The organism is Streptomyces venezuelae ATCC 10712 (genome assembly GCF_008639165.1).
GTDB classification, from domain to species: Bacteria; Actinomycetota; Actinomycetes; order Streptomycetales; family Streptomycetaceae; genus Streptomyces; species Streptomyces venezuelae.
In genome coordinates this window covers 8,069,000-8,126,670 of sequence record NZ_CP029197.1, presented here as the reverse complement: position 1 = coordinate 8,126,670, position 57,671 = coordinate 8,069,000, and the positions used below count along the sequence as shown (strand labels likewise).

The following is a 57,671-nucleotide window of genomic DNA, read 5'->3' as shown; positions in this document are numbered from 1 at the left end:
TCGTACCGGCCGCGGCGGCGCTCGTGCCGACCGCCCGCCACTTCGGGCGTACGGATCCGGCCACGAGGGACTGACGGGGACCGGCGCCACCCGGCACGGGTCGACCTGTCGTCCACCTCGGCCCGGTCGACTCGTCGTCCACCTCACCCCGGCGGTGCCGACCCGTCGTCCGCGAGCCACCCGGCTGGGCCGACTTGCCGCCCACTCCCCCGGCTTTGTCAAGGCGAGTTCCCGTCGCGCGCGAACGCAGCAGCGGCCCCTAAGGTTGCGTGAGCTTCGCCACACCAGCAGGTCCGCCCCGGCGGCCGGCCAGGTGGTCTGTCCTCACATGCTCCCGTATACGGGGTTCGCCGCCCTCCGGTTCGACGGGCCTACTGTGGCTGGAACTTGTGGGTCCGCTGTGAACGTCGGTACGACTACCCCCTCTGTTCGATTACATGGGGGATCATCGTGCGTACCGCGCGACCACTAGTTCTCCTAGTGGCATTCATATTCGCCGTACTGACAGGTACGGAACGGGCGGCCCTCGCCCTGGACGGCTGGGCCGCCAAGGCCGGCCGTGGAGCCGGCGACGCACCCGAGCAAAGCTGGGGATCGGCGCGCGGCGGAGGTCACCGGGCGCCCGGTGACACGACCGACGCCGACACGGCGGGCGGCCGGGCCGGTGCGCTGACCGCACCCGGTGAGCTCCCCGCGGAGGGCGGGGCCGCGCCGGTCCACCTGGGCCGCGCGCCCCGGCCCGCCCCGGTGCCGTTCTCGAAGGTGCCGGTGCCCGCGAAGGCGGCCAAGGGCCCCGGCAAGGGCTTCGACACCAAGGCCAGCACCGAAGTGCCGGCCGAGCGCACCGAGCGGGGCCGGACCTTCCTCAACAAGGACGGCACCTACACCACCCGCTTCTACGACGAGCAGGTGAACTTCCGCTCCCGCGACGGGAAGTGGAACGCGATCGACACCCGGCTCGCGCGTCCGGCCGAGGCGTCCGGTGCGCCGGGCACGGCCGGGACGGGCTGGCAGGCGCGGGCGACCGAGGACAAGATCCGCTTCTCCGAGTTCGCCGACGCACCGACGCTGGTGCACCTGGGTGTCGGAGGCACCGCCTCGATCGGCTACGCGATCGACGGCGCGGCCCACTCCCCCGGCCGGGTCGACGGCAGTGTGATCACCTACCCGGAGGTCCGCCGCTCGACGGACGTGGAGCTCGTCGCGGGCAGCGACTCCGTGAAGGAGACGCTGATCCTCAAGGACGCGAAGGCGCCGACCACCTGGCGCTTCCCGCTGGTCCTGGGCGGCCTGACCGCGAAGCTCGACGGCCACGGCGGCATCGCCTTCCACAACGCCGCGGGCCACCGGAAGGCCTGGATGCCGGCGGGCTGGATGGAGGACTCGAAGAAGGCGCCGAACTCCGACGAGGGCGTCATCTCCTCCGGCGTCCGCTACGACATCGTGCGGGAGGGCTCCCGCCAGGTCCTGGTCGTCAGCCTCGACCGGGCGTGGCTCGCGGACCCCGAGCGGGTCTACCCGGTGCGGGTCGACCCCTCCGCGAACGGTCTGGGGGCGGCTTCCGGCACCTACGTCGAGGCCCCCTACAACCAGAACTTCTCGAGCTCCACCGAGCTCAAGGTCGGCACGTACGACGCGGGCGGCCACAAGGCCGCGTCCTTCCTGAAGTTCAACGGGCTGGACACCACGCTCAAGAACGCGTACGTGATCAACGCGAACCTCTCGCTGTACAACACCTGGTCGTACTCGTGCACCGCGCGGCCGGTGACGGTCCACCAGATCACCTCGAACTGGTCCGAGGGCAGCACGTCCACGTACCCCGGTCCCGCGACCGGCGGCGCCCTGGGGTCCAAGTCCTTCGCCCACGCGTGGCGCGCCGACGGCTCGACGTCCTGGCCGTGCGGATCGGCCGCCTGGGAGAGCATCCCGCTCGGGGCCGCCGGCCGGCAGCTCGTCGACGACTGGACCCACGGACGCCAGCCGAACTACGGGCTGGCCGTGAAGGCCGCCACGGACGACTCCAGGAGCTGGAAGAAGTTCGGCTCCGACAACTTCCCCGACGGCAAGCCGTCCCTCGACGTGACGTGGAGCAGGTACGGGGCCTCGTACGGGCTCGGCGGGTTCGTCACTCCGATGACGGCCACGAGCGAGGGGACGTTCAAGGTCACGGTCACCAACCAGGGGCAGCAGACCTGGGGGAAGACCAGCAACTTCAAGCTGCGCTACGACCTCTTCGACGCCAACGGCGCCTTGGTGGGCGGTGACTACTGGAGCAAGATCCGGTGGACTCCGATGCCCTACGACGTGGCGCCGGGGGCTTCGGCCACCGTCGACGCCAAGATCGCCCCGCTGGCTCCCGGGACCTACACCCTCGTGTGGACGATGGACGAGTACGGGGTCTCCAGCTTCGCGGCGGACGGCGTGCCCGGCGCGGGCATCAGGTTCGACGCCGTCAACGCCCGGCCGTACATCACGGGCGCGGCGCCGCCGAGCGGCACGGTCGTCGACACGCTGACTCCGACGCTGTGGGCGTCGGCCACCGACACGGACCGGTCTCCCGGCGCCCTCACGTACCAGTTCGAGGTCTGTGAGGTCGAGGGCAAGGACACCCGGAAGAACTGCCGGGGCAACACCCATGCCGCCTCGTCGAGCTGGACCGTCCCGGGAGGCTGGCTCAGCTGGGCCAAGACCTACGCCTGGTACGCGTACGCCAACGACGGCAAGGACCAGTCCTCCCGGACCTCGCCCTCGATCCTGACCCCGCAGGTGCCGCAGCCCGTCATCACGTCCCACCTGGGCGGTGCGGACGGCGGCCGTTCGTTCGGGGAGCGGTCCGGCAACCACGTCACCGCCGCCACGGACGCCGCCGTGCCCACGGTCGGCCCCGAACTCGCGGTCACGCGGACATACAACTCGCAGGACCCGCGCGTCGCCAACGCGTTCGGCGCCGGCTGGGCCACCCGCTGGGACATGCGCGCCGCCGCGGAGCCCGACGGCAGCGTCGTGCTCACCCTCACCAACGGCAGCCAGGCCCGCTTCGGCCGGAACGGCGACGGCACCTACAGCGCGCCGTCCGGCTCCATGGGCGTGCTGACGGCCGTCACCGGAGGAGGCTGGACGCTCCGGGACGCGAGCGCGGCGCTCCACACCTTCGACGCGACCGGCCTGCTGACGAAGGTCACGGACGGGCACGGCCGCGAGCAGCGGCTGACGTACACCGGCGGCCGGCTCACCAAGGCGACCGACGCCCTCTCCGGGCGGGCGCTGTCCTTCACGTGGAACGGCGCGCACGTCGCGTCGGTGTCCACCGATGCCGTGGGGCCGGGCGCTCCCGCGCTGACCTGGTCCTACACCTACCAGGGTGACCTGCTGACGAAGGTCTGCCCGCCGTCGTCCACGACCGCGTGCACGACGTACGAGTACACCGGGGCTTCCCCCTACCGGGGCATGGTGCAGGACGCCAACCCGGTCGCGTACTGGCGCATGAACGAGACCGAGGGCGAGGCCGCGCAGAGCGAGGCGGTGTCCCGGACCGGCATGAACGCGGGACGGCTGCGTGACGTCACCCTCGGCGGTGCCGGGGCGCTGACCGGCACGGGCAACAAGGCGGTCTCCTTCAACGGCACCAGTTCCGTGGTGGAGCTGCCGGAGTCGACCCTGGCCTCCTCCACCGTGCTGTCGGTCGAGCTGTGGTTCAGGACGGACAAGCCGGGCACGCTCGTCGGCTTCCAGGACAAGCGGCTCTCGGACGGCAAGCCGGCCTGGTGGAACCCGGTCCTCGGCATCACCCAGGACGGCAGGCTGCACGGCGGTCTCGAACTCAAGGACGTCTGGGCCCCGCCCCTCACCTCCCCCGGCACGGTCACCGACAACGCGTGGCACCACGCCGTCCTGACCAGCACGGGCACCGAGCAGACGCTCTACCTCGACGGGACGCGCCTCGGCGCGACCACCGGAGTGGTGGACCACCACGGCAAGACCTTCACCTATCTGGGCGCCGGCTACTCGAGCTCGGCCTGGGACAACGGTTCCGAAGGCGTGCGGCGCTTCACCGGCGCCATGGACGAGGTCGCGGTCTACCCCCGCGCCCTCGACGCGAGCACGGTCCGCGCCCACCACGCGGCGCGTACGGGATCGTCGAAGCTCATCAAGACCACCCTGCCCTCGGGGCGGGTCGGTACCCGGGTCGAGTACGACACGGACACCGAGCGCGCCACGAAGGTGACCGACGAGAGCGGTGGCACCTGGCAGATCTCGGCGCCCCGCTACGCGTCGGGCTCCCAGGCCTACGCGGACGCGGTACGGGCCACGGGCCCGGTCAACTACTGGCGCCTGGGCGACAGCAGCGGCGCGGCCGCGGCCGACGAGATGTCCGCGGGCGGCAACGGGTCCTACCGTGACGGCGTCACCCTCGGCGGGGTCGGCGCCTTCCTCGACGGCGACGACGGCGCGGCCACGCTCGACGGCTCCAAGGGCGCCGTCGCCGTGCCCGCCGAGTCGGTCTACGACGCCACCTCGCTCTCCGTGGAGCTGTGGTTCCGGACGGACAAGCCGAGCGGTGTCCTGCTCGGTCTGCAGAACGCCGAGCTCGGCGCCACCCCGACGATGTGGAACGCGAGTCTGCTCGTCGACGGGGAGGGCAAGCTCCGCGGCCACCTGTGGGACGGCCCGTCCGCGGGCTGGCCGGTCATGGGCGGTGTGAAGGTCACCGACAACACGTGGCACCACGTCGTCATCACCGGTGGTCCCGCCGGTCAGTCGCTGTACCTCGACGGCGCGAGGATCGGGTCCAAGTCCGGTGTGGTCAAGCCGGAGACCCTCGTCCACGCGTACCTCGGCGCCGGTTACTCCAGTGAGGCGTGGGACGGTCAGGCACGGGCGACCCGCTTCTTCAACGGCCGGATCGACGAGGCCGCCTTCTACACGAAGGAACTCGACGCCCAGACCGTCGCGGACCACTACAAGGCCCGCACCCGCCTGGTCACCGGCAACGGCGACCAGTACCAGGGCACCGTCATGGCCGACGCGCCGGCCGGTTACTGGCGGCTGAACGAGACCGGCGGCACGACCGTCGTGAACAAGGTCGCGGTCGGCGGGGCCAACGGCACGTACACCAAGGTCACTCCCGGGGCTCCCGGTGCCTTCGGGGCCGGCGACGGTTCCGCCGCGGAGTTCGCGGGCGACGGGTGGGCCGCGCTGCCGGGCGGACACCTGCCCACCACCGATCTCTCGGCCGAGCTGTGGTTCAGGACCGGCAAGCCGGGCGTGCTCTTCAGCGACCAGGAGAAGCCGCTCCCGGACGCCGCCGGCTACGCACCCGTCCTGTACGTCGGCTCCGACAACAAGCTGCACGGCCAGTACTTCACCCGCGGCGTCGCCGCGACCAACACGTCGCCGAACACGGTCACGGACAACGAGTGGCACCATGCCGCCGTGACGGCCCAGGGCCCGACCCACACGCTGTACCTCGACGGCGTCCAGGTCGCCCAGACCACCACCGTGCCCGTCACGCACGAGGCCAACAAGCTGGCGTACATCGGGGCCGGCCACACCGCCTTCTGGCCGGCCTCCCCGGGGGACGGAGTCCAGTACTTCACCGGCCGGATCGACGAGGTCGCCGTCTATCCGCGGGCCCTCAGCGGTGACCAGGTCGCCCGGCACTACGGCGCCCGGACCCAGGCGTCCGGGTCCTCCCTGTCGTCGACGGTGACGGTGACCGACCCCACCGGCGCGAGGACCAGCAGCACGTTCGACGCGATCCGCGGCCAGCGCCCGGTCGCGTCCACCGACGCGGACGGCGGTGTCACCACCTACGCGTACGACACCGGCGGCTTCCTGCACACGGTCACCGACCCCAACGGTCACGTGACCATCACCGGTCACGACGAGCACGGCAACACCGTCGCGACGACCAGGTGCCGGGACGCGGACTCCTGCTGGACCTCGTTCGCGGAGTACCACCACAACGCCGCTGATCCGCTGGATCCGCGCAACGGCAAGCAGACCGCCGTCCGCGACGCCCGGTCCACCGGCGTCACGGACAACCGCTACCGGACGACCACGTCCTACAACGCCCTCGGCCAGCCCGAGGGCACCACCCTCGCCGACGGCCGCACCTCGGCCACGACGTACACCACGGGCACCGAACCCGCGACCGGCGGCGGCACGACACCGCGCGGACTCGTCGCCACCCAGAAGACCCCCGGCGGCGCCACCGTCTCCTACGGCTACTACGCCAACGGCGACCTCGCGCGCTCCACGACGCCGTCCGGTCTGGTCAGCACGTTCACGTACGACGGCATCGGCAGGAAGCTGACCGAGACCCAGGTGTCCTCCCGTCATCCGGCGGGCGCGACGACCAGGTACACCTACGACACGATGTCCAAGGTCGTCTCCGAGGACGCCCCCGGCGTCACGAACGAGATCACCGGCGTCACGCACACCGCACGCGTCGCCCGGACCTTCGACGCCGACGGCTACCTGCTCACGGAGACCGTCAAGGACACCACCGGCGGCGACCCCGAGCGGACCACCACCTACCACTACGACGCGCGCGGCTTCAACGACCGCGTCACCGACCCGGCGGGCAACGAGACCGCCTACACGCACGACGCGCTCGGCCGCGTCACCGGCGTCACCGATCCCGCGGGCAACGTGGTGACCCACCGGTTCACCGCACGCGGCCAGTTGGCCGAGACCGTGCTCAAGGACTGGACCGGCCATCCCTCGGGCGGAACCCGGGACCTCGTGCTGTCCTCCCGTACCTACGACCCGGCGGGCCGCCTGGCCTCGACCACGGACGCCCTGGGCGCCACCACCGCCTACACCTACTACGACGACGGCCTCGCGGCGACGGAGACGGCCAAGGCCGTCACCCAGTCCGACGGCGGGAAGCGCGACATCGTCCTGGAGGCGAACACCTACGACGGCGCGGGGCACCTCACCCGGCAGACCCTCGCCGGCGGCAGGACCATCACCCAGACCGTCGACGCCACCGGCCGGACCACGGCCGCGGTCCTCGACCCGAGCGGCCTCAACCGCGCCTCGACGTACGCCTACGACGCCGACGACCGTCTGACCGAGCAGTCCAGCACGATCGACGGCACCGGCAGGAAGCTCACCGAGTCGTTCGAGTACGACGTGGCGGGCAACCCGCTGAAGGCGACGGTCACCGACGGGACCACCACCCGCAGTTCCCGTCAGACCTACGACGAGCACGGCGCCGAGCTGACCTCGGTCACCCCGCGGGGCAACACCACCACCAGCCGCTACGACATCCTGGGCCGACTGGTCGAGCAGACCGATCCCCAGATCCAGGCGGAGGAGAAGGGCGCGGCCGCCACGGCCGTCACGCCCAGGTCCCAGGTGGGGTACAACACCTTCGGCGAGGTCACCGAGACCCGCGACCCGCGGGGCTCGGTCGTCCGGACCGAGGTCGACCGGCTCGGCCGCGCCGTCGCGGTCACCCTGCCCGACTACACGCCGCCCGGCGCGGCGACGGCGATCACCGCGACCTCCCGCACCGCCTACGACGGCCTCGGCCGTACCGTGTCGCGGACGGACCCGCTCGGCCGTACCACCAGTTACGCGTACGACCAGCTGGGCAACCTCGTCAGCGTGACGGATCCGGCGGTCGACGACACCGTCGGCACGGCGGCCCTGCAGTCCCCGGGCGCCGGCTACTTCGACGGCGGGTCCCAGGCCCTCGGCGGCGGCGCGGTCTCCACCTTCACCTGGACCCCCACCGGGCTCCAGCTCTCGTCCACCGACCAGACGGGCTCCCGCTCCGAGGCCACCTACGACGAACTGGGCCGTCAGCTGACGGCGACGACCATCGAACGCAGGCCGCAGGCCCAGACCCTGACGAGCAGGTTCACCTGGGACGACGCGGGCAACCAGACCCGCTCGACGACCCCTTCCGGCCGGACCACCCGCACCGAGTACAACGCCGCGGACCAGGTCCTCAAGGTGATCGACCCGGCCGGCGGAGTGACCACCTCCGCCTATGACGGGCTCGGTCGCCTCATCGAGACCAAGGACCCCACCGGCCGCAGGGCGACGACCGCCTACGACGCCTCCGGGCTCCCGGTCAGTACCACCGACTACGGCACGGGCAGCACCCCGCTGCGCACCGCCACGTCCGAGTACGACGCCGACGGCAACCTGACGGCGGCCGTCGACGCGAACGGAGCCCGCACCACCTACGGCTACGACGCGCTCGGCCAGCTGACCAAGCAGGTCCTGCCGGTCAGTGCCACGAAGAGCATCACGACCACGTTCGGCTACGACGCGGCGGGCAACAGGACCCGGCTCACCGACGGCCGCGGCAAGGCCACGTACTACACGTTCAACGTGTGGGGCCTGCCGGAGTCCACGATCGAGCCGGCCACCAGCCAGCACTGGACGGCGGACGTCCGCACCTGGACCACCGTCTACGACGCCGCGGGCCGGCCCGTCACCGAGCTGCTGCCCGGCAACGTCAAGCGCCAGCGGACCTACGACGCCCTGGACCGCCTCACCGGCGAGACCGGCTCGGGAACGGCCGTCGCCACGCGACCCCGCACCCTGGGCTACGACCTCGCCGGACGGATGACGAAGTCCGGGGGTGCGGGAGCCGGCTCCGAGAACACCTACACCTACAACGACCGCGGGCAGCTCCTGACCTCGGACGGCCCCTCGGGCCGCTCCGAGTACGGCTACGACGCGGACGGTCTCATGACCTCCCGCAAGGACGCGGCGGGCACCACCACGTTCACCTATGACGAAGGAGGACGCCTCCACACGACCACCGACCCGCTGACGGGGACGGAGGTCCGCAACGACTACGACGCCGCGGGCCGCCTCCAGCTGACGCAGTACGCCGCGGCCGGCGCCCCGCGTCAGGTCAGGGCCCAGCGCGCCTACACCTACGACAGCCTCGGCCGGCTCACCGGGGACATGATCACCCGTACCGCGGGCGGCGGCGTCCAGGGCCAGGTCTACGACTACGACCTCGCCGACCAGCTCGTGAAGAAGACCACGACCGGCACCGCGGGCGCGGCCTCCCACACCTACGGCTACGACCTGGCCGGCCGCATGACGTCCTGGAACGACGGGACCACGAGCGTTCCGTACGAGTGGGACGACGCCGGGAACCTCACCAGGCGCGGCAGCGTCACCGGCAGCTACGACTCCCGCAACCGGCTGGAGAGCTGGGGCACCGAGACCTACGCGTACAGCGCCCGGGGCACCGAGAAGACCGTCACCCAGACGACCGAAGGGGGCACGGCCCGCCAGATCCAGTCCGACGCCTTCGAGCGCACCGTCTCCAACGGGGCGAGCACCTTCACTTACGACAGCCTCGACCGCCTCATGACCCACAACGGCACCGCCTTCACCTACGACGGCGGTTCCAACGACCTGGTCACCGACGCGACGACCGGCTACGTCAGGGCCCCGGACGGCACGATCGTGTCGACCGCGGTCACCGCGCAGGCCGGCAGTGCCCGGCTGGCCGTCACGGACCAGCACACCGACCTCGTCGCCAGCCTCACGGCCGACGGCACCGCGGTGTCCGGTTCCCGGGCCTACGACCCGTTCGGCAGGACCACGGCCTCCCAGGGCGCCAACCCCAGCGTCGGCTACCAGTCCGGCTGGACGGACTCCGGCACCGGCGAGGTCAACATGGCGGCCCGCTGGTACCAGCCGGGCATCGGCAGCTTCACCAGCCGGGACACCTGGCAGCTCGACCCGACCGGGTCGGCGCTGGAGGCCAACCGGTACGCCTACGCGACGGGAGGCCCCCTGAACGGCGTCGACCCCTCGGGGCACCGCGCGGAGATGGGTGGCGGCGGCGGAGGGCCCGCGGTGGGCCCCTACGCCAGCATGGGCAACGCGGGCCGGTTCGGCGGCGGCGGTCGCCCCAGCGCTCCCAGGGCGACGACCAGGGCACCCGCCCGGGCCTCGGGCCAGCCGTCCAAGCTGAGCAACCGCTCGCAGATCAGCGAGAAGAGGATGCGGCCGAACCAGAGTTCGCCCCTGAGCAACCGTCCGCACATCCAGGAGAAGAACATGCGCATGAAGTCGACGACGAGGCCGGGCGCGAAGTCGCCGGGCCGCGCGTCGACCTACCGCAGTCCCGGCGGCAACGCCGGAAGGTCACCGGGCGGCAGCCGCGCCGGGTCCTCCGTCTCGCGCGGCAAGTCCCCCGGGCGCACCAACAGCGGTGTCCGCTCCGGCGGTACGAAGGGGAAGGCTCCCGGCGCCGGCACCCAGCCGAAGGCTCCGTACCGGCAGAACCCCAACACGGGACGCAACCCGGCACCGGCGCCCAAGCACGTCCCGAAGGTGACGTGGAACCCGGGGGCGTCGCAGACGCTCACCCTCGAACGCGCGATAGACGTGCGGTTCCTCAACCTCGTCGGGCCGGACGACCTGTACGACGTCGACCCCTACGAGTACGAGCCGGACGCCCTGGAGCCCTACCTCGTCGAGGCGCGGGACCCGGATCGCGGTGACGCCCACGATGATCGCGGAGAGTCCTGCGACGCGGGAGCGGGCAGCAACTGGCAGGGGAACGTCCAGTACTTCCCGCGCGAGCGGTTCAAGCCCGGCAAGGACGGTTGCCGGGCGACCGGGGCCGTCGCCTACTACGGGTCGCCCGACGACCTCGCGGACGGCACGGCGACGGCGAGCCGCAACCGTGCCGACGCGGAGACCGGCAGCACGTGGCTGGCGCCGCCGAGCGGCTTCTTCGAGATCACCGTGCAGGACAACTGGCAGCGGGCGCGCGGGCACCTGATCGGCCGTCAACTCGGTGGTTCCGGCACGGATCTGCGGAACCTGATCCCGCTCCACGCCGCGGCCAACTCGAAGGTGATGGCGGGCATCGAGAACAAGGTGACCGACTCCATCACCCACACGCGCCAGTCCGTTCGGTACGAGGTGACACCCGTGTACCGGATGCGGATGTCCGGAGTGCCCGAGGCCGTCCACATCAGGGCCGTCGGCTCGGCGGGCCTCGACGTGGACTGCTACGTGATGAACTCGGCGGACTGGAAGGCCGAACCCATCTGCACGTCCGAGAAGTACGGGAGGAACTGACGTGTCGGACCTTCTGACGGACATGTTCGGACCGCCGCCGCGACCGCGTCCCGTCCCCGAGGAAACCTGGCGGGAGCTCGAGGAATCGGTCGGTGTCCGCCTTCCCGAGGACTACAAGGCCCTCGTCAGCGGCTACGGTGACGCGACGGTCTTCGGCCACCTCGGCATCCCGCACCCCGACAGCGAACACGCGCTGCCGGAGTTCATCGAGGACCTCGGAGACGTCTTCCTCTCGTGGCAGGACCCCTGGCGCGAGTCACCGGCGGATCCGGACCTCGCACGGATGATCCCGTGGGCGTTCCACGGGTGGAACGGCGACATCTGTCTGCTCGATCCACCGAAGGCGGACGAGGGATGGTCGGTGGTCGTCGCCTACCGGCAGTTCCGGGACATGGACGTCTTCCCCGGCACGGTGACCGACTTCCTCGCGCGGCTGCGCGACGGTCGTGAGCTGCCCAGGGAATGGCCGCTCATGCCGCCGGACCGCCTGGAATCCGATGAGCCGCCCCTGATCTGACCCTGACGGGTCGCGACGGGGATCCCACCCGGGGCGCCGCCTCACTTCACACCCCCGCGAAGGGGGGTGAAGGAGGGCGGCGCCCTTCGTCGTGCGCCGGCCGCTCAGTCGCGCCCGGCGAAGCGCACCCGCACCGTCAGGCCGCCGCCCTCCGGGTTCGCGGAGGCCTCCAAGGTGGCGTCGTGGGCGCGGGCGATCGACTCGACGATCGACAGGCCGAGGCCCGCGCCCTCGCCGGGCCCGTGGGTGCCGCGCTCCGTCAGCCGGCGGAACGGCTCGAACAGCAGCGGGACCGTGGCGGGCGGGACCTCGGGGCCGGTGTTCGACACCTCGATGCCCTCCGGGCCCGTACGGACGTCGACGCGGCCGCCGGGGACGTTGTGGCGCACGCCGTTCACCACGAGGTTGTGGACCAGACGGTCGAGCAGCACCGCGTCACCGTCGACGGTCAACGGCCGGGCCCTCACCGACACCGTCACGCCTTGTTCCGCCGCCTCCGCCGTCAGGGCGTCCACCGCCTGGCGGGCCACCTCGTCGACCGCCACCCGGCTCCGCTCCCGCAGTCCCTGGTCGGACGCGGCCAGCAGCAGGAGCCCCGCGATGATCCGCTCGCTGTCGTCCGCGACCTCGATCAGCTTCGCCCGGATGCGGGCGACCCGCTCCGGCGACGGCTCCCCCGCGAGCCCGATCTCGGCCGCCGCGCGCTGCACGGCGACCGGGGTGCGCAGCTCGTGCGCCGCGTTCGCCGCGAACCGCTGCTGGGCGGAGACCAGTCCTTCCATCCGGCCCAGCATCCCGTCGAAGGTGTCCGCGAGCCGCTTCAGCTCGCCCGGCGGCCCGTCGAGCGCGATCCGCTCGTGCAGGTTCTCGCCCGAGAGCCGGCGCGCGGTCTCCGTGATCACCGCCACCGGCCGCAGCACCCGGCCCGCCATCCACCAGGCCAGCACGACCGACAGCACCGCGTACGCGGCGAGGACGATCAGCGAGACCGTCAGGAGCCGCTCCAGGGCGGCCGACTCCGCCGCGTCGCTGACCGTCCGCGTGATCGCCATCACCTCGCTGGGGAGCCGGACGGTGGCGCCCGGGTCCGGGCTGGTCGGCGCCGCCGTGGCCGGCGTGGCGGGGACGAAGGCCGTCGGATCGGGGGTCGGCAGCCCTTCGAGACGCCGCGCGGGCACGGTGCTGGTGACGGCGAGACTGATCGAGGAGTACAGGCCCTCCTTGACGAGGAAGTACACGACGCCGGTCAGCAGCGCCCCGGCGAGCAGCAGCAGTCCGCCGTACAGGGCCGTCAGCCGGGACCGCTCCCCCGTGACCGGCCGCCTCATGACGAGATCCGGTAGCCGGAGCCGGGCACGGTCTCCACCACCGGTGGCTCGCCCAGCTTCGCCCGCAGCTTGCTCAGGGTCACCCGGACCGCGTTCGTGCGGTAGCTGGTGTGCTCCTCCCAGACCTGCTCGATCAGGTCCTCGCCGCTGACCACCGCGCCCTCGGCCCGGAGCAGCGCCTCCAGGACGGCGAACTCCTTGCGTGACAGGTGCAGATGGCGTCCGTCGCGGCTGGCCTGGCGGCGTGCGGTGTCCAGCACGATCCCGGCCCGCTCAAGCACGGGCGGCAGCGCGGGCCTGGCACGCCGGCCGAGGGCCAGCACCCGGGCGAGCAGCTCGTCGTACGCGAAGGGCTTGGTCAGGTAGTCGTCGGCGCCGAGACCGAGGCCCTCGACCCGGTCCCGTACGGTGCCCGCCGCCGTCAGCATCAGGACCCGGGTCATGAGCCGCTGCTCGACCACCCGGCGGCAGACGTCGTCGCCGTGCATCCCGGGCAGGTCCCGGTCCAGGACGAGGACGTCGTACTCGCCCAGTTGCATCTTCCGCAGGGCTTCGAGGCCGTCGGCCGCCACGTCCACGGCGAGCGCGTCGCGGCGCAGCCCCTCGGCGATCATCTCGGCGAGAAACGCCTCGTCCTCCACCACCAGTACGCGCATGACCCCTGTGTATCCGAAAGGGACCTTTCGCCGGTGTAAACGAAACCGCTGAGAGAAGCGAAACATCCCTTCGCGGCACGCTCCACGCCATGACGATTCGACGGATCACCCGGGCGGCCGCCACCACGTCCCTCGCCGCCGCCCTCACCCTCCTCGCCACCGCCTGCTCGGGCTCGGAGACCGACAGCTCGCAGAGCGTGACCGAGGAGGGGAAGAAGGCCGACCAGGCCTTCGAGCACCGCAAGTGCCTGCGCGAGCAGGGTCTCGACGTGCCCGAGCCCAAGCCCGGCGAGCAGGGCGTCGGGCTCACCATCGGCGGTGACGGCATGTCGAAGGAGAAGATGGAGAAGGCGTTCAAGGCCTGCCAGAGCAAGGCCGGTGGGGCCGGCTTCGGGAAGGAGCCGACGCAGGCCGACAAGGACAAGGCGCTCGCGTACGCGAAGTGCATGCGCGAGAACGGGTTCAACATGCCCGACCCGAAGTTCGACGGCGGGGCGCAGGCGGCCATGCCGATACCGCAGGGCGCCGAGAAGCAGAAGTTCGACAAGGCCGCCAAGGCGTGCGAGAGCGTGGCCCGATGAGCGGCGACGCGACGGGCGGCCTCGGGCCCTCGGACGACCGCTCTCGGCCCGCGGCCGACGGAGGCGAGCTGCCCGCGACCGGCGGAGGAGAACTGCCCGGGGGCGGCGGAGGAGGAGAGCTCTCGGCGGGCGGTGGGCGACGGTCCGCCCGCGTCGGCGAGCGGCCCATGGCGCGGCGTCGGCTGGTGCTCGCCCTCGCGGCGATCGTCGCCGTCGCGGGCGGCGGGGCGGCGGTCACGGCCCTCTCCGCGCCCGACGACGAACGGGGCGGCGGGTCGGGGAGCGCGGCGGACGCCAAGGGGCTGCCCCCCGCGACCGCTCCGGTGACCCGCGGCGACCTCAGCAACAGCTCCCAGCAGGACGGCACGCTCGGGCACCTCGGCGAGCGCAAGATCAACGCCGGGCCGGCCGGGGTCCTGACCTGGGTCGCCCCCGCCGGCGCGGTCGTCGAGCGGGACCAGCGGCTGTACGAGGTGGAGGGCGGTCCGGTCCGTCTGATGTACGGCTCCGAGCCGATGTACCGCACGCTGAAGACCGGCGACAAGGGCAAGGACGTGCGCCAGCTGGAGGAGAACCTGGCCGCCCTCGGGTACGTCGGGTTCGACGTCGACGAGGAGTACACCGCGAAGACGGCCGCCGCCGTCAAGCGCTGGCAGAAGTCCCACGACCTGAAGCAGACGGGCACCGTGGGCCCGGACCAGATCGCCTTCGCGGGCAGTGCGGTACGGGTCAAGGAGGCGGGCGCCGCACCGGGCGACCGCGTCGCACCGGGCGGTCCGGTGCTGACGGTGACCGGTTCCGAGCGCGTCGTACAGTTCAAGATCCCCGTGTCGGAGGCGGAGTCGGCGAAGACCGGGACCCGGGTGAAGATCCGGCTGCCGGACGGCACGGAGCTGCCGGGGAAGGTGTCGGCCGTCGGGAAGACGGCGTCGGCGGGTGAGGACCCGCAGGACAGGACCCCGAAGATCTCGGTCACGGTCTCGTTCGACGAGCCGCGCAAGGTCAAGGGCATCGACCAGTCCCCCGTGACCGTCGACCTCACCGGAGAGACCCGCAAGGACGTCCTGACCGTGCCCGTCAACGCGCTGCTCGCGCTGCCCGGCGGCGGGTTCGGCGTCCAGGTCGTCGAGAACGGCACCGCCCGGGACCTGGCGGTCGAGCTCGGCATGTTCGGACAGGGGCGGGTGGAGGTCAGCGGGGACGGGCTGCGCGAGGGCATGAAGGTCGGGGTGCCGTCCGCATGACGACGAGCACGACGAGCGGCACTGCCACCGGCGCGGGTACGGGCGTGAGTACGGTCGTACGGCTCCGGGGCGTCACCAAGGAGTACGCGGGCGGCGTCCGGGCCCTCGACGGCGTCGACCTCACCATCAGGGAGGGCGAATTGCTCGGGATCGTCGGTCCGTCCGGCTCCGGCAAGTCGACGCTGCTGCACATCGTCGGAACCCTGGACCGGCCCAGTACCGGCACGGTCGAGATCGCCGGGCACGACGTCGCCGCGCTGACCGACCGCAAGCTGTCCGCGCTGCGCGCCCGCCGCATCGGCTTCGTCTTCCAGGCGTTCCATCTCGTGCCGGGTGTGGGCGCGTTGGAGAACGTGGCCGAGGGGCTGCTGTACTCCGGACTGCCCCGCGCCCGCCGGCGGCGGATGGCCGCCGACGCACTGGCCCGGGTGGGTCTCGCCGACCGGATGCGGCACCGCCCGCACGAGCTGTCCGGCGGGCAGAAGCAGCGCGTCGCCATCGCGCGGGCGGTGGTGGGCGAACCGGCGCTGCTGCTCGCGGACGAGCCGACGGGGGCGCTGGACTCGGCGTCCGGGGAGGCCGTGATGACGCTCCTGCGCGAACTCAACGCGGAGGGCGCGACGATCGCGGTCATCACGCACGACACGGAGATCGCGGGCCGGCTGCCCCGGCAGGTACGGATCCGGGACGGGCGGGTGGTGGAGGACACGGTGACCGGCGGTGCGACCGCCGGCGGGTCCGGTGGTGCGACCGACGGCCTGTCCTACCGCGCCTCCGGCGGCGTGTCCGAGGGTGGAAGGGGCGCCGCCTGATGTCGCGGGTCACGCTCTCCGCCGCGCGGCTCGGGCCGCGTGACGTGCTCCATGTCGGTTCCGCGGGACTGCGGAGCCGGCCCGTACGGGTGGTGCTGTCCGCGTTGGGGATCGCCATCGGGATCGCCACGATGATCGCGGTCGTGGGCATCTCCGCCTCCAGCCAGGCGCAGTTGCTGCGGCAGCTCGACGCGCTCGGCACGAACATGCTGGTCGCGAAGCCGGGCGAGGGGATGTTCAGCGGGCAGGAGGTCAAACTGCCCAAGGACGCGGTGGGCATGGTCGGCCGGATCGCGGGGGTCGAGGAGGCCGCCGGGACCGGCGACCTCAAGAGCTCGGTGCGCCGGTCCGAGAAGATCCCGGAGGCCGAGACGGGCGGGATCGCGGTGAAGGCGACAACGGAAGGGCTGCTGGACGTGCTGCGCGGCCGGATGGCGTCCGGCGGCTGGCTGAACGCCGCCAACGGCCGCTACCCGTCCGTGGTCCTCGGCCACGTCGCGGCCGAACGGCTCGGCATCACCAGGCCGGGCCAGCAGGTCTGGATCGACGACCGGTACTTCACGGTGCTCGGCGTCCTCGACCCGCTGCCGCTCGCGCCCGAGATCGAACGCTCGGCGCTGGTCGGCTGGGAGGGCGCGGCCCGGCTGCTGCGCTTCGACGGTCATCCGACGACGGTCTACGAGCGGTCCACGGACGCGTCCGTGGAGGCCGTCCAGCGGCTCCTCGCGCCGACGATCGACCCGCAGAACCCGCAGAACGTGTCGGTGGGCGATCCGTCCTCGGCGCTCAAGGCCAAGGCGGCGACGGAGGGAGCGTTCTCGACGCTGCTCCTGGGGCTCGGCGGGATCGCGCTGCTGGTGGGCGGGGTCGGCGTGGCGAACACCATGATCATCTCGGTCCTCGAACGCCGCCACGAGATCGGCCTGCGCCGGTCGTTGGGCGCGACGCGGGGGCAGATCAGGATCCAGTTCGTGACGGAGTCGCTGATGCTGTCCGGCCTCGGCGGGGTCGCCGGGGTGGCCCTCGGCGGGGCGGCGACCGCCGTGTACGCGTCGACGGGCGGGCTGCCGTGGGTCGTGCCGCTCTGGGCGGTGGGCGGCGGCTTCGCCGCGACGCTCGCGATCGGCACGGTGGCGGGCCTCTACCCGGCGGTACGGGCGTCCCGCCTGTCCCCGACGCTGGCTCTGGCGACGGCGTAGACCCACGGGTGCCGCGACACGACTGACGTGCCCCGCGGTGCCCGACCCCCACCCCGAACCCCCGGTCGTCCGGCTCACGCCGGGCGGCCGGGGGTTCGGCCATGGGGCCGAACATCCCGGTGCGTGCATCGGTCCGCCGTCCGCTCGACCCTCGCCCCCTCAACGCGGTGTCGTGAACGTGGCGTCGAGGACCAGATCGAGCAGCCGGGCGGGCTGGGTGGGGTCCGCGGTGTGGGTCGTCGAGAGGGCGATGCCGGCGACGAGGGGGATCAGGTCCGCCGCGGCGAGGTCCGCGCGGGCCGTGCCGTGTTCCTGGGCCCGGGTCAGGACCCCGGCCGCCGCGTCCAGGATGAGGCGGTGGCAGTCGAGGCCCGGCGCTCCGGGTTCCTCGACCATGAGGGTGCTGCCCATGCCCTGGTTCAGGCGGGCGTGGGCCAGGAGGGCGCGCAGCCAGTGCGCGAGGGCGTCGTCGGGCGGTTCGGTGGCGGTCAGGACGTCCGCCTGCCGGACGAGTCTCTCGATCCGGTCCCTGAGCACGGCGGCGAGGAGCGCCTGGCGGTTCGGGAAGTGGCGGTAGAGCGTTCCCGGGCCGACGCCCGCGCGTTGGGCGATCTGGTTGAGGGAGGCCGCCGGGCCCAGCTCGGCGAACACCTCCTGCGCCGTGGCGACGAGCCGGTCGCGATTGACGCGCGCGTCGGTGCGCCGTGGCGGCGGTGCGGGGCTGTTGCCGCGCGGACTCGTCGGCATCGTCGTGACCTCCCGATCATCCCCGTAGCCAAACGGAGAACTTCTCCGTATCGTACCGCCCGGCAAGCGGAGAACCTCTCCGGATACTCTTTCCCGAGGAGTACGCGATGACGGACGACGCACGGACCGCGCTGGGCCAGGTCGGCATCTGGACCTTCGCCTACGAGGGGCAGCCCGCCGGGCGGGTACGGGAATCGGCCGCGGAACTGGAGGAGTTGGGGTACGGGGCCCTCTGGTACGGCGAGGCGTTCGGCCGCGACACCATCGGCCAGGCGTGGCTGCTACTGTCGGCGACCCGCCGGATCACCGTCGCGTCCGGCATCGCCAACATCGCGTACCGGGAGCCGATCTCCCTCGCCGCCGCGGAACGCACGCTCGGGGAGGCGTTTCCCGGCCGGTACCTGCTCGGCCTGGGCGGCCACCGGGTCGACGACACCGTGCACCACGTGGACGGCTATCCCGTACCGACCCGGGGCAAGGCGCTGTCCACGATGCGCGCCTATCTGGACGCCATGGACGCGTCACCGGCCCACGGTCCGGTGCCGGACCCGGCGCCGCGCCGGGTCCTGGCCGCCCTCGGCCCGAAGATGCTGGAGCTCGCCGCCGCACGCACCTGGGGCGCCCATCCGTACTTCGTGCCCGTGGAACACACGGAGCTGGCCCGGCGGATCCTGGGGCCGGAGGCGTTCCTCGGGGTCGAGCAGGCCGTCGTCCTGGACACCGACGTCGACCGGGCACGGGAGGTGGCCACGACCCATGTCGCCGGATACATCGCGGCCGCCCCGCACCAGCAGGCCAGCATGCGGCGCCTCGGCTTCGGCGACGCGGACCTCGTCGGCGGCCCGAGCCGGCGGCTGGTGGACGCGATCGTCGCGTACGGCGACTCGGACGCCGTCGTCCGCCGCGTCCGGCAGCACCTCGACGCCGGGGCCGACCACGTCTGCCTCCAGGTCCTGACCGCCGACCCGACGACCCTCCCGGCCCACGCATGGCGCGAACTGGCCCCCGCCCTCCTGCCGCCCACCCCGGCCCCGGCGCAACGGACGAGGGGGTCTCAGTCCACCGTCCCCCACCACGTGCCGCCCCGTGCCGCGGCGGTGGCCGCGTCCGTCGCCGGGTCGCCCGGGGGGCCGTCCGTCAGGGCGAGGCGGGAGACGATGCGGTAGCGGTCGCCTCGGTAGAGGGAGCGGACGTATTCGATCGGGCGGTTGGCGGCGTCGGACGTCGTCCGGTCGAAGAGGAGGGCGGGTGAGAGGACGGGGACGGACAGGAGGGCCGCTTCCTCGTCGCTCAGCACCGTCGGCTCGATGGACTGCACCGCGTGGGCCGGCCGGATGCCGCGCCGGTCCCGCAGGTGAGCGTAGAAGCCGGTCTCCATGTCGGCGGCCGTGAGGCCGGGGACCAGGTCGGCGGGGACGTGGAGGTGCTCCAGGGCGATCGGGGCGCCGTCCACGTGCCGGAGGCGGGTCACGTGGAGCAGTTCGGCCGCCGGGGAGATCGCCAGCTTCCGGCCTATGCGGGCGCCGGCCCGCACGGTGCGGAGTTCGAGCACCGTGCTCGTCCAGTCGCCGCGGCTGCGGGGCACGCCGGCCGCCCGGTGCTCGGCGACGAGTTCCTGGGTGATCTTGTCGGGTGCGACGAACATGCCGCGGCCGTGCTCCCGTACCAGCAGGCCGGTGGCGACGAGTTCGTCGACCGCCGCTCGCAGGGTGGGGCGGGAGACGCCGAGGGTCGCGCAGAGCGTGCGCTCGGAGGGGATGGCGTCGCCGGGGCGGCGGCTGTCGATCACGGTGAGGAGATGCTCCCGTACGCGCTCCCGCTTGAGCTCCATCCCGTGCCCTCCCCGCCGTGCCGCCCTTGCGGGTCAGTATGCATCGCCCTCCGTGGAGGAGGTCACGAGCCCGTCGCGGGTGAAGTCGAGGCGGGAGACGATCCGGTAGCGGTCGCCGCGGTAGACCGAGTGGACGTACTCGACGGGGCGGCCCGCGGTGTCGAGGGTGAGGCGTTCGATCAGCAGGGCCGGCGAGAGGACGGGGACGTCGAGCAGCGCAGCCTCGTCCTCGCTGACGACGGTCGGTTCGATCGACTGGGTGGCTTCCTGGACGTGGACGCGGTGGTGTTCCCGCAGGTGGTCGTAGAGGTCACCGGCTTCCAGCTCCTCCGGGGTGAGTGCGGCGCCCACCAGGTCCGCCGGGATGTGCAGGTGCTCGATGGCCATGGGCGAGCCGTCGACCAGGCGCAGCCGGGCGACGTAGAGCAGTTCGGCGGCGGGTGAGAGGCGGAGTCTGCGGCCGATGCGGGCGCCGGCCCGGACGGTGGCGGATTCGAGCACGGTGCTGGACCAACTGCCGGACGCGCGGGGCACGGTGAAGGCCGCGTCGTCCGGGGCGAGCCGCTGGGTGATCTTGGCGGGCGCGACGAACATGCCGCGGCCGTGCTCCCGTACCAGCGCGCCGGTGGCGACGAGTTCGTCGACGGCGGCGCGCAGGGTGGGGCGGGAGACGCCGAGGGCGGCGCAGAGGGTGCGCTCGGAGGGGATCGGATCGCCGGGGCCGCCCGCTTCGATCAGACCCAGGAGATGCTCGCGTACCCGCTCCCGCTTCAGCACCCCGCTGGAGGAGCCGTCCTTCATGCCACTCTCCCTGACTGGTCAACTGGTAAGTCAGATACTAGCCGGAGAGTTTCCCCTGCCATCGGGTGAACGACCCATGTTTTTCTAGGGATTGACGGCACCACTCGGCCGTGCCACCTTCTGGTCACACACCTGACCACTTGACCAATTGGTCAACCATTCATCGAGGTGCCCGTGAAGACTCGTCCCCTCGCCGGCTCCGTCGCCCTCGCGGTGACCGTCGCCCTCGCCGCCACGGCCTGCGGCGGACCGGCCGGCCCGGAAGCCGCCGGCGGACCGCGCAAGGTCACCGTATGGATCATGAAGGACAGCGTCACCGACGCCTTCCTCGCCCGCTTCCGCACCGGCTTCGAGGCCGAGCACGAGGACATCGACCTCGACATCCAGATCCAGGAGTGGGACGGCATCGGCGAGAAGGTGACGGCCGCCCTCGCCAGCAAGGACGCGCCGGACGTCATCGAGGTCGGCAACACCCAGGTCGCGCAGTACGCGGCCAGCGGCGGCGTCCGTGACCTCAGCGACCGGACCGCCGAGCTGAACGGCGCGGACTGGCTGCCGGGGCTCGCCGAGCCCGGCAGGGTCGACGGCAGGCAGTACGGCATCCCCTGGTACGCGGCCAACCGCGTGGTGATCTACCACAAGGACCTGTTCGCCCGCGCGGGCGTCACCGCTCCCCCGAAGACGCAGGCCGAGTGGCTCGCCGTGACCGCCAAGCTGAACAAGGGCCGCACCCAGGGCATCTACCTGCCCGGCCAGAACTGGTACACCCTGTCCGGCTTCGTCTGGGACGAGGGCGGCGACCTGGCGGTCAAGGACGGCACGGCGTGGAAGGGAGCGCTCGACACCCCGCAGGCGCTCGCCGGAATGGACTTCTACCGCCGGCTCCAGGCGCTCGGGAAGGGGCCCAAGGACTCCGACGAGGCCAAGCCCCCGCAGGCCGAGGTCTTCGCCAAGGGCGAGGTGGCCCAGATCATCGCCGTGCCCGGCGGCGCGAAGATCGTCGAGGAGATCAACCCCGCGCTCAAGGGGAAGCTGGGCTTCTTCCCCGTTCCCGGCAAGACGGCGGGGAAGCCGGGAGCGGTCTTCACCGGCGGCTCCGACCTCATCGTGCCGGAGGCCTCGACCCACCCCGAGGCCGCCTACGAGGTGGTGAAGGCGCTGGCGGGCGAGAAGTGGCAGACGGACATGGCCAGGACGATGAGCTACGTCCCCAACCGGACCTCGCTCGCCCGGGTGATCCAGGACGACGCGGGCACGGCCGCGATGGCGGCCGGCGCCGCGCAGGGCAGGGCCACGCCGAACTCCCCGCAGTGGGCGGCCGTCGAGGCGACCAACCCGATCAAGCAGTACATGACCGCCGTGCTCACCGGCACCGATCCGGCCCGGGCCGCGGCCACCGCCTCGCAGAGCATCACGAGGACGCTCGGCTCGTGAGCGGACCGAACCCGCGGGGGCGGGCCGCCCTGTGGCCCTATCTCCTCGTCGCTCCCACCGTCCTCGGCGGTGCGCTCCTCCTCGGCTACCCCTTCGTCCGCAACCTGCTGATCTCCTTCCAGCGGTACGGCATGGGCGAACTCATCCGTGGCGACGCCGCGTTCGTGGGGTTCCGCAACTACCGGGACGTGCTCGCCGACCCCGAGTTCTGGGAGGTCGTCCGGCGCACCTTCTGGTGGACCCTGGTCAACGTCGTCCTGATCATGGTGATCGGCACCCTGGTCGCCCTGATGATGCAGCGGCTCGGGCGGCGGATGCGGATCCTGGTGACGAGCGGTCTCGTCCTCGCCTGGGCGAGCCCGGTCATCGCCACCACGACCGTGTTCCAGTGGCTCTTCGCCTCCCGTCTGGGAGTGGTCAACTGGGTGCTGGTACGGCTCGGGTTCGAGTCCTTCGAGGGGTACTCGTGGCTGGCCGACGGCCCTGCGGCGTTCACCGTCCTGGTGCTGCTGGTGGTCTGGCAGTCGGTGCCCTTCGCCGCGATCACGCTCCACTCGGCCCTGCTGACCGTGCCCGCCGAGCTGTACGAGTCCGCCCGGCTCGACGGGGCCGGCGCCTGGCGGATCTTCCGCTCGGTCACGCTGCCCCTGCTGCGGCCGCTCTTCGGTCTCGTGCTCTGCCTGGAGGTCATCTGGGTCTTCCGCTGCTTCGCCCAGATCTGGGCCGTCACCAAGGGCGGGCCGGGCGAGGCGACGACCACGCTGCCCGTCTACGCCTACCGGGTGGCCCAGTCCCTGCACCGCTACGACCTGGGGGCCGCCGTCTCCACGCTCACGGTCCTGATCCTGGTGGCCGCGCTGATCGCCTACTTCCGCCACATGCTCCGACAGGAGGCCGACCGGTGACACCGCGCGCCCTGCGCCGACTCCCCCTGAACACCGCGGCGGCGCTCGTCTTCGTCCTGGCCGTCTTCCCGGTGTACTGGATGGTGCTCACGGCCTTCCGGCCGACCCGCGACATCCAGTCCGAGACGCCCGGGTTCCTGCCCGGCTCCGTGACCCTGGAGCACTTCCGTGCCGCCGTGGCCGCCGACGGGTTCTGGATCTTCTGGCGCAACAGCCTGCTCGTGACCGCCGGTTGCGTCCTGCTCGCCCTCGTGGTGGCGCTCGCCGCCGCGTTCGCGGTGGCCCGGATGAACTGGCGCGGCCGGCGGGCCTTCGTCCTCATGGTCTTCCTCGCCCAGGTGGCGCCCTGGGAGGCGCTTCTGATCCCGATGTACGTGATCGCACGGGACGCCGACCTGCTGGACCGGCTGGCGACGCTCAGCCTCATCTACTTCATGGTCACCCTGCCCTTCACGATCGTCACCCTCCGCTCGTTCCTGGCGGCGGTGCCGGCCGAGCTCGAAGAGGCCGCACAGGTCGACGGCTGCACGCGCGCCGCCGCCTTCCGCAGGGTGACGCTCCCGCTGCTCGCCCCGGGGCTGCTCGCGACCTCGCTCTTCGGGTTCATCACCGCCTGGAACGAGTTCGCCTTCGCCAACATGCTCATCATCAAGAACCAGGACGACCGCACGCTGCCCGTCTGGCTGTCCTCCTTCTCCAACGTCTTCGGCACCGACTGGGGCGCCACCATGGCCGCCTCCACCCTCTTCGCCCTGCCCGTCCTCGTCCTCTTCCTGGTCCTGCAGGGCCGGGTCGCCGCCGGAATGACCGGCGGAGCCGTGAAGGGATAACGCACCGCGATGCCACCCGCCCGATCCGCCCCCGCCCCCGGCCGCCCCCGGCTCGTCCCCGAGCCCACCCAACTCCAGTCGCTGCCAGGACGGTTCACCTTCGACGCCACGACCGCGCTCAAGGTCTCCCCCGGCGCGGAAGGCGCCGCGGCACTGCTGCGCACGCTCCTCGGGCCCGCCACCGGCCTGCCGCTGCCCGCCCGCGCGGACGGCTCCGTCGTCCTGGCCCTCGACCGCGCCCTCGGCGGGCTCGGCGAGGAGGGGTACGGGCTCACCATCGGCACGGAGGGGGTGCTGCTGCGGGCCGCCCGGCCCCGGGGGCTGCTCGCCGGGGTCCAGACCCTCCGTCAGCTGCTGCCCGTCGAGGCGCTGCGCGCCGAACCGGTGCCCGGGGTCGCCTGGTCCGTCCCCTGTGCGCAGATCACCGACATCCCCCGCTTCCCCTGGCGCGGCTCCATGCTCGACGTCGCCCGCCGCTTCCGTCCCGTCTCCTATCTGCGGCGGTACGTGGACCTCCTCGCCCTCCACAAACTGAACGTCCTGCACCTCCACCTCACCGACGACCAGGGCTGGCGCATGCCGGTGCCGGCGCTCCCCCGGCTCACCGAGGTGGGCGGGCTGCCGCACGGCGGTGCCTACACCCGTGCGGAACTCGGCGGTCTGGTGGCGTACGCGGCGGAGCGCGGTGTCACCGTCGTGCCCGAGATCGAGATGCCGGGCCATGTACGGGCCGCCCTCGCCGCCTATCCGGAGCTGGGCAACCACCCGGGCCGTACATATGAGGTCTGGGACCGGTGGGGTGTCTGCGACACCATCCTCGGCGTCCACGACCAGGCGCTCGACTTCTGCCGCACCGTTCTGGACGAGGTGATGGACGTCTTTCCCTCCCCGTACGTCCACGTCGGCGGCGAGGAGTGCCCCACCGACGAGTGGCACGTCTCCCCGGCGGCGCGCCGGCGGGCCGCCGAGGAGGGGCTGCCGGGGCCCGCGGCCCTCCACGGCTGGTTCATGGAGCGGATCGGAGAGCACCTCCTGGCCGCCGGTCGCCACCCGCTCAGCTGGACCGAGGACGGCGCCGACCTCCCGCCGTACTTCACCGTCATGCCCTGGCGCGACGCCGAGCACGGCCGCACCGCGGTCCGCCGCGGCCACCGCGTGATCATGGCCCCGCATCGCACCACGTACCTCGACTACCCGCAGTCCGCGGGCCCCGAGGAGCCGCCCGGTCAGGCGGGCGAGGTCGTCGACCTGCGCACCGTCCACGGCAACGACCCGGCTCCGGCGCACTGGAGCCCGGAGGAGGCGGGCCGGGTCCTCGGGTCCCAGGTGCAGTTGTGGACCGAGTATGTGCCCACCCCGGCGCACGCCGAGTACCTCACGTTCCCCCGGCTCTGCGCCCTCGCGGAGGTCGTCTGGACCGGCCGGCACGACTGGCCGGGCTTCCAGGAGCGGCTCCGCCACCACAGGACCCGGCTGGACGCGCTGGGCGTGCCGCGCCGGCCGGACGCCGCACCCGCGTCCGCGCCCGTGCCGGCCCCCGCACCCTGAGCCGTCCCCCCGAACCGATCCCCGATCCCCCCGTATCCCCACCTCGTCACAGGAGAGGAACCCCCATGAAGGACACGACAAGGAGCAGCGGTCTCCGCATCCGTGCCGCGCTCGCCGTCGCCGCGGTGACCGGGCTCGGCGCCACCGCGCTGACCGCGCTGCCGGCCGCGGCCGCAGGTGAGGCCGTCACCGTCCAGTACCGGCAGAGCGCCACCGGGAGCGATCAGGTGGAGCCCTGGCTCAAGGTGGTCAACACCGGCTCGACGAGCGTCCCGCTGAGCCAGGTCAAGGTGCGCTACTACTTCAAGGCCGACGCCGGGGCCTCGTACACGTACGCCTGCTCGTGGGCCGTGAAGGGCTGCGCGAACCTCACCGGTACCTTCGGCACCCTGGCCAACCCCACCGCGACCGCCGACCGTTACCTGGAGATCGGCTTCACGGCCGGGGCCGGTTCCCTCGCGCCCGGCGCGGACACCGGCGACATGCAGCTGCGCTTCCACCGCTCCAACTGGCAGCCGCTGAACCAGAGCGACGACTACTCCTTCGGCCCCGCCCAGACCACGTACGCCAACTGGTCCAAGGTCACGGCGACCGTGGGCGGCGCCCCGGTCTGGGGCACGGCCCCCGCGGGCAACGAACCGACCACCCCGCCGACCGGCCCGACCACCCCGCCGCCCACCGGGGCCGCGCTCTTCGACGACTTCGACTACACCGGCCACACCGACCCGGCGATCAACTCCCACGGCTGGAGCGTGCGTTCCAACGCGGGCGGTCCCGGCGTGCCCGGCGCCACCTGGGCCCCCGAGAACGTGACCTTCGCCAAGGAGGGCACCAACTCCATCATGAACCTGCGGAGTTCGACCGCCGGAACCGGTGAGTCCACCCGGCACACCGAGATCCTGACGCGCGCCTCGAAGTTCCGCAACGGCACGTACGCGGCGCGGGTGCGGTTCTCCGACGCGCCGGTGTCGGGCCCGGACGGCGACCGCGTCGTCCAGACCTTCTTCACCATCAACGACCTCAAGGCGCCGATGGCCGACGACTACGCCGAGTACGACTTCGAGTACCTCCCCAACGGCGGCTGGGGCGAGCCCGCCAACATCCTCTACACCACCTCGTGGGAGACCTACCGGCCCGACCCCTGGGAGGCCGTCAACCAGCACTCCGAGTCGCGGACGAGCTACGCCGGCTGGCACGACCTGGTGCTGACGATCGACGACAACGCGATCGTGTACTACGTCGACGGCCAGGAGTTCGGCCGGCACGACGCCCGCTACCTCCCCGAGCGTCCGATGTCCATCAACTTCAACCAGTGGCTGATCGACCTCGCCGGCCAGGCGTCGACGACGCCGCGCTCCTACGACCAGAAGGTCGACTACGTCCTGCACATGAAGGACCAGGTCCTGACCCCGGCCCAGGTCGCCGCGAAGGTGGCGGCCTACCGCTCGGCCGGCACGTCGTTCGAGGACTCGGTGCCCGCCACGTCGTGACGGGCGCGTCCGGCGCGCCGTGACCCGAGCGTCCGCCGAGCGGCCCGGCGCCCCCTCCCCCGGGGGCGCCGGGTGGCGCGCGGGTGGCGGCGGAGGATCCTGGGAGTATGCGCGGCGCCCCCGCGGGCCGGCCGGCGAAGGCCCGGCTCCCGCCCGGCTACGCGGCGGCCCTGCGGCGGTCGGTGCGGGTCACGGTCTCCGCTGCCGCCGGTTTCTACCTCTTCCTGTACGGCTTCGACTCGGCCGTCGCCGCCACGTACGCGCTGTTCGCCGCCGTCGCGATGGCGGGCCTGTCCCACATCCCCGGCACCGGACGGCAGCGCGCGGCGACCCTGCTGCCCGCGGTCCCCGCCTGCCTGCTGCTGATCACCCTCGGCACCTGGCTCTCCGTGCGGACGTGGAGCGCGGTCCTCGGCATGCTGGTCGTCGGCTTCGTCCTGGCCTTCGTGGCGGTGGGCGGACCGCGCCCGGCCGGCGCCGGTCCGGGCCTGCAACTGATGTACATCCTGCCGTCGTTCCCGCCCTACGCCCCCGGGTCACTGGGCGAGCGGCTGGCCGGGGCGACGGTGGGCCTGGTGCTGCTGGTCCTCGCCGAGGCGTTCCTGCTGCCGGACCGGACGGAAGGCGCGCCGTACCGCGAGCGGGCAGCCCGGGCCGCCGACGCCGCGGCGCGCTGCGCCGAGGGGCTGCTCTCGCCGCCGTACGTGCTCGACGGTGACGCTCTGCGGTCGGTCCGGGAGGTCAGCGAGAGCCTGCGGTCCTCGCGGGTCCCGGAGGCGGACCGGCCCGCGGGGCCGGGCCTCCGCGAGCGGGCGCTCGCGCACACCGGTCTGGCCGCCCGGACCCTGCTGGGGCGGCTGGCGTCGCTCTCCGGCGGCCCGGCGGCGGGCGGCACGGTGACCGACGTGCTCCGCGCGGTGCGGGACACCTCCGTGGAGACCGCCGCCCGGCTGCGCGGCGGGAACCCGGCCGGGGAGGCCCGCGCACGGCTCACGGAGGCCCGGCACGCCGTGGCGTCCGGGCCGGACCTGGGTGATCCGCCCGCCGTCCTGCGGAGCCACGCGGCCGTCCTGGAGGTGGCCGACGCGGCGCTCGCGATGTCCACGGCGGCGGAACTCGCCGTACGGGGCAGGGCGGCGGCGCCGACGGCGGCGCCCGGCCGCTTCTGGTACGCGCGGATGCGGGCGCCCCATCTGTGGTGGCGGCGGCTCTCGGGCCACACGCGGCAGCGGTCGGTGTTCTTCCAGAACGCGGTGCGGCTCGCGCTCGCGCTGGCCGCGGCGCGGCTGATCGCGGGCGTCGACACGCTGCCTCACGGCTTCTGGATGCTGCTCGCCACGCTCACCCTGACCCGTACGACGGCGCGGCAGACGCGCGGCACCGTGCGGGTGGCGCTCACCGGCACCCTGGTGGGGGCGGTCGTGGTGGCCGTGCTCCTCGCGTCGGTCGGGACGGACACGGTGGTGTACGCGGCCGCGCTGCCGCCGTTGATGCTGATCGCCTTCACGCTGGGGCCGGTGAAGGGGGTGGGGTGGGCGCAGGCGATGTTCACCCTGGTCGTCGCGCTGGTCTTCGCCCAGTTGGCCCCCGCGACCTGGCGGCTGGCCGAGTTCCGGCTCCTCGACGTGCTCGCGGGCAGCGCGGTCGGCATCGTGTTCGGGCTGCTCGCCTGGCCCCGGGGCGCGCACGACGAGCTGCGCCGGTCCATGGCGCTGATGCTGCGGTGCGCCGCAGAGACCGTGGTCGCCACGACGGCCCAGGTCGCCGTGGGCGGGGCGCGGACGCCTTCGGGCACGGCGCCGGGGCACGGGTCGCTCCAGCACGCGCTGGTCATGGCGGAGGCGGCGTACGCGCAGTACGCGAGCGAGCCGGCCGAGCGGAAGGGGCCGGACGCCGCGCAGGACTGGCAGGCCACGCTCATCTCCGGTCACCACGTCCTGTGGGGCGCGGACCGGCTGCTCGTGCCGCCGGAGCCGCTCGTCGTCCCGCCGCTCCCCCGTGAGCCGGCCGCGGCGGCGACCCGGATCGGCGACCGGGTCGCCGCCTGCATGCTGCTGGTCTCCCAGCGCCTCGATCCCGGCCCCGACCCGCCGGGGGCGCCCGTGGAGCTCCGGGCGACGGCCGCCGGCGAGGTCTCCCGGGACCCGCCGGGGGCGCCCCGGCTGTACTACGCGACCGCCGAGTGGCTGGGCTCCCTGCGGGCGGATCTGGAACGGATCGTCGGACCCCCTTCTCAAGCGCGGGTCGAGGAACCACGATGACGATCAGTGCCTGTACGGAGGAGGGGGTCCATGCGCGGCTACGCCGGCGTGCTCATCGGCAATCTGGTCCTTGCCGCGTTGGCCGGTCTGGCCGGCCCCGTGTTCCTCGTCGGGGCGTACGTGGCCTGGACGGAGGGCGCCGAGTGGTTCCTGGTGGCCGCCGCGGGCGGCATCGGGGCGGTCGGCACGGCCCTGATCCCCGTGGCGGCGGTCAGGAGCGCGCGCCAGAGCTTCCCCCGGATCACCCGGCGGGACCATGTGACCGTCGACTGGGCCCGGACGAATCTCCTGGCGGGTGTCACGACGGCCGAGGTGGTCACCCACGACGGCCACCGCGTCCCCCTGCCGCGCCGCTCGGAGGCCCTCTGGCCCCTGATGAACCTGCTCGTCGCCCACGGCCTCTCGAACCCGAAACCGGTCCTCGACCTGCGCCGGCCCCGGATGGGGGCGGTGTCGGCGATGGTGCTCGGGATCATCCGGGACGCGGAGCCGGACGTGGCCGGCGCCGGGCGCTAGGGGGTGTCTTGTCGATCAGGCCGGATCAGGGAGCGGCGTCTGGTGCATGGGGTCTCCCCAGGCCCGCAAGGGCCTAGGGGACGCATCGCAAGGCGGAGGAGGGAGGCATGGCGGAGCCATGGTGACCGACGACAACGCGGCGAGGCGCGGTGCCAGGCGTCGCGAGCCCGGCCTGATCGGCAAGACACCCCCTAGGCGCGCTCGGCGGACGGCTGTTCCCCGGCGCCGGACGTGGCCTCCCATTCCTGGTGGGCGGTGCGGACGCGGTGCCACAGTTCCGTCCGGGCGGGGGCCTCGACGTCGGTGAGGTCCAGGCGGAACACGCGGGACAGGACGTCGTACCAGTCGTCGGCGGATGCGATGGTCCGCTCGGTCGTGCCCCCGGCCTCGATCCGGCGCAGCACACAGCCGCGCAGGACGTCCACGCCCTCGGCGCGGCGGAGCTGGGCCGTGCAGACGCGGACGAAGCCGGACTCGGGAGAGGTCGAAAGACGGACGTGCTCCTCGGCGAAGGAGGCCAGTTCGACGGGCTCCGGCGCGAAGACCATCGAGGTGAACGCGCCGCGGGGGTCGTGGAGGAACCTCCAGCCGCCGGGCACGGCCTTCGACGGGACCATCGCGTAGGTGAACGGCCCCTGGGTGTAGCTGCCTTCGCGCAGCGGCAGCGGCTCGTGCATGCCGCCGGCGAGCCCGGTGTCGACGAGCCACGGCTCGCCGTCGAGCCGTACGGTGAGCGCGAGGTGGTCGCCGCCGGGCCCCTCGGGGTCCTCGTCCTCTCCCTGCACCCCGGCACGGTGCAGGGTGACCTCGTAGCCGAGGGCGGTGAGCAGCGCGGCGAAGGCGCCGTTGAGGTGGAAGCAGTAGCCGCCGCGCCCGCGCGTGATCCGGGCCACGGATTCCGCGGCGTCGATGCCGGTCGGGCGCCCCAGGTGGATGTCGAGGTTCTCGTAGGCGACCCGCTCCACCTGGGCCCGGTGCAGCTCCCACAGCGCTTCGGCGGTCGGGGCCGCGGGCCTGGCCACGCCCAGCACCGCGAGGTACCCGTCGACGTCGATCACGTGCTCCCCCTCTTGCGCGAAAGGGTGATCATCCTAGTCGCCGGCGCCCCGCCAGAGCACTCGTTTAATCGTCCGCCGTCGGGCCGCCGTCGGCTCAATCGCGTCGTTTCCCCGTCGGGTTCCCTGGGTTAACGTCGATGACCGCACAGCGTCCTTGTTCCGCCCCGACGACCGGAAGGAGCCCGGACCATGGCCGCTGATTTCGCCGCGGTGGGCGACGCCTATGCCGACCACTCGGCCGGCGGACGGGGCCGGCTGCGGCACGACCTGGTGGCACGGCGTGTCCTGGAGGAGCTCCCGCGCCGGCCCGCCCGGGTCCTGGACGTGGGGTGCGGGGATGGTGAGACGGTCCTGCGGCTCGCGGCGGCGGGACACCGCGTGACCGCGGTCGACCCCTCCCCCGGGATGCTCGCCGCGGCGGCCGAACGGATCGCCGCGCACAGCGATCTCGGAGGACGGGTGCGGTTCGTCGCGGCCGACGTCCTGTCGCTGCCCTTCGGGGAGCAGCGGTTCGACGCGGTGTGCTGCCACGGCGTGCTGATGTACCTGCCGGAGCCCGCCGACGCCGTCGCCCGGCTCGCCGCGCAGGTCGCTCCCGGCGGGGTGCTGAGCATCCTGACCAGGAACCGGCGGTCGATCGGTGTGCGCGAGGCGCTGCGCGGGGCCTACGGCGAGGCCCGGAAGCTCATCGAGAGCGGCACCGGCACGAGCGTCGGCAACCTGGGCCTGCGCACCCGGGGCGACACGCCCGAGGCCCTGGACGCGCTGGCGCGTGACCAGGGCCTCGTACCGCTGCCGTGGCAGGGGGTACGGATCTTCCACGACCACCACGACGACGCCTGGCGTCCCGGGGCGGCCGAGTACGGGGAGGCGCTCGCCACCGAGTGGACGGCCTCGTGGCGCAGCCCGTACCGCGATGTGGCCCGCCTGGTGCACACGCTGGCCCGCCGCCCGGCACCGCCCCGCTCCGCCCGTCCCGAACCGGCGGGGTGAACGACGGGTCAGGTGCGCAGCCACACCGCCGTGTCCGTGGGCAGCCGGCCGTCCGCGTCGCACGGGCCGCTCGACAGGAGTACGCGCGCGTGGGGCGGGAGCTCGGTGGGGGTCTCGCCGAGGTTGACCACGCAGACGAGCCCCTCGGTCCGTGCGAAGGCGAGGACGCCCGGATCGGCGGGCAGCCAGGTCAGCGGTCCGTCGCCGAAGCCCTCGGCCGTCCGGCGCAGCCGCAGCGCCTCGCGGTAGAGCGTCAGCATCGATCCGCCGTCGGCGCGCTGGCGGTCCACCGCGTAGTCGTCCCAGTCGAGCGGCTGCGGGAGCCACGGTTCGGCCCCCGGGCCGAAGCCGTACGAGGGCGCGCCGGCCGTCCAGGGCAGCGGGACGCGGCAGCCGTCGCGGCCCGGGTCGGTGCCGCCGGAGCGGGCGTGCATCGGGTCCTGGATGCGGTCGAGCGGTATGTCCGCCTCGGGCAGCCCCAGTTCCTCGCCCTGGTACACGTACACCGAGCCGGGCAGCGCCAGGGTGAGCAGGGCCGCGGCGCGGGCGCGCCGGGTGCCGAGCGCGAGGTCGGTGGGGGTGCCGAAGGCCTTGGTGGCGAAGTCGAAGCCGGTGTCGGCCCGCCCGTAGCGGGTCACGGTCCTGGTGACGTCGTGGTTGCAGAGGACCCAGGTCGCGGGGGCGCCGACGGGGGCGTGCTCGGCGAGGGTGTCGTCGATGGTGCGGCGCAGCCGGTCCGCCTCCCAGGGGCAGGAGAGGAAGCTGAAGTTGAAGGCGGTGTGCAGTTCGTCCGGGCGGAGGTAGCGGGCGAAGCGCTCGGAGTCCGGGAGCCAGACCTCTCCGACGAACACGCCGCCGTACTCGTCGGCGATCGCGCGCCAGGAGCGGTAGATGTCGTGGAGCTCGTCCTGGTCGATGTACGGGTGGGGGTCGACGCCCTCGACGAAGTCGGCGAGCGCCGGGTCCTTGGCGAGGAGGGCGGCGGAGTCGATCCGTACGCCCGCGACGCCTCGTTCGAACCAGAAGCGCAGGACGTCCTCGTGTTCCTGGCGGACGGCGGGGTGGGCCCAGTTGAGGTCGGGCTGCTCGGGGGTGAAGAGGTGGAGGTACCACTCTCCGTCCGGGACCCTGGTCCAGGTCTTTCCGGAGAACTGGGAGGGCCAGGTGTTGGGCGGCAGTTCGCCGTTCTCGCCGCGGCCGGGGCGGAAGTGGAACAGTTCGCGTTCCGGGCTGCCGGGGCCGGCGGCGAGGGCGGCGCGGAACCAGGCGTGCTGGTCGGAGACGTGGTTGGGGACGATGTCGACGATCACGCGGATGCCCAGTTCGCGGGCCTCGGCGATCAGTTTCTCGGCTTCGGCGAGGGTGCCGAAGGCGGGGTCGATGGTGCGGTAGTCGGCGACGTCGTAGCCGCCGTCGACCAGCGGGGAGAGGTACCAGGGCGTGAACCAGACGGCATCGACGCCGAGTTCGGCGAGGTGGGGCAGTCTCGCCCGGACGCCCGCGAGGTCCCCGGTGCCGTCGCCGTCGCCGTCGGCGAAACTGCGCGGATACACCTGGTAGATGACGGCGTCGCGCCACCAGTCGTCGGTGCGGTGCGAGTGAGGGGCTGCCACGTGAGGGTCCTTTCGGGGCAGGTCGGGGTTCTTCGTCGCCGGCCCGGATGCTGCGGGGCATGGAAGGCGGGCCGGCGACGAAGGCATGGGGTGGTGCGGGGGTGGGGCGTGGCGGACGCAGGGGCCTGGTGAGTGGAGCGGGGGCGGCCCGGTCAGCCCTTGAGGCCGCCCGCCGTGAGGCCGCCCATGATGTTGCGCTGGAAGACCAGGAAGAGGAGCAGGGTCGGCACGGACGCGATGGTGAGCGCGGCGATCAGGACGTTCACCGGGACGCCGGCGGAGAGGGAGTAGATGCCGACGTTGAGGGTCTGTGCGGTCGGGTCGGGCAGGGTGAGCATCGGCCAGAGGAAGTCCTTCCAGACCCCGACGACGGCGAAGATGGACACGACGCCGAGGATCGGCCGGGAGACGGGAAGGACGATCGACCACAGGATCCGGGTCGGGGAAGCCCCGTCGATGGACGCGGCGTCGAGGAGTTCCTTGGGTATCGAGTCGAAGAAGCGCTTGAGCAGGAAGATGTTGAAGGCGTTGGTGACCGAGGGGAGCCAGATCACCCAGGGCGAGTTCAGCAGGTTCCGCTCGAAGATCGGCACGTCGAGGACCGTCAGGTACTGGGGTACGACGAGGACGGTCGCCGGGATCATGAGGGTGGCGAGCATCATGCCGAGGACGGCCTTGCCGAGGACGGGCCGGAGTTTGGAGAGGGAGTAGGCGGCGGCGACGTCCAGGACGAGCTGGAAGGCGAGGGCGCCGAGCGCGTAGTAGAGGGTGTTGAACAGCAGTGTGGCGAGGTCCATGACCTCCCAGGCGCGGCTGTAGTTCTCCGGGGCGAACGAGCCGGGGACCAGGGTCGGCGGGGTCTGGATCACTTCCTGGGTGTCCTTGAAGCCGCTGGACACCATCCAGTACAGGGGTCCGAGGAACGCCAGGGTGAAGCCGCCGACGACGACGGCGAAGACCACCCAGTAGAGGATCCGGCCGCGCGGGCGGGCGAGCTGCGCCGGTGAGATGAGTGTGCGTGTGGACATGCTGGTCTCCCCCGGTCCTACTCGTCCTCGGCGCGGCTGAGCTTGACGTACGCGGCCGAGAATCCGGCCAGGAGTACGAGAAGGAGCAGGCCGAGCGCCGCCGCGGCACCGTAGTTGTTGAAGTTGAAGGCGTATTGGTAGATGAGGTGGACGACGGTCGTGGTCGATCCCTCGGGGCCGGCGCCGCCGGTGAGCAGGAACGGTTCGACGAAGACCTGCATGGTCGCGATGATCTGCATGAGCAGCATCAGGGAGAGGATGAGCCGGGTCTGCGGGATGGTGACGTGCCAGATCTTGCGGAGCAGTCCGGCGCCGTCGAGTTCGGCGGCCTCGTACAGCTCGCCGGGGATGCTCTGGAGGGCGGCGAGGTAGATGAGGGCCGCGCCGCCCATGTTCATCCAGGTCGACGCGATGACGACGGAGAGCATGGAGAGGTCGGGGTCCTGGAGCCACTGCTGCTCGGGGAGGTGGAGGAAGCGGAGGAGCTCGTTGAGCAGTCCGTAGCCGGGGTCGTACAGGTACTTGAAGAGGAGCACCGAGGCGACCGGCGGGAGCATCACGGGCAGGTAGACGAGGAGCCGCAGGTAGCCCTGGCCGTGGTGGAACTCGTTGATGACGAGGGCGACGAGGAAGGGGACGGCGAAGCCGAAGACGAGCGCGAGCACGGTGAACAGGAGCGTGTTGCGCCAGGCCTGCCAGAAGGCCGGGTCGTTGACGACGGTGACGAGGTTGTCGAAGCCGACCCAGGTCGACTGTCCGCTCTCGGTCTTCTGGAAGGCCAGGAGGAACTCCCGGACCATCGGGTACCAGGAGAAGAACGCGAAGCAGAGGACGGCGCCGATGAGGAAGCCGTGGGCGGTCAGGTTGCGCCGCAGGCTCTTCGCGAACCGGCCGCCGCCTGGTACGGGTTCCGCCGCCGGCGGCGGGGAGTGGCGGGGGCTGGCCGCCTTGCTCGGGGTCACGCTGGGGGCCGACATCGTCGCTCCTCGGTACTGGTCTGCCGGGGTGGTCCTGGAGGGTTTCGGGGGCGGCGGGGGCGGCGGTACGGTCCGCCCCCGCCGGGGGGCCGTCACTGCTGGGCGAGGACCTGGTTGACCTGTGTCTCGGCGGTGGCGAGGAGCTTGTCGATGTCGGCGTCCTTGTTGGTGAGGAGCCCGGACATCACGTTGTCGAGGACCTTGTAGACCTCCTGGGCCTTCGGCGGCTCGGCCTTGCCCGCGACGGGGTTGTCCATGAAGGCCTTGAAGTTGGCGACCGGCATGGTGGCGTGGGCGACGCGGGCGGCGTCGTCCTTGGCCTTGGAGTCGTTCAGCCAGAAGTTGGGCTGGGGGACGCCGACGGGGAGGGCGTCGCGCTTGGTGCGGGCCCAGTCGAACTGGCCCTTGCCGACCGTGAGGTTCTTGAAGTTGAGCCAGGCGATCGCGGCCTTGATCTTGTCGCCGGAGATGCCCTTCTTGATCATGTAGTTGTTTCCGCCGGCCAGGGTGTTCTTGGCGCCGGGGATGGGTCCCATGCCGAAGTTCTCGTACTTCGCGCCGAGCTGCTGGACCATGTACGCGATGTCGTCGGGCGCGGCGAGGAACATGCCGAGCTTGTCGGTCGCGATCTGCTTCTGCAGGTCGCCCCACTGGAGGAGCTGGGTCTTGCCCATGCTGTCGTCCTCCCAGCGCATGGCGTGGAGGTTCTTCGCGACCTGCTTGCCGAGCTCGTTGTTGAAGGCGGCCTTCTTGCCGCTCGCGTCGACGACGTCGCCGCCCACGCTGTACATCTGCGCGGTGAAGTGCCAGCCGCCGGTGTTGCCCGCGCTGTACTCGCCGAAGCCGGCGATGCCGTTGCCGAGTCCGGCGATCTTCTTGGCGGCGGTGCGGACCTCGTCCCAGGTGCGCGGCGGGGCGTCGGGGTCGAGGCCCGCCTGGGTGAAGAGCTTGCGGTTGACGAGCAGGCCCATGGTGTAGTTGCTGGTGGGCAGGCCGTACAGCTTGCCGTCCTGCTTAAGGGAGTTCAGGACGTTCGGGTCGATGTCCTTGAGGAGCGGGACGGTCTTGTCGTTGACGTAGGCGCTGATGTCGGCGGCGCCGTCCTCGGAGAGCACCTGCGGCAGGTCGGTGAAGTAGGTGTAGAACACGTCCGGCTGGGACTTGGCCTTGAGCATCGCGGTGAACCGCGGCGGTTCCAGGCACTGGCCGGGGGTGGAGCGGCCCTCGATGGTGACGTTCGGGTAGGTCTTGTTGAACTCGGCGACGTCCTCCTTCCACTCCTTGAGCTCGGCCGCCTTCGCCGCGGGGGGCATGCAGTCGATGGTGAGCGTCACCTTGGTCTTGGGGTCCAGCGGGGCGGTGGGGTCGGATGACCCGCCGCCTTCGGAACCACCGCTGCCGTTGTTGCTGCTGCTCGTGCCGCAGGCGGCGAGGGCGGTCAGCGTGAGCGCGGAGACGAGGGTGACCGCGCTGGCGCGGCGCGTACGGCGGAACCGGGCACTTCTCATGGGTGGTCCCCTTCGGGCCTGAACGTGGAGGTCGCCCCACCGCCTGTGCGTTGTGGGGCGCCGCTCACTCAACCACCCTCAACAAGTGAACGCAAGATATCGCGCTGATTTCGTAATTGCCTGACAGTCGACGGCCGGAGAGCGCTGAACCGTCGCCTGACAAACCGACAGTTCAGGGCCCGCCAGGGGTGTCACCGGACGGAGAAGTGTCAGCGACCCACCAGAACGCACGCAAGACCGATGCAAGTGACTGCAAGCCACCTGCATCGGTCTCGCCGGGGAGAGTGCGGGGTTACGGGTTGACGTTGATCTTGAAGGTGGAGGTGGTGTTACGGATGTCCACGGCGTTGCCGCTCAGCCGCAGGCCGTTGAAGGTCACCTCGCCCACGGCCGGGCCCTGGCCGGACTCGGGCAGCTCGTTGGCCCAGAGGCCGAAGCCCGACTTGGCGTCGAAGGCGTCACCGCTCTTGCGCGCCCCGGTGATGGAGACGTCCGTGAACACGGTGTCCTTGATGGGGAACTGCGGCTGGCCGCCCACGTAGTTCGTCTGGAACATCACCCCGCTGTAGGTGGGGTCGACGATGTCCACGTGGTTCACCCGGATGCCCTGGAAGACCTTGGAGGCCGAGAACACCCAGATGCCGGGGAAGGTCTGGGAGCCCCAGAAGTGGCCGCCCGCCCGGACGACGGAGATGTTCTCGAAGGTCGTGGGTTCGGTCCCGAAGCCGTTCATCGGGTAGCCGAAGTCCAGGGAGGAGATGGTGATGCCCGCGTAGACGAGCGTGTCGGCGATGTGGATGTTGCGGAAGGTGTTGTTGTAGCCGCCGTAGACGGCCACCCCTGCCGCCCGCCACGTCAGGGTGGTGGTGAGGTTCTCGTAGACGTTGTTCTTCATGTCGGCACCGCCGGCGTCGATCGCCGAGAACAACGCGAAGCTGTCGTCGCCGGTGGCCCGGGCGTCGTTGTTGACGACGTGGTTGTCCGTCGACCCGTTGGTCATGTTGATGCCGTCGGCGAACATGTTCCGGATCCGGGAGTTCTTGATGGTGATCCGGTCGGTGTTGGCGCCCCAGTAGAGGCACACCATGTGCTCGTTCCAGATGTCGTCGATGACGATGTCGGTCACGTTCGCGAAGTCGAAGACCTTGCCCGGCCCGTCGATGCGCGAGGTGTAGTTGCCGAAGTAGGCGAAGCCCTTGAACAGCGAGCCCTTGGCCGCCGCCTCGGCACGGAAGCCGACGTCGGTGTTGTCCTGGGCCGACGGGGCGTGGAACGTCGTGAACCACGGTCCGGCGCCGACCACCTTGACCGGCTTCCCGTACACCTGGAACTTGCTCGACGTCTGGTAGTCGCCCGGCGGCAGGTAGACACCGACGAGCGTGCCGGTGGTGTCCATCCTGACCTTGTCCAGGGCGTTCTGCACGTCCTGGTGGCCGAAGCCGGCGGGCACGGTGTACGTGGCCGGGTCCGGGTTCGCGACCGGGGCGACCTGCTCCAGGTTGACGAAGTCGATCGCGTACGTGGAGGTGTTCGCGGCGTCCTTCTGGAGCCGGATCCTGCTGCCCGCCCGCACGGTCTCGCCGAGCAGCAGGTGCGCCTCGTCGTAGATGTGGCGCGGGGCGCCCGCGCCCGGGGAGTTGCCGGGACCGGCCTCGTCCCCGTACAGCCAGGCGTACTTCGAGGTGAGCGGGAGCGACTTCTTGAACACCCCGTCGACGTAGAGGTTGAGGGTGGAGTCGATGCCGCCGCCGCCCGGGGAGTCCGGGATCGAGAAGCGGGTCACCAGGGTGTTGGTCGGGCGCCGGGTGGTGAACTCGACGTACTCCCCCGTCGCGTCCAGGCTGACGGCCTTGCGGCCGGAGGCCTCGCCCGCGATGTCACCGATGGTGCGGTTGGGACCGGCGACGGTGGCTCCGCCGCCCACGGTGCCGTCCTCCGCCTCGTACATGTCGTACGGCATGTCGGCGCCGCGCCCGACGAAGAGGGGCTGGGTGGAGGTGTTGTTGGCGCGTTTGACCGGCAGTTCGTTGGCGTCGTCGGCGATGACCGTCCGCACCGTGTAGGAGCCGTTGACGGCGGTCCACGGCCCGAGGTCCACCTCCGCGCCCGCGCCGGCCGCGAGGGCTCCGGTGTGGGCGCCCGTCAGGGTCTTGACGGTGGCGCCCGTCGAGTCCGTCAGGGTGAGGGTGACACCGTGGCCGCCCGCCGCGCTCGCCGCGGTGCCCTGGTTCTTCAGGGCGACCTTGAAGGTGACCGGGTCACCGGCTGCGGGGCTGGACGGTGAGGTCGTGACCGCGGTGGCGACCAGGTCGGAGCTGGACACCGGCCTGACCACCAGGTCGGTGGCGCTGGTGTAGGTGTTGTTGGACTCGTTCTGCTCGATGACGGCGTTCGCCTCGTCCGCGACGGCGCTCAGCCGGTACGTCCCCGCGTCGCGGGCCCCGAGGGAGGCGCTGACCGTGGTCTGGGCGCCGGCCGCCAGGGCGCCGACCTGGGCGGTGGCGACCTTGGTGCCGCCGAGGCGGATCGCGACCGCGCTGGCCGGTGCGGCGGCCTGGCCGCTGTTGCGGACGGTGGCGCTGACCGTGACCGGGTCCGACTCGACCGGCGAGGCGGGCGATCTGGTCAGGCCGGTGACTTCGAGGTCCGGGTTGGGGGCCGGGACCCCGATCACCTGGAACTCCGCGAGCTGGCCCGCCGGTGCGCCGGTGTTGGCGGTGAACCTCAGCTGGACGTCGGCGACCCGGGCGGTGACGGGGATCGTGACGGTGTTGCCGCTCGCCGGGTCGAAGGTGTAGCTCTTCGCGGCGGCGAGGCCGGTGAAGCCCGAGGCGCTCTGTTCGCGGCCGAGGACCTCGACGGTCTGGCTCCGGGTCGACCAGGCGGTGGCCGGGTCGAGCTTGAGGACGAGGCGGTTGATGTCGGCGTTGGAGCCGAGCTTGACGGTGAGGGTGTTCGGGTAGCTGCCGCCCGCGCCTTCCCAGTAGGTGCTCACGTCGTTGTCGTTGGCGTGGGCCGCGACGAAGGTGTGCACGACGGAGGAGGCGTTGATCTCCTTGCCGATCGCGAGGTTGGAGCCCGTACCGCCGCTGCCGGTGCGGGTGACGGCGTTGCTGTCGGGCGACTGGTTGCCCGCCGCGTCCTTGGCGCGGACGCGGTAGGTGACGGTCGCGGAGGCGGGCTGGGTGTCGGTGTAGGTGGTGGTGTTTCCGGCGACGCTGCCCCTCAGGACGTTGTCGGCGTAGACGTCGTAGCCGGTGACGCCAATGTTGTCGGAGGAGGCGCGCCAGGTGAGCCTGATCTGTCCGGCGGTGGGCTCGGTGAGGGCGAGGTCGGCGGGTGCGGTGGGGGCCTGGGTGTCGCCGGTGTCCCCGGTGCGGGTGACGGTGTTGCTGTCGGCGGACTGGTTTCCCGCCGCGTCCTTGGCGCGGACCCGGTAGCTGACCGTCTGGCCGGCGGGCCGGGTGTCGGTGAAGGTGGTGACGTCGCCGGCGCCACTGGTCAGCAGGGTGCCGTTGGCGTAGATGTCGTAGCCGGTGACGCCGGTGTCGTCGGTGGCGGCGTTCCAGGTGAGCCTGATCCTGTCGGTGGCCGGCTGGGTGTAGGCGAGGTTCGCGGGGGCGGTCGGAGCCTGGGTGTCCCCGGACGTCGGCCCGTAGATCTCCAGCTCGGAGACCTGGGCGGCGGGCTGCACGGTGTTGGCGGTGACCAGGACGCGGACGTACCGGGTGGTGGTGGCGTCGAAGGTGATGGTCGCGGCCCGTCCTCCGGCGGCGTCGAAGGCGTACGCCTGGGAGGCGGTCAGGTCGGTGAACGCGGTGCCGTTCGTGCTGCCCTGGATCTTCAGGGTCTGGCTGCGGGCGCCCCAGCCGTCCGGGAGGCGCAGCACGACCCGGTCGACGCGGACGGAGGAGCCGAGGTCGGCCTGGATCCACTGTGGGAGGGCGTTGTTGGCGCTCTCCCAGTAGGTGGCCCGGTTGCCGTCGTTGGCGTTGCCCGCGGTGTACACCTCGGTGTGGCTGCTCGCGGTCAGGGTGCGGCCGCTCGCCAGGTTCGTGGAGGAGCCGTCGGCCGCGTGCACCTCCAGCTCGGAGAGCTGGGCGGCCTGCCAGCCGGAGTTGGCGGTGATGTCGATCCGGACGAACCGGGCCCGGGTGGCCGGGAAGGCGACCGTGACGGTGTTGGCCGCGCCCGGGGTGAAGGCGTAGGTGGCGGAGCTCTTCAGGGTGGCGAAGCTCGTGCCGTCGGCGCTGCCCTGGACGGAGAGGGTCTGGTTGCGGCTCTCCCAGCCTGCGGGCAGTTTCAGCACCACCTCGTCGACGCGGGTGGTGGCGCCCAGGTCGACCTGGACCCACTGCGGCAGGGTGCTGCCGGCGCTCTGCCAGTACGTTCCCTGGTTGCCGTCGGTGATGTTCGCGGCGCCGTACTCGGCGTGGGCGCTGGCCGCCGCGGCGGTGTCGCCCAGGGCGATGTTGGGGCCGCCGGCCGCCCGGGCGGACACGAGGGGTCCTCCCAGTGCCAGGAGGCTGGTCGCGATCACGGCGCTCAGGGTCCGTGATCTCCAGTTGCGGATGGTCATCTGTCCTCGCTCTCGGTTCGTGGCACCGTGCTCATCCGGCCCTGTTGACGACGAACTGCGAACCGGGCTCGACGAGGACGTCGCCCTCGGCCGAGTTGGTGATGGTGACGCCGGTCAGCGTCGCGCTGCCGCGGGCGCCGCTCATCGCGAGGATTCCGGAGCCGTTGACCGACCTGTCGATGCGGACGTTGGTGATCTTGACGTCCGGCATCTCGCCGCCACCCGTCTTGAACTGGATGCCGTCGTAGGTCGAGTCGAGGATCTCGGTGTCCCGGATGGTGACGCCGGGGATGGGCTGGCCCTGGGCGAACAGGGTGATGGCGCCGAACTCCTGGTCCTCGTTCCAGAACGCGCCGCCCGTGCGGTGCAGGGCGTTGTTGGAGATGAGGGTCTGTCCGGAGAAGGGCAGCGGGTCGTGGTCGGTCGCCAGCATGATCCCGGGGTAGTTCATGGTGTCCGAGATGATGTTGTTCTCGATGGTGTTGCCGTAGCCGCCGTAGACCGCGATGCCGTTGGCGCGCCAGGGCAGCTGGACGGTGTTGTTGCGGAAGTGGTTGTCGTGGCCGACGTCCACCGAGGTGTCCTTGACGTACTTGCTGGCCCAGACGGCCAGGGCGTCGTCGCCGGTGTTGCGGAAGGACGAGTTGAAGACGGTCGAGTTGCGGGTGCCGTTGGCGAAGTTGATGCCGTCGGCGTAGGTGTTGCGGATCCGCATGCCGGTGAACTCGAGGCCGTCGCCGGGGCCCCACAGGTCGGGGATGTTGGAGTAGTCGCGGCCGGCCCAGACGGCGACGTTGGCGTGCTCGATCCAGACGTTGCTGATCTTCGTGTCCTTGCCGAAGCGTCCGTTGAGGCCGACGCCGCCCTCGGCGTTGCCGTCACCGCCGCGGATCGTGCCCGAGCCGAAGATGGCGATGTCGGAGATCTGGGTGTTGTGGTCGATGTCGAAGCCGAAGTTGCCCTCGTGCGGGTGGTTGATGCCGCCGGCCTCGTGCGGCGGGGTGAGGGTGTAGAGCTGGGAGTGCCACATGCCGGCGCCGCGGATGGTGACGTCCCGGATGCCGACCTGGTTGAACTGACCTCGGTTGAGCGGGTCGTCGGTGAGGATCTTCTGCTCCTGGCGCCACTGGCCGGCGGGGATCCAGACGCAGGGGATCTGACCGTTCTGGTCGGCGGTCACCGCGCGCTGGAGGGCGTCGGTGTCGTCGATGCCGTCGTTGGGTACGGCGCCGTACTCGGTGATCGAGACGCAGTTCGCGGGCTTGGCGGCCGGGGGCGCCACCTGCTCCAGGTCGATCAGGTCGACGATATAGAAGGAGGCCCGGTCGTCGGCGTCGCGCTGCAGGCGGAACTTGGTGCCCACGGGGTACGACTGGGAGAGCAGGGCGTGGGACTCGTCGAACAGGCGCCGGGCGTCGCCGCCGGGACGGTTGGTGAGTCCTTCGGGGTCGTCGGTGCTGCCGTAGAGCCAGCTGTGCTTGGACGACAGGGTGAGTTTGCGGACGAAGACGTCGTTCGCGTAGAGGCTGATCGTGGCCTCGGCGCCGCCGCCGGCGGCCGCGTCGGGCACGGAGTTGCGGACGACGATGGAGTTGGCCGGGTTGGTGGAGGTGAACTCGACGAACTCGCCGGTGGAGCCCAGCCGGACCGACTTCCGGCCGGAGGACTCGGTGGCGAAGTTGGTGTGCCCGAAGGTCCGCTTCTGGTCGGCGGTGAGCAGGGTGCCCTGGTAGCGGGCGTCCTCCGCCTCGTACTCGGTGTAGGGGACGGCCGCGCCCCGGCCCACGACGAGCGAGCGCGAGAGGACGTTGTTGCTCTCGTCGGTCTCGGTGACGGTGCCGGTGGCGTCGGCCGTCGCGGTCAGCGTGGCGCCGCCCGCCGTGGCGGTCCAGCTGCCGGAGATCGGCACGGTGACCGACTGGCCGGCAGGGACGGCGCCGGTGGTGCCGCTCAGGGTGGTCGTCGCGGCGGTGAGCCGGGTGACGCTGCCGGCGGCGGCCGCGGTGGTGCCGCGGTTCTGGACCGTGACGGTGAAGGTGACGGGGGTGCCGACGGCGGGGCTGGCGGGCTGGGTGGTGATGGCCGTGACGCGGAGGTCGGGGCCGGGGCTCTGGCCGACGACCAGCTTCGTGGCGGCCGTCCGGCTGTTGTTGCCGTTGTCCAGTTCGGCGACGGTATCGGTCGGGTCGGCCACGGCGGAGACGGTGTACGAGCCCATGGGCCGCTTGCCGACGGTGACCGGGACGGTCGCGGAGGCTCCGGCGGCGAGCGGGCCGACCGGGGCGGACCCGGCGACGGCGCCCTCGACGCTGACCTCGACGGTGGTGGCGGCCGCCGCGGCGGTGCCGGCGTTGCGCACGGTGGCCTGGACCGTGACGGTCTCCGTCTCGGAGGGGGCGGACGGGGTCCAGCTGAGGTCGGTGACGGTGAGGTCGGGGCCGGGCGCCGCCGTGCCGACGACCTGGAACTCGGCGACCTGGGCGCCGGGGGCGCCGGTGTTGGAGAAGAAGGTGAGCCGGAGGTCGGCGTATCTGCCGCTGACCGGGATGGTGACGGCGTTCTGCCCGGCGGACGGGCTGAACGCGTAGTCGGCGCGGGCCTTGAGCGAGGTGAAGCCCGAGGCGGCCTGCGCACGGCCGAGGACCTGGATCGCCTGGGTGCGCGGGCCCCAGATCTGGTCGGGGTTGAGCTTGACGACCACGGCGGTGACGTCGGCGTCGGCGCCGAGCTTCACGGTGAGGCTGGCGGGGAAGCCGGCGGATTCCCAGTAGGTGCCGGTGTTGTCGTCGACGGCGTTCGCGGCGACGTACGTCTGGGTGGTGGAGGTCGCCTCGATCGGCTTGTTGCGGGCCAGATTGGTGCCGGTGGGCGGCGGGTCGACCGGGCCTCCGCTCTGGCCGTGGACCTCGACCTCGGAGAGCTGGGCCGCGTTCCAGCCGGTGTTGGCCGTCACCTGGACGCGGAGGTACCGAACGGTGGCGGAGGCGAGGCCGATGGTGACGGTGTTCGCCGCGGCGGGATCGAAGGACCGTGGCTGGGCCGCGGCGAGGGTGGTGAAGGTGCCGCCGTCGGTGCTGCCGAGTACGGCGACGGTCTGGGAGCGGGCCTCCCAGCCGGTGGGGAGCTTGAGGACGGCGTCGTCGACCCGGGTTCCGGCGCCGAGGTCGATCTGCACCCACTGCGGGAACGATCCGGCCGGGCCTTCCCAGTAGGACTGCTGGCTGCCGTCGGTGACGTTGCCCGCCGGGTACGCCCCGTGGGCGCCACCGGCGGTCACCGTTCTGCCGAGGGCGAGGTTGGGTGCGGCCGCCGCGTGAGCGGTGACCGGCAGGAGTCCGATGGCGATCAGTCCGGCGACGAGCGCGCCGATGGTCAGCCGCCAGCTCAGGATTTTGCCTCTCATAGGGGCCTCTCCGTTTGCTGGGCCGCGGCTCGGCGCCGTCACAGGGCCTCTCGCCAGGAACCCAGCGGAACTCTGACAATGAATGACGGCGAGATACAGACTTATTGAGCATTTTCGTTAATCTTTTGCGCCGCCGGGGTGTCAGGTTTCTAGCAGGTCACCGCTTTGTCAACAGCCGTGACAGAAACGGGGGTTGAGGTCTCTCATCCGCGCAGGTCAACGAGAAACGGCTCCGGCGCCGAGGGAGGCCGTGGGGCCTCCCCGGCGCCGGAGCCGGGAACGGGAGCGGAAGGATCAGACGGTCGGCGGCGGAGCCGTCGAGCCGCGCACCACCAGTTCGGGCTCGAAGAGCAGCTCACCGGGGTCGGTCTGGGTGCCCTGGATCTGGGCGCAGAGCAGCTCGACGGCGGCGCGCCCCATGGCCTCGATGGGCTGGCGCACGGTGGAGAGCGGCGGCTCGGTGCAGTTCATGAAGGCGGAGTCGTCGAAGCCGACGACCGACACCTGGGAGGGGACGTCGAGTCCGCGCCGGCGGGCGGCCCGGATGGCGCCGAGGGCGAGCGGGTCGCTGGCGCACACGATGCCGGTGACGCCGCGCTCCAGGAGGCGGGTGGCGGCGGCCTGGCCGCCTTCGAGCGAGAAGATCGACCGGACGACGCACTCGTCCGGCAGGCCCCCGCCGGCCGCCTGGGCCACGGCCCGGGCCGCTTCGAGCTTGCGGCGCGAGGGGACGTGGTCACTGGGACCGAGGACGAGCCCGATCTTCTCGTGCCCGAGGGAGGCGAGGTGGCGCCAGGCCTGCTCGACGGCGACGGCGTCGTCGCAGGAGACGCATGGGAAGTTGAGCCCCTTGATGGAGGCGTTGATCAGGACCACCGGGATGTTGCGCTCGGCGAGCTGGTGGTAGTGGTCGTGCGGCGCGTCGGCCTGCGCGAACAGTCCGCCGGCGAAGACGACTCCGGAGACCTGCTGCTGGAGCAGGAGGTCCACGTAGTCCGCCTCGGAGACGCCGCCCTTGGTCTGGGTGCACAGGACGGGAGTCAGGCCCTGCTGCGCGAGGGCGCCGCCGATGACCTCCGCGAACGCGGGGAAGATGGGGTTCTGCAGCTCCGGGAGCACCAGGCCGACGAGGCGGGCGCGCTCGCCGCGCAGCTGCGTGGGGCGCTCGTATCCGAGCACGTCGAGCGCGGTGAGGACGGACTGCCGGGTCGCCTCGGAGACACCGGGTTTCCCGTTGAGGACACGGCTGACCGTCGCCTCGCTGACTCCCACCTTCTTGGCCACTTGAGCAAGTCGTCGCGTCATGTACGCAAGAGTATCGCAAACTTCGCAAGCGAGTTGCGTCGTTCTCATGCCCTTGCGGTGAACGAACGCAATCCATGAGAAGCGGACAACGTCTGAAGGGTTGACGGGCCTGAGGGCTCCTCATAACTTCAGGCCTTGATAAAAGGCTTGCTGTTGTTGCCCGTTGGGCGCGGAACGGCGAAAGGGTTGTCAGGTGCATAACACACTTGTGCGTGGGCTCACGCTCCTCAGGCGAGGAGGGGGACGACGGCGCCCGGGGGACGGCGCCCCTCCCGTCCGCGCCCGCCGCATCCGGCCGTTGACCGCGCTCACCGCCGGCGCCCTGGTCGCGAGCAGCCTGGTCCTGACCGGCCCCGGAACCGCGCAGGCGGCCGGCGAGCGGGTCGACGTCTGGCTGACCACCACCTCGGACTCCGGCGGCCGTACCGTCACCCGCGGTCTGGCGCAGCAGGCCCCCCTCGCCTTCGGCCCGGCAGGCGGCACCGCGAACCACACGATCACCGTCGACGAGAACACCACGTACCAGCAGTTCGAGGGCGGCGGCGCGTCGATCACCGACACCACCGCCCATCTGCTGCGGGGCGGCGCCGTCAGCGCCGCCACCCGGGACGACGTGATGCGCAAGCTGTTCTCGCCGACCGAGGGCATCGGCCTGTCCTTCGTCCGCAACCCCATCGGCGCCTCGGACCTCTCCCGCCCCGGGAACGTCTCGCTCGACGACACCTGCTGCGACCTGAACGACTTCGGCGCGAACGGCTACGACACCGACGTCCGGCTGCTGACCGCGCAGGCCAAGCAGCTCAACCCGGCCCTGCGGGTCAAGGGCGTGCCGTGGAGCGCGCCGGGCTGGATGAAGGACAACGGCCGGATGGACCAGATGGGCTGGCTGAAGGCGGAGTACTACCCGCTGTACGCCCAGTACCTGGTCAAGTACGTGCAGAGCTACCAGGCCGCGGGGGTCAAGGTCGACTACCTCTCCGTGCAGAACGAGCCGAACTGCTGCCAGGCCGGCAACCCGACCGCCATGAACTACCCGGGCATGAGCTGGAACCCCGCCGGACTCGTCGAGTTCACCAAGAACCACGTCTACCCGGCGTTCCGCGCGGCGGGCCTCACCACCAAGGTCCTGGTGCACGACTGGAACTACGGCGACTACGCAAACTTCGGCGCCGGTGTCCTGGGCGACGCGGGCGTCCGCAACGACCCGCTGTTCGGCGGCATCGCCTGGCACGGCTACTTCGGCGACCCGGCCGTCGGCACCCAGGTCCACGACCAGTACCCCTCGGTGAAGCAGTTCAGCACCGAGCACTCGGGCGGCACCTGGATCGGCAACCAGCACAACGAGGACCTCTCCGACATCGTGAACTACGCCCGCAACTGGAGCGGCAGCCTGGTCAAGTGGAGCCTCGGGCTCAACCAGAACATGGGCCCGCACAACGGCGGCTGCGGCACCTGCACCGGTCTCATCACCGTGCAGGAGGGCGGCGCTCGGGCCGGGCAGGTCGACTACACGATCGAGTACTACACGACGGGTCACCTCACGAAGTTCGTGAAGCCCGGCGCGTACCGCATCGCCTCCACCGCCAACGGCACCGTGCAGAACGTGGCCTGGCGCAACGCCGACGGCGGCAAGGCGCTCATCGCCCACAACGGCGGCACGTCGGCGCAGTCCGTCCGGGTCGACTGGGGCAACCAGTCCTTCACGTACACCCTGCCCGCCCGGACCACCGCGACCTTCACCTGGTCGGGGACGACCGGCGGCGGGCCCGGCGCGGGGACGCTGACCGGCCTGGCCGGGAAGTGCCTGGACGTGGCCGGCGGCGCCACCGCCGACGGCACCCCCGTCCAGCTGTACGGGTGCAACGGCACCCCCGCGCAGCGCTGGACGCTCGCAGCGGACGGCAGCGTGCGGGCGCTCGGGAAGTGCCTCGACGTCACCGGCGGTTCGACGGCCGACGGCGCCCGGGTCCAGTTGTACAACTGCAACGGCACCGCCGCGCAGCGCTGGACGTACAGCGCCACGACGCACGACGTGGTCAACGCCGGCGCGAACAAGTGCCTGGACATCACCGGCAACTCCTCCGCCGACGGGACACGGGCGCAGATCTGGACCTGCACCGGCGGGGCCAACCAGAAGTGGACCCACAACGCGGCCTGATCCCCGGCCCGGCCGGCGCGCGGCCGCTCCCGACGCGCCCGGCCGGGCCCCGTCCGACCACCCGTGAACCCGTCCGAAGGCCCTCCAAGGAGCCCCGTATGTCACCCGCACGTCCCCGAAGGACGGTGAGCGCGGCGGTCCTCGCCGCCACCGCCGTCCTCACCGGTCTGCTCACCGGCGGCCTGCCGACCGCCGCCGCCCAGGAACCCGCGCCCCGCGCCGTCGACCGCTTCGAGGGGGAGGTGCCGTTCGCGTCGCCGCCCGCCGAGGGACTGTTCACCTGGGGGAACGCCACCGAGTCCCACCCGAAGCTGGAACTGAGGGCGCGTGCCGACGCCCCCGAGGGCGGCTCGGTCCTCGAAGGCCGCTACGACATCAGCGGCTGGGGCGGCTTCACCCATGACTTCGCCTTCGACCGGCCGGCCCAGGACTGGACGGCGTACAAGGGCATCCGCTTCTGGTGGTACGGCCAGAACACGGCGCCGCTGCCACCCGGCTCCGGCAAGCGGATCGCCTTCGAGATCAAGGACGGCGGTGCGAACGGCGAGGCGTCCGAACTGTGGACGACCTCGTTCACCGACGACTGGGAGGGCTGGCATCAGGTGGAGATCCCGTTCTCCGCGTTCCAGTACCGCTCCGACTACCAGCCCGTCGGCGGCATCGACCAGATCCTCGGGCTCGACCGGATGTGGGGGTACGCGCTCACGCTGCCGACGGGCGCTCCCGGCTCCTTCGCCCTCGACGGCGTCGAGCTGTACGGCACGGCGGAGCCCGCGCTGAACACCAAGGTGGTCACCCGGTCGGTCGTCCACCCGGTCGACGAGGGCGGCGAGGCCCGGGTCGACATCACGGTGGCCACGACCGGCTCAGGACCCACCGGCGAGCCCGTCACCGTCACGTACGCCACGGAGGACGGCGGCGGCGCCGAGCCCGGCAAGGACTACCGGCCGGTCTCGGGCAGTGTGGTGTTCCCGGCCGGGACGCCCTCCGGCACGACCCGCTCGGTCACTGTCCCGACGCTGAAGGACGGCGCGGCCGAGGCCGCCGAGACGATTCCGCTCCGGCTCACCGTCGACGGCGCCAAGGCGCCCGCCGAGACCCCGCTCGTCGTGGTGAACGCGCACGGACTGCCGTACCTCGACAGCACGCTGCCGGTACGCCGGCGGGTCGCCGACCTGCTCTCCCGGATGTCCCTGGAGGAGAAGGCCGGACAGATGACCCAGGCCGAGCGCAACGCGCTGCGCGCGCAAGGGGACATCGCCGGGTACGCGCTCGGTTCCCTGCTCTCCGGCGGCGGCTCGGTCCCCAGCCCGAACACGCCGCAGGCCTGGGCGGCGATGGTCGACGCGTACCAGCTGCGCGCGCAGGCGACCCGCTTCCAGATCCCGCTCCTCTACGGCGTGGACGCGGTGCACGGGCACAACAACGTCATCGGCGCGACGATCATGCCGCACAACATCGGCATCGGCGCGGGCCGCGACCCCGAACTCGCGGCGCGGACCGGCGCCGTCACGGCGAAGGAGGTCCGGGCCACCGGGGTCCCCTGGGACTTCGCGCCCTGCCTGTGCGTGACCCGCGACGAGCGCTGGGGCCGCTCGTACGAGGCCTTCGGTGAGGATCCGGCGCTCGTCACCGCCATGGAGACCGTGATCAACGGCATGCAGGGCGCCCGGAACGGCAAGGACCTCGACCGCGCCGACAAGGTCCTCACCAGCGCCAAGCACTTCGTCGGCGACGGCGGCACCGCCTTCGGCTCCTCGACCACCGGTTCGTACACGATCGACCAGGGCGTCACCAGGGTCACCCGCGAAGAGCTGGAGGCGGTGCACCTCGCGCCGTTCGCCGAGGCCGTGAAGCGCGGCACCGGCACGGTCATGCCCTCGTACTCCTCGCTGGACGTCCTCGGTGACGAGCGGGGTCCGGTGAAGATGCACGCCAACGCCGAGATGATCAACGGCGTCCTCAAGGACCGGATGGGCTTCGAGGGCTTCGTCATCAGCGACTGGCAGGCCATCGACCAGATCCCCGGCGACTACCCGAGCGACGTACGGACCTCGGTCAACGCCGGACTCGACATGATCATGGTGCCGACCGCCTACCAGGAGTTCACCCGCACCCTCAGGGCCGAGGTGGAGGCGGGCCGGATCTCCACGGCGCGCGTCGACGACGCCGTGTCCCGCATCCTGACCCAGAAGTTCCGCCTCGGCCTGTTCGAGAAGCCGTACGCGGACACCACGAACCTGCCGTCGATCGGCTCGGCCGAGCACCGCGCGGTGGCGCGGGAGGCCGTGGCGAAGTCGCAGGTGCTGCTGAAGAACGAGGGCGGCGTGCTGCCGCTGAAGCCGTCCCAGAAGGTGTACGTGGCCGGGTCGAACGCCGACGACCTCGGCAACCAGGCCGGCGGCTGGACGATCAGCTGGCAGGGCTCCTCCGGTCGCACCACGACCGGGACGACGATCCTCGAAGGCATGCGGAAGGCCGCGCCGGGGGCCGACATCGCCTGGTCGAAGGACGCCTCCGCGCCGACCGAGGGCTACGACGCCGGTGTGGTGGTGGTCGGCGAGACGCCGTACGCCGAGGGCTTCGGTGACGTCGGCAACGGCAACGACCTCGAACTGACGGCCGCCGACAAGGCCGCGGTCGACAAGGTCTGCGCGGCGATGCCCTGCGCGGTCCTGGTCGTCTCTGGCCGGCCGCAGCTGATCGGCGACCGGCTGCCGGCCGTCGACGCCCTCGTCGCGTCCTGGCTGCCCGGCACGGAGGGCGACGGCGTGGCCGACGTCCTCTACGGCAGGCGGCCGTTCACCGGTCAGCTGCCGGTGAGCTGGCCGAGGTCCGAGGCGCAGCTGCCCCTCAACGTCGGGGACAGCCGCTACGACCCCCAGTACCCGTACGGCTGGGGGCTGACCACGCTGACCCCGGTCCCGTCCGGAGGCGAGCCCGCGCTGAGCGCGCTGCGGATCGCCGGCAAGGCGCTCCAGGCCGTCGGCCGGGGAGGCTCCCCGGAGGGCCGCAAGCTCGTGGCGGCGGCGCGGCAGATCGTCCAGAAGAAGATCGGCCAGAACGTCACCGAGGCCACGGCGAAGCCGTTCGCCGACGCGGACCACCTGCTGCTCACGGGCGATCTCGCGGGCGCGATCGGCAAGCTGACGGAGGCTTACCGGGCGGCGCGCTGACGGAGGCACGACACGGCAGGCCCGGCCCCCGGGGGAGCGTGAGCCCCGGGGGCCGGGCTTGTCGTGCTCACCTTCCCGAGCTATCTTGCATTGCATGGTTCCTGGTAACGCAATGAACGAGCCGGGCGGCAGGGTCCCCAGCCAGCTCCGCAAGGGAGTACTGGAGTACTGCGTCCTCGCGCTGCTCAGGGACGAGCCGAAGTACGGCGTCGAGCTCGTCGCCGAGCTCTCCGCGGTCAGCGTCATGACCACCAGCCAGGGCACGATCTACCCCCTGCTGTCACGGCTGCGCCGCGAAGGGCTCGTCGACACCGAGCTGCGCGAATCCCCCAGCGGGCCGCCGCGCCGCTACTACACGCTCACCGGCGTCGGCCGGGCCTCCCTCGCCGAGTTCGCCCGGGCGTGGCCGCTGTTCCGCGACGCCGTCGACCACTTCCTCACCGACCCACAGGGGGACCCCGCATGAACGCCACCGACCAGCACCCGCTCGTCGCCGCCTACCTCGACGCCGTCGCCCGGGAGACGGCCGCACTGCCCGCCGAGCGCCGCGCCGAACTCCTGGCGGACCTCCGCGAGCACATCGAGGTCAGCGGCGCGGGGGACGACGACCAGGTCCGCGCGGTCCTCGCGGAGCTCGGTGAGCCCCGTACCGTCGCCGCCTCCGCCCTCGCCGAGGAGACCCCGGCGATCACCGTCACCGCGTCCGCCGTCGCCGAGGGGAGCCCGGCGGCGCCCCCGGCTCCGGCCTCGTCCGGCCGCACCAAACTGACGGCGGCGCTGCTCGCCGTGTCCGGGGTGCTGCTCCTGTTCAGCTCCCCGCTCGGCACGATCGGCATGATCGCCGGCCTGGTGCTGCTCTGGGGCGCCCCGCAGTGGACGACCCGTGACAAGACGGTCGGCACGGCCGCCGCCGTGGCCGTGCCGGTCCTGGCCTTCCTCGGCGCCCTGCTCGGTGCCTCGTCCCGGATCGGGATCATGGAGCTCCTGCTGATCCTGGTGTTCTCGCTGGTCGTGCCGGTGTTCGGCGCCGTGTTCCTGCTGCGCGCCGCACGCCGCTGACCGCGGGCGCCGACGCCCGGCTCCGGGACGTTCCCCTCGCGGGGCCCCGGAGTCGGGCGTCGGCCTGCCGAGCGGCCGTCAGGCCGTGGGACCGGGGATCCGCAGCGCCCCGGCGTTGCGGTCCCAGCCGGACCACAGCCCGCTGTCGACGCAGTAGCCGCAGTCCGGGCCGAAGAACATCCCACGGGCGTTCTCGTCGCCGAGGAGCCAGTAGCGCAGCCACGCCGTGGTCGGGGCGCGGAAGTCGCCGCCGTCGCCGATCGAGCTGAGGTGACCGGCGCCGCGGACCTCGCCGTACACGGCGGGGACGTGGTCCGAGTCCCGGTGCAGGGCCTTCACCAGGGCGGGCCACACCGTGAGGTCACGCTGGCCGGCCAGGTAGAAGACGGGCTCGTCCATCAGGTCCGGGTCCGTCAGTGGGCCCGGCTGGATCGGGACGGCGGTGTCCACCCTCGGGTCGACGGCCGCGTTGACGGCGGCGGCCCCGCCCTGCGAGTGACCGGCGGAGGCGATGTGATCGAGGTCGACCTTGCCGTGGAAGCGGCTCGAAGGGTCCGCGTTCCGTTGCTCCAGGACGTCGATCCCCGCGCGCATGCTGATCGCGAAGTTCGACGTGGGGGTGTTGGCGGCGGCGACGATGAAGCCCTGGCTCGCCCAGTGGCGCAGCAGCGAGCTGTAGATGCCGGGCACGGCGCCCGTGCCGTTGCCCCAGATGACCACCGGGTGTCGCTCGCCCGAGCGCCCCATGGTCCGGGGGTAGTAGAAGGTGTGCACCGCCTCGATGTCGACGTCCACCTCGTACGGCCCCGTCCGGCCGAAGTCGGTGCCGACGGACGGGATGGTGCCCGTGGTCCCCGCGTCGGCCACCGCGCCTGCGGTGCCGGGCGCGGTGCACACGGCCATCACGGCGGCGAGCAGCAGACCTCCGAGCACCCGGCTCGTTCTCCCTGGCATACGAACTCCTTTACGGATCCGGCACGTTGCGCGTCCTCGCAAGCGTGACCAGGCCATGATCGGGCGCGCCGGGCCGGGTGTCTGTCCGCAGGAGCCCAGACCTTCTGCCGGGGCTCTGGGCAGCTGCCCAGAGCGCCCGACGCCCCCGCCGAATCCGTGGTTCGGCGAGGGGCGTCGGGCGGTGGTGGCGTCGGAGGTCAGCCGGCCAGCAGCTGCAGGGTGTCGATCACCCGGTTCGAGAAGCCCCACTCGTTGTCGTACCAGGCGACGACCTTGATGTGACGGCCCTCGACGCGGGTGAGCGCCGAGTCGAAGATCGACGAGGCCGGGTTGCCGACGATGTCGGAGGAGACGAGAGCGTCCTCCGAGTACTCGAGGACACCGGCGAGGGGGCCGGCCGCGGCCGTGCGGTAGGCCTCCAGGACGTCCTCACGGGTCACGTCGCGGGCGACGGTCGTGTTGAGCTCGACGATCGAGCCGACCGGGACGGGGACGCGGATCGAGTCGCCCGAGAGCTTGCCGTCCAGGTTCGGCAGCACGAGACCGATGGCCTTGGCGGCACCCGTGGAGGTGGGGACGATGTTGACGCCGGCGGCGCGGGCGCGACGGGGGTCGCGGTGCGGGCCGTCCTGCAGGTTCTGCTCCTGCGTGTAGGCGTGCACCGTCGTCATGAAGCCGTGCTCGATGCCCGCGAGGTCGTCGAGGACCTTCGCCAGCGGCGCGAGGGCGTTGGTGGTGCAGGAGGCGTTCGAGACGATCGTGTGCAGCTCCGCGTCGTACGCGTCGGTGTTCACCCCGTACGCGAGGGTGACGTCGGCACCGTCGGCGGGCGCGCTGACCAGTACGCGCTTGGCGCCGGCGTCGATGTGGGCGCGGGCGGCCTTGGCGGAGGTGAAGCGGCCGGTGGCCTCGAGCACGATCTCGACGCCCAGCTCGGCCCAGGGAAGCTGCGCCGGCTCGCGCTCGGCGAGCACCTTGATCCGGCGGCCGTCGACGACGAGGGTGTCCCCGTCGACGCTCACCGGACGGCCGAGGCGGCCCGAGGTGGAGTCGAAGGCGAGCAGCCGCGCGAGGGCGGTCGGCTCGGTCAGGTCGTTGACGGCCACGACCTCGAGCTCGGTGTCGCGCTCCAGCAGTGCGCGCAGCACGTTGCGTCCGATGCGGCCGAAACCATTGATGGCGATGCGAGTCATGAACAGTGTCCCTTCTGCGGTACCTCCAGGTTCGCGCGGAGCGGGCGGCTCGGACAGAGGCGGGATCGCCATGGTCCGCAAGGATCGCGCCAAGGTCACGAACGGGCGGGGGCGGACGCGCCAACCGTCGCCCGGAGGTTGCCCACGGGTCGCGCGCGGGACGCGTGACGGTCGCGGCAACCATTCCGGCTCGGCGGGGGTCCTCCATGCCAGGCCCCACTCGGGGCCATCGACGCGACAGGGAGGAGCGTCATGGGGGTCCGCAGGGCAGCGAAAGGCGTCGGCGACTTCTTGGTCGACGCTGGGAGAAGCCGTCGCCGAGGTGATCCTCAGCCTGCTCGCCTGTGCCCTGCTCGGCTGCCTGGCTCTGATCGCCTACCTGAGCTGGTCCTTCAGCCCGCGCTTCACCCTCGCGGGGGCTGGGCTGCTCAGCCTGCTCCTCGCCCACGGCGCCTGGCAGACGTTCCGCACCCGCGCGAGGGGGCACCGTGGGGGCCTCGCCGCCCTGACCACTGTCGGTTTCACCGTGACCGCCATGACGGCCCTCTTCCTGCTGCTCTTCTCCACGGGATGCGACTGCCTGTGAGGCCGTTCGGCTCAGCTACGCAAGTCCGGGACGCCGGGCGCTCGTCGGACGCTGGGCCGTCGCCGTCGCCGTCGCCGGGCCCTACTCGCCCTGGGTGAAGGTCCGCCGGTACTCGCTGGGCGTGGTGCCGAGGATGCGCTGGAAGTGGAGCCGGAGATTCGCCCCGGTGCCGAGTCCGACGTCGGCGGCGATCTGTTCGACGCTCCGCTCCGAGCGCTCCAGGAGTTCACGGGCGAGGTCGAGGCGGGCCCGCATCACCCACTGCATGGGCGTGTAGCCGGTGTCCTCGACGAAGCGCCGGGAGAAGGTCCGTGCGGAGACCGCCGCGTGGTGGGCGAGCACGTCGAGGGTGAGCGGTTCGTCGAGCCGGTGCAGGGCCCACTCGCGGGTGGCGGCGAACCGTTCCCCCAGCGGCTCGGGGAGGCTGCGGGGCACGTACTGCGCCTGGCCGCCGCTGCGGTAGGGGGCGGCGACCAGCCGCCGCGCCGCGTGGTTGGCGGCCGCGATCCCGAGGTCACCGCGGAGGATGTGCAGGCACAGGTCGATCCCGGAGGCGGCGCCTGCGGAGGTGAGCACGCTCCCCTCGTCGACGAAGAGGACGTTCTCGTCGACGTGGACGAGCGGCCGTTTCGTCGCTAGGGCCTGGGTGTAGTGCCAGTGGGTGGTGGCCCGCTTGCCGTCGAGGAGCCCGGTCGCGGCGAGCGCGAAGGCGCCGGTGGAGATGGCAGCGAGGCGGGCGCCGCGGTCGTGGGCGGCGATCAGCGCGTCGACGACCGCCCGGGGCGGGTCCTCGCGGTCGGGGAAGCGGTAGCCGGGGACGAAGACGATGTCGGCCCAGCCGAGGGTGTCGAGGCCGTGGGCGACGGCGTACGAGAGACCGTCGCCCCCGGCGACGAGACCGGGCTCCGCGCCGCAGACCCGCACCTCGTACGGCATGCTCGCGCGGGTCGTGAAGACCTGCGCGGGGATGCCGACGTCGAGCGGCTTCGCCCCTTCGAGTACGAGGACGGCGACGCGGTGGAGGCGGGGCGTAGGTGGCACGGCACCAGCGTAGGCGGAGGCACGGAAGCCGACGAACACCAGGTCAGCGGCTCGCCGCGGCCCGACGCGGCACCACGGTGGGCGGCGGAGCCGACGGGCCGGCACGCCACCGGGCCGTGCGGCGCCGGCGGGAAGCCCCCGCGGGGCCGGGACTCAGGGAGTCACCGTGCCCGCCGCGTCACTGGTTCAGCGTGTCACCGTCCACTTCTGGTTGGCTCCTCCGCCGCAGGTCCAGATCTGCAGCCGGGTGCCGTTGGCGGAGCTGTTGCCGGTGGCGTCCAGGCACTTGCCCGAGCCGGCGTTGACGATGTCCCGGGCGGTGTTGGCGGTCCATTTCTGGGCGCCCGTGCCGTTGCAGTCCCAGAGCTGGACGGGCGTGCCGTCGGCCGTGCCCGCGGAGGTGACGTCGAGGCACTTGCCGAGCGCCCGGATCGTTCCGTCGGCGCCGACGGTCCACTGCTGGGCGCCGGTGCCGTTGCAGTCGTAGAGCTGGACCGGGGTGCCGTTGGCGTTGTTCGCCGCGGCGACGTCGACGCACTTGCCGCCGATGCCCGTGATCGGTCCGCCGGTGACGGGCCCGTCGGCGGTGGTGACGCGGACGTGGTCGACGACGAGCTGCTGCGGGAAGGCGGTCGAGCCGTCCGGGTCGCCGGGCCAGTAGCCGCCGACCGCGAGGTTGAGGATGAGGAAGAACGGCTTGTCGAAGACCCAGGCGCGGCCGCCGAGGTCGGCGGGTGTGCGGGTCTGGTAGACGTTTCCGTCGACCGACCAGGTGATCCTGCCGGGCGACCAGTCGACGGCGAAGGTGTGGAAGGCGTCGGCGAAGGCCTGGCCGCCGGGGAGGGTGTATCCGGCGCCGATGCCGCCGGAGCCGGAGTAGCCGGGTCCGTGGAGGGTGCCGTGCACGGTGGACGGTTCGAAGCCGACGTTCTCCATGATGTCGATCTCGCCGGAGGCGGGCCAGCCGACCTGGCCGAGGTCGTTGCCGAGCATCCAGAACGCGGGCCACATGCCCTGGCCGCGCGGGATCTTCATCCGGGCCTCGACGTGGCCGTACCGCGCGGTGTACTTCCCGGCGGTGTTGAGCCGGGCCGAGGTGTATTCGCAGCGGCCGTACCAGCACTGGTAGTTGCCGGGGTTCTCCTTGCGGGCGGTGATGACGAGGTGCCCCTGGCCGTCGAGCGCGGCGTTCCGGTTTCCGGCCGTGTAGTACTGCCGTTCGTGGTTGTTGACGTTGTCGCCGGTCTCGATCTGCCAG

38 protein-coding genes (2 of these 38 running past the window's edge) are annotated in these 57,671 nt (G+C 72.0%); 21 read left to right on the top strand and 17 right to left on the bottom strand.

What is annotated here, in order from left to right; genetic code table 11:
• The 3 genes from DEJ43_RS36885 to DEJ43_RS36875 all read left to right on the top strand — a co-directional run.
• A protein-coding gene (locus DEJ43_RS36885; protein WP_071892346.1) for an MFS transporter crosses the window boundary here: on the top strand, positions 1-74 show its end. Its footprint begins 1,237 nt before the window's first position; 74 of the gene's 1,311 nt are visible here — the last part of the coding sequence; its start codon lies off the left edge, out of view; its stop codon occupies positions 72-74.
• A 406-nt stretch (positions 75-480) separates the two neighbouring features.
• Positions 481-11,082 (top strand): LamG-like jellyroll fold domain-containing protein, encoded by a 10,602-nt coding sequence (locus DEJ43_RS36880; protein WP_233448035.1) that lies wholly within the window; start codon positions 481-483, stop codon positions 11,080-11,082.
• A 1-nt stretch (position 11,083) separates the two neighbouring features.
• Positions 11,084-11,599, top strand: a complete 516-nt coding sequence (locus DEJ43_RS36875; protein WP_015038557.1) for an SMI1/KNR4 family protein — start codon at positions 11,084-11,086, stop codon at positions 11,597-11,599.
• A gap of 104 nt (positions 11,600-11,703) precedes the next feature.
• Here the strand turns inward: DEJ43_RS36875 and DEJ43_RS36870 are convergent, their stop codons facing one another.
• Entirely contained in the window at positions 11,704-12,927 is a 1,224-nt protein-coding gene (locus tag DEJ43_RS36870) for a sensor histidine kinase (protein ID WP_015038556.1), read from the bottom strand.
• On the bottom strand, positions 12,924-13,583 hold the full coding sequence (locus DEJ43_RS36865; protein WP_041663310.1) for a response regulator transcription factor: 660 nt from the start codon (positions 13,581-13,583) through the stop codon (positions 12,924-12,926). Before DEJ43_RS36865 ends, DEJ43_RS36870 begins: the two co-directional genes overlap by 4 nt.
• Before the next feature lie 89 nt (positions 13,584-13,672).
• Here DEJ43_RS36865 and DEJ43_RS36860 point away from each other — a divergent pair, with 89 nt between their 5' ends.
• The 4 genes from DEJ43_RS36860 to DEJ43_RS36845 are packed head-to-tail and all read left to right on the top strand — an operon-like array spanning position 13,673 to position 17,419.
• The gene (locus tag DEJ43_RS36860) at positions 13,673-14,164 is read left to right on the top strand and encodes a hypothetical protein (RefSeq protein WP_015038554.1); all 492 of its coding nucleotides are present in this window, start codon (positions 13,673-13,675) and stop codon (positions 14,162-14,164) included.
• Complete coding sequence (locus DEJ43_RS36855; protein ID WP_015038553.1) at positions 14,161-15,408, top strand: peptidoglycan-binding protein; 1,248 nt, start codon at positions 14,161-14,163, stop codon at positions 15,406-15,408. The genes DEJ43_RS36860 and DEJ43_RS36855 overlap by 4 nt, the downstream gene beginning before the upstream one ends.
• On the top strand, positions 15,405-16,220 hold the full coding sequence (locus DEJ43_RS36850) for an ABC transporter ATP-binding protein (RefSeq protein ID WP_015038552.1): 816 nt from the start codon (positions 15,405-15,407) through the stop codon (positions 16,218-16,220). Before DEJ43_RS36855 ends, DEJ43_RS36850 begins: the two co-directional genes overlap by 4 nt.
• Positions 16,220-17,419 (top strand): ABC transporter permease, encoded by a 1,200-nt coding sequence (locus tag DEJ43_RS36845; RefSeq protein ID WP_015038551.1) that lies wholly within the window; start codon positions 16,220-16,222, stop codon positions 17,417-17,419. Before DEJ43_RS36850 ends, DEJ43_RS36845 begins: the two co-directional genes overlap by 1 nt.
• A 159-nt stretch (positions 17,420-17,578) precedes the next feature.
• Here DEJ43_RS36845 and DEJ43_RS36840 read toward each other — a convergent pair whose 3' ends face one another.
• Positions 17,579-18,166, bottom strand: a complete 588-nt coding sequence (locus tag DEJ43_RS36840) for a TetR/AcrR family transcriptional regulator (protein ID WP_015038550.1) — start codon at positions 18,164-18,166, stop codon at positions 17,579-17,581.
• A gap of 107 nt (positions 18,167-18,273) precedes the next feature.
• Here DEJ43_RS36840 and DEJ43_RS36835 point away from each other — a divergent pair, with 107 nt between their 5' ends.
• Positions 18,274-19,332, top strand: a complete 1,059-nt coding sequence (locus DEJ43_RS36835) for a TIGR03620 family F420-dependent LLM class oxidoreductase (protein WP_015038549.1) — start codon at positions 18,274-18,276, stop codon at positions 19,330-19,332.
• Here the strand turns inward: DEJ43_RS36835 and DEJ43_RS36830 are convergent.
• Both DEJ43_RS36830 and DEJ43_RS36825 read right to left on the bottom strand, forming a co-directional pair.
• Positions 19,221-19,997, bottom strand: coding sequence for a GntR family transcriptional regulator (locus DEJ43_RS36830; RefSeq protein WP_015038548.1), 777 nt, complete (start codon positions 19,995-19,997; stop codon positions 19,221-19,223). The genes DEJ43_RS36835 and DEJ43_RS36830 overlap by 112 nt on opposite strands.
• A gap of 33 nt (positions 19,998-20,030) precedes the next feature.
• Positions 20,031-20,798 (bottom strand): GntR family transcriptional regulator, encoded by a 768-nt coding sequence (locus DEJ43_RS36825; protein ID WP_015038547.1) that lies wholly within the window; start codon positions 20,796-20,798, stop codon positions 20,031-20,033.
• Between the two features lie 174 nt (positions 20,799-20,972).
• Between DEJ43_RS36825 and DEJ43_RS36820 the strand changes: the two genes are divergently transcribed.
• From DEJ43_RS36820 to DEJ43_RS36790, 7 genes are all read left to right on the top strand, one after another.
• Complete coding sequence (locus tag DEJ43_RS36820; protein ID WP_015038546.1) at positions 20,973-22,232, top strand: extracellular solute-binding protein; 1,260 nt, start codon at positions 20,973-20,975, stop codon at positions 22,230-22,232.
• 29 nt (positions 22,233-22,261) lie between these two features.
• Positions 22,262-23,137 carry a carbohydrate ABC transporter permease gene (locus DEJ43_RS36815; RefSeq protein WP_041664595.1) on the top strand — a complete coding sequence of 292 codons (876 nt, stop codon included), beginning with the start codon at positions 22,262-22,264 and terminating at the stop codon, positions 23,135-23,137.
• Positions 23,134-23,967 carry a carbohydrate ABC transporter permease gene (locus DEJ43_RS36810; protein ID WP_015038544.1) on the top strand — a complete coding sequence of 278 codons (834 nt, stop codon included), beginning with the start codon at positions 23,134-23,136 and terminating at the stop codon, positions 23,965-23,967. Before DEJ43_RS36815 ends, DEJ43_RS36810 begins: the two co-directional genes overlap by 4 nt.
• Before the next feature lie 9 nt (positions 23,968-23,976).
• Positions 23,977-25,515, top strand: coding sequence for a beta-N-acetylhexosaminidase (locus DEJ43_RS36805; RefSeq protein WP_015038543.1), 1,539 nt, complete (start codon positions 23,977-23,979; stop codon positions 25,513-25,515).
• A gap of 65 nt (positions 25,516-25,580) precedes the next feature.
• Positions 25,581-27,005: a cellulose binding domain-containing protein gene (locus DEJ43_RS36800; RefSeq protein WP_015038542.1), complete on the top strand. Its 1,425-nt coding sequence runs from the start codon at positions 25,581-25,583 to the stop codon at positions 27,003-27,005.
• A gap of 107 nt (positions 27,006-27,112) precedes the next feature.
• Positions 27,113-29,266: an FUSC family protein gene (locus DEJ43_RS36795; protein ID WP_015038541.1), complete on the top strand. Its 2,154-nt coding sequence runs from the start codon at positions 27,113-27,115 to the stop codon at positions 29,264-29,266.
• Positions 29,267-29,296: 30 nt separating this feature from the next.
• Entirely contained in the window at positions 29,297-29,782 is a 486-nt protein-coding gene (locus tag DEJ43_RS36790; protein WP_015038540.1) for a hypothetical protein, read from the top strand.
• Between the two features lie 191 nt (positions 29,783-29,973).
• On the opposite strand, the gene DEJ43_RS36780 is transcribed toward DEJ43_RS36790, so the two are convergent.
• On the bottom strand, positions 29,974-30,840 hold the full coding sequence (locus DEJ43_RS36780) for an arylamine N-acetyltransferase family protein (protein WP_015038539.1): 867 nt from the start codon (positions 30,838-30,840) through the stop codon (positions 29,974-29,976).
• A gap of 189 nt (positions 30,841-31,029) precedes the next feature.
• On the opposite strand from DEJ43_RS36780, the gene DEJ43_RS36775 reads away from it, so the two are divergent.
• Positions 31,030-31,833, top strand: a complete 804-nt coding sequence (locus DEJ43_RS36775) for a class I SAM-dependent methyltransferase (RefSeq protein ID WP_015038538.1) — start codon at positions 31,030-31,032, stop codon at positions 31,831-31,833.
• Between the two features lie 8 nt (positions 31,834-31,841).
• On the opposite strand, the gene DEJ43_RS36770 is transcribed toward DEJ43_RS36775, so the two are convergent.
• From DEJ43_RS36770 to DEJ43_RS36740, 7 genes are all read right to left on the bottom strand, one after another.
• Positions 31,842-33,446: a glycoside hydrolase family 13 protein gene (locus DEJ43_RS36770; RefSeq protein WP_041663303.1), complete on the bottom strand. Its 1,605-nt coding sequence runs from the start codon at positions 33,444-33,446 to the stop codon at positions 31,842-31,844.
• A 152-nt stretch (positions 33,447-33,598) separates the two neighbouring features.
• Complete coding sequence (locus DEJ43_RS36765; RefSeq protein WP_015038536.1) at positions 33,599-34,474, bottom strand: carbohydrate ABC transporter permease; 876 nt, start codon at positions 34,472-34,474, stop codon at positions 33,599-33,601.
• 17 nt (positions 34,475-34,491) lie between these two features.
• On the bottom strand, positions 34,492-35,451 hold the full coding sequence (locus DEJ43_RS36760; RefSeq protein ID WP_015038535.1) for a carbohydrate ABC transporter permease: 960 nt from the start codon (positions 35,449-35,451) through the stop codon (positions 34,492-34,494).
• Between the two features lie 92 nt (positions 35,452-35,543).
• On the bottom strand, positions 35,544-36,959 hold the full coding sequence (locus tag DEJ43_RS36755; RefSeq protein ID WP_015038534.1) for an extracellular solute-binding protein: 1,416 nt from the start codon (positions 36,957-36,959) through the stop codon (positions 35,544-35,546).
• Positions 36,960-37,251: 292 nt separating this feature from the next.
• The gene (locus tag DEJ43_RS36750; protein ID WP_015038533.1) at positions 37,252-41,538 is read right to left on the bottom strand and encodes a discoidin domain-containing protein; all 4,287 of its coding nucleotides are present in this window, start codon (positions 41,536-41,538) and stop codon (positions 37,252-37,254) included.
• A gap of 31 nt (positions 41,539-41,569) precedes the next feature.
• Positions 41,570-44,941, bottom strand: coding sequence for a CARDB domain-containing protein (locus DEJ43_RS36745; protein WP_015038532.1), 3,372 nt, complete (start codon positions 44,939-44,941; stop codon positions 41,570-41,572).
• 294 nt (positions 44,942-45,235) lie between these two features.
• Positions 45,236-46,246, bottom strand: coding sequence for a LacI family DNA-binding transcriptional regulator (locus DEJ43_RS36740; protein WP_071892343.1), 1,011 nt, complete (start codon positions 46,244-46,246; stop codon positions 45,236-45,238).
• Positions 46,247-46,544: 298 nt separating this feature from the next.
• On the opposite strand from DEJ43_RS36740, the gene DEJ43_RS36735 reads away from it, so the two are divergent.
• The 4 genes from DEJ43_RS36735 to DEJ43_RS36720 all read left to right on the top strand — a co-directional run bounded on the left by DEJ43_RS36735 (position 46,545) and on the right by DEJ43_RS36720 (position 52,639).
• A complete protein-coding gene (locus tag DEJ43_RS36735) occupies positions 46,545-48,404 on the top strand; it encodes a lectin (protein ID WP_202490860.1) in 1,860 nt (619 codons plus the stop codon).
• A gap of 98 nt (positions 48,405-48,502) precedes the next feature.
• Positions 48,503-51,580 carry a glycoside hydrolase family 3 protein gene (locus tag DEJ43_RS36730; protein WP_015038529.1) on the top strand — a complete coding sequence of 1,026 codons (3,078 nt, stop codon included), beginning with the start codon at positions 48,503-48,505 and terminating at the stop codon, positions 51,578-51,580.
• A 94-nt stretch (positions 51,581-51,674) separates the two neighbouring features.
• Positions 51,675-52,046 carry a PadR family transcriptional regulator gene (locus DEJ43_RS36725; RefSeq protein WP_015038528.1) on the top strand — a complete coding sequence of 124 codons (372 nt, stop codon included), beginning with the start codon at positions 51,675-51,677 and terminating at the stop codon, positions 52,044-52,046.
• Positions 52,043-52,639 carry an HAAS signaling domain-containing protein gene (locus tag DEJ43_RS36720; protein ID WP_015038527.1) on the top strand — a complete coding sequence of 199 codons (597 nt, stop codon included), beginning with the start codon at positions 52,043-52,045 and terminating at the stop codon, positions 52,637-52,639. The genes DEJ43_RS36725 and DEJ43_RS36720 overlap by 4 nt, the downstream gene beginning before the upstream one ends.
• A gap of 78 nt (positions 52,640-52,717) precedes the next feature.
• Here the strand turns inward: DEJ43_RS36720 and DEJ43_RS36715 are convergent, their stop codons facing one another.
• Together DEJ43_RS36715 and gap are read right to left on the bottom strand one after the other, a co-directional pair.
• Positions 52,718-53,593, bottom strand: a complete 876-nt coding sequence (locus tag DEJ43_RS36715) for a poly(ethylene terephthalate) hydrolase family protein (protein ID WP_015038526.1) — start codon at positions 53,591-53,593, stop codon at positions 52,718-52,720.
• A gap of 197 nt (positions 53,594-53,790) precedes the next feature.
• Positions 53,791-54,786 carry a type I glyceraldehyde-3-phosphate dehydrogenase gene (gene gap, locus DEJ43_RS36710; RefSeq protein WP_015038525.1) on the bottom strand — a complete coding sequence of 332 codons (996 nt, stop codon included), beginning with the start codon at positions 54,784-54,786 and terminating at the stop codon, positions 53,791-53,793.
• 322 nt (positions 54,787-55,108) lie between these two features.
• On the opposite strand from gap, the gene DEJ43_RS36705 reads away from it, so the two are divergent.
• A complete protein-coding gene (locus tag DEJ43_RS36705) occupies positions 55,109-55,372 on the top strand; it encodes a hypothetical protein (protein ID WP_015038524.1) in 264 nt (87 codons plus the stop codon).
• Positions 55,373-55,453: 81 nt separating this feature from the next.
• Here the strand turns inward: DEJ43_RS36705 and DEJ43_RS36700 are convergent, their stop codons facing one another.
• Together DEJ43_RS36700 and DEJ43_RS36695 are read right to left on the bottom strand one after the other, a co-directional pair.
• Positions 55,454-56,413, bottom strand: a complete 960-nt coding sequence (locus DEJ43_RS36700; RefSeq protein ID WP_041664590.1) for a GlxA family transcriptional regulator — start codon at positions 56,411-56,413, stop codon at positions 55,454-55,456.
• Between the two features lie 186 nt (positions 56,414-56,599).
• Positions 56,600-57,671, bottom strand: the 3' portion of a protein-coding gene (locus tag DEJ43_RS36695) for a glycoside hydrolase family 16 protein (protein WP_041663301.1). Its footprint extends 239 nt past the window's final position; the window shows 1,072 of its 1,311 coding nt (coding positions 240-1,311); its start codon lies beyond the right edge, outside the window; its stop codon occupies positions 56,600-56,602.

What these genes read in the sequence shown, in the direction of transcription:
- DEJ43_RS36870 (WP_015038556.1), bottom strand. Translation starts at nt 12,927, where the DNA reads ATGAGGCGGCCGGTCACGGGGGAGCGGTCCCGGCTGACGGCCCTGTAC.
- DEJ43_RS36865 (WP_041663310.1), bottom strand. Translation starts at nt 13,583, where the DNA reads ATGCGCGTACTGGTGGTGGAGGACGAGGCGTTTCTCGCCGAGATGATC.
- DEJ43_RS36860 (WP_015038554.1), top strand. Translation starts at nt 13,673, where the DNA reads ATGACGATTCGACGGATCACCCGGGCGGCCGCCACCACGTCCCTCGCC.
- DEJ43_RS36855 (WP_015038553.1), top strand. Translation starts at nt 14,161, where the DNA reads ATGAGCGGCGACGCGACGGGCGGCCTCGGGCCCTCGGACGACCGCTCT.
- DEJ43_RS36850 (WP_015038552.1), top strand. Translation starts at nt 15,405, where the DNA reads ATGACGACGAGCACGACGAGCGGCACTGCCACCGGCGCGGGTACGGGC.
- DEJ43_RS36845 (WP_015038551.1), top strand. Translation starts at nt 16,220, where the DNA reads ATGTCGCGGGTCACGCTCTCCGCCGCGCGGCTCGGGCCGCGTGACGTG.
- DEJ43_RS36840 (WP_015038550.1), bottom strand. Translation starts at nt 18,166, where the DNA reads ATGCCGACGAGTCCGCGCGGCAACAGCCCCGCACCGCCGCCACGGCGC.
- DEJ43_RS36835 (WP_015038549.1), top strand. Translation starts at nt 18,274, where the DNA reads ATGACGGACGACGCACGGACCGCGCTGGGCCAGGTCGGCATCTGGACC.
- DEJ43_RS36830 (WP_015038548.1), bottom strand. Translation starts at nt 19,997, where the DNA reads ATGGAGCTCAAGCGGGAGCGCGTACGGGAGCATCTCCTCACCGTGATC.
- DEJ43_RS36825 (WP_015038547.1), bottom strand. Translation starts at nt 20,798, where the DNA reads ATGAAGGACGGCTCCTCCAGCGGGGTGCTGAAGCGGGAGCGGGTACGC.
- DEJ43_RS36805 (WP_015038543.1), top strand. Translation starts at nt 23,977, where the DNA reads ATGCCACCCGCCCGATCCGCCCCCGCCCCCGGCCGCCCCCGGCTCGTC.
- DEJ43_RS36800 (WP_015038542.1), top strand. Translation starts at nt 25,581, where the DNA reads ATGAAGGACACGACAAGGAGCAGCGGTCTCCGCATCCGTGCCGCGCTC.
- DEJ43_RS36795 (WP_015038541.1), top strand. Translation starts at nt 27,113, where the DNA reads ATGCGCGGCGCCCCCGCGGGCCGGCCGGCGAAGGCCCGGCTCCCGCCC.
- DEJ43_RS36790 (WP_015038540.1), top strand. Translation starts at nt 29,297, where the DNA reads ATGCGCGGCTACGCCGGCGTGCTCATCGGCAATCTGGTCCTTGCCGCG.
- DEJ43_RS36775 (WP_015038538.1), top strand. Translation starts at nt 31,030, where the DNA reads ATGGCCGCTGATTTCGCCGCGGTGGGCGACGCCTATGCCGACCACTCG.
- DEJ43_RS36765 (WP_015038536.1), bottom strand. Translation starts at nt 34,474, where the DNA reads ATGTCCACACGCACACTCATCTCACCGGCGCAGCTCGCCCGCCCGCGC.
- DEJ43_RS36760 (WP_015038535.1), bottom strand. Translation starts at nt 35,451, where the DNA reads ATGTCGGCCCCCAGCGTGACCCCGAGCAAGGCGGCCAGCCCCCGCCAC.
- DEJ43_RS36755 (WP_015038534.1), bottom strand. Translation starts at nt 36,959, where the DNA reads ATGAGAAGTGCCCGGTTCCGCCGTACGCGCCGCGCCAGCGCGGTCACC.
- DEJ43_RS36750 (WP_015038533.1), bottom strand. Translation starts at nt 41,538, where the DNA reads ATGACCATCCGCAACTGGAGATCACGGACCCTGAGCGCCGTGATCGCG.
- DEJ43_RS36745 (WP_015038532.1), bottom strand. Translation starts at nt 44,941, where the DNA reads ATGAGAGGCAAAATCCTGAGCTGGCGGCTGACCATCGGCGCGCTCGTC.
- DEJ43_RS36740 (WP_071892343.1), bottom strand. Translation starts at nt 46,246, where the DNA reads ATGACGCGACGACTTGCTCAAGTGGCCAAGAAGGTGGGAGTCAGCGAG.
- DEJ43_RS36730 (WP_015038529.1), top strand. Translation starts at nt 48,503, where the DNA reads ATGTCACCCGCACGTCCCCGAAGGACGGTGAGCGCGGCGGTCCTCGCC.
- DEJ43_RS36725 (WP_015038528.1), top strand. Translation starts at nt 51,675, where the DNA reads ATGGTTCCTGGTAACGCAATGAACGAGCCGGGCGGCAGGGTCCCCAGC.
- DEJ43_RS36720 (WP_015038527.1), top strand. Translation starts at nt 52,043, where the DNA reads ATGAACGCCACCGACCAGCACCCGCTCGTCGCCGCCTACCTCGACGCC.
- DEJ43_RS36715 (WP_015038526.1), bottom strand. Translation starts at nt 53,593, where the DNA reads ATGCCAGGGAGAACGAGCCGGGTGCTCGGAGGTCTGCTGCTCGCCGCC.
- gap (WP_015038525.1), bottom strand. Translation starts at nt 54,786, where the DNA reads ATGACTCGCATCGCCATCAATGGTTTCGGCCGCATCGGACGCAACGTG.